The organism is Pseudoalteromonas rubra (genome assembly GCF_000967655.1).
GTDB classification, from domain to species: Bacteria; Pseudomonadota; Gammaproteobacteria; order Enterobacterales; family Alteromonadaceae; genus Pseudoalteromonas; species Pseudoalteromonas rubra_A.
Genome location: NZ_JXYA01000026.1, coordinates 57,672 through 115,342, shown reverse-complemented (window position 1 = coordinate 115,342; position 57,671 = coordinate 57,672). Strand labels below are relative to the sequence as shown.

At 47.0% G+C, this 57,671-nt stretch carries 48 protein-coding genes and 1 pseudogene (2 of these 49 cut by a window edge); 33 read left to right on the top strand and 16 right to left on the bottom strand.

Annotated elements, in window-relative coordinates:
• Positions 1-125: the 3' end of a long-chain-fatty-acid--CoA ligase FadD gene (gene fadD, locus TW77_RS12025; RefSeq protein WP_046005222.1), read on the top strand. It extends 1,525 nt beyond the left edge of the window; only the last 125 of its 1,650 coding nucleotides appear in the window; its start codon lies off the left edge, out of view; it ends in the stop codon at positions 123-125.
• Between the two features lie 40 nt (positions 126-165).
• Entirely contained in the window at positions 166-1,299 is a 1,134-nt protein-coding gene (rnd, locus tag TW77_RS12020; RefSeq protein ID WP_046005221.1) for a ribonuclease D, read from the top strand.
• Positions 1,300-1,346: 47 nt separating this feature from the next.
• Here the strand turns inward: rnd and minE are convergent, their stop codons facing one another.
• The 3 genes from minE to minC are packed head-to-tail and all read right to left on the bottom strand — an operon-like array spanning position 1,347 to position 3,128.
• On the bottom strand, positions 1,347-1,610 hold the full coding sequence (minE, locus tag TW77_RS12015; protein ID WP_010381216.1) for a cell division topological specificity factor MinE: 264 nt from the start codon (positions 1,608-1,610) through the stop codon (positions 1,347-1,349).
• Between the two features lies 1 nt (position 1,611).
• Positions 1,612-2,421, bottom strand: coding sequence for a septum site-determining protein MinD (gene minD / locus TW77_RS12010; protein ID WP_046005220.1), 810 nt, complete (start codon positions 2,419-2,421; stop codon positions 1,612-1,614).
• Between the two features lie 5 nt (positions 2,422-2,426).
• On the bottom strand, positions 2,427-3,128 hold the full coding sequence (gene minC / locus TW77_RS12005) for a septum site-determining protein MinC (protein WP_046005219.1): 702 nt from the start codon (positions 3,126-3,128) through the stop codon (positions 2,427-2,429).
• Between the two features lie 143 nt (positions 3,129-3,271).
• Here minC and TW77_RS12000 point away from each other — a divergent pair, with 143 nt between their 5' ends.
• Together TW77_RS12000 and TW77_RS11995 are read left to right on the top strand one after the other, a co-directional pair.
• A complete protein-coding gene (locus TW77_RS12000; protein WP_046005218.1) occupies positions 3,272-3,553 on the top strand; it encodes a YcgL domain-containing protein in 282 nt (93 codons plus the stop codon).
• A complete protein-coding gene (locus TW77_RS11995; RefSeq protein WP_046005217.1) occupies positions 3,546-4,565 on the top strand; it encodes a lytic murein transglycosylase in 1,020 nt (339 codons plus the stop codon). The genes TW77_RS12000 and TW77_RS11995 overlap by 8 nt, the downstream gene beginning before the upstream one ends.
• A gap of 76 nt (positions 4,566-4,641) precedes the next feature.
• On the opposite strand, the gene TW77_RS11990 is transcribed toward TW77_RS11995, so the two are convergent.
• From TW77_RS11990 to TW77_RS11975, 4 genes are all read right to left on the bottom strand, one after another.
• Positions 4,642-5,640, bottom strand: coding sequence for a cytochrome d ubiquinol oxidase subunit II (locus TW77_RS11990; RefSeq protein WP_046005216.1), 999 nt, complete (start codon positions 5,638-5,640; stop codon positions 4,642-4,644).
• The gene (locus TW77_RS11985) at positions 5,633-6,976 is read right to left on the bottom strand and encodes a cytochrome ubiquinol oxidase subunit I (RefSeq protein ID WP_046005215.1); all 1,344 of its coding nucleotides are present in this window, start codon (positions 6,974-6,976) and stop codon (positions 5,633-5,635) included. The genes TW77_RS11990 and TW77_RS11985 overlap by 8 nt, the downstream gene beginning before the upstream one ends.
• A gap of 122 nt (positions 6,977-7,098) precedes the next feature.
• Positions 7,099-7,644, bottom strand: a complete 546-nt coding sequence (locus TW77_RS11980) for a GbsR/MarR family transcriptional regulator (protein ID WP_046005214.1) — start codon at positions 7,642-7,644, stop codon at positions 7,099-7,101.
• A gap of 147 nt (positions 7,645-7,791) precedes the next feature.
• Entirely contained in the window at positions 7,792-8,394 is a 603-nt protein-coding gene (locus TW77_RS11975) for a carboxymuconolactone decarboxylase family protein (protein ID WP_046005213.1), read from the bottom strand.
• Between the two features lie 80 nt (positions 8,395-8,474).
• Between TW77_RS11975 and TW77_RS11970 the strand changes: the two genes are divergently transcribed.
• Complete coding sequence (locus TW77_RS11970; protein ID WP_046005212.1) at positions 8,475-9,056, top strand: MarR family winged helix-turn-helix transcriptional regulator; 582 nt, start codon at positions 8,475-8,477, stop codon at positions 9,054-9,056.
• 9 nt (positions 9,057-9,065) lie between these two features.
• Here the strand turns inward: TW77_RS11970 and TW77_RS11965 are convergent, their stop codons facing one another.
• A complete protein-coding gene (locus TW77_RS11965; protein ID WP_046005211.1) occupies positions 9,066-9,524 on the bottom strand; it encodes a nuclear transport factor 2 family protein in 459 nt (152 codons plus the stop codon).
• Between the two features lie 92 nt (positions 9,525-9,616).
• A complete protein-coding gene (locus TW77_RS11960; RefSeq protein WP_205623868.1) occupies positions 9,617-9,814 on the bottom strand; it encodes a hypothetical protein in 198 nt (65 codons plus the stop codon).
• A 305-nt stretch (positions 9,815-10,119) separates the two neighbouring features.
• Between TW77_RS11960 and TW77_RS11955 the strand changes: the two genes are divergently transcribed.
• Both TW77_RS11955 and TW77_RS11950 read left to right on the top strand, forming a co-directional pair.
• Complete coding sequence (locus tag TW77_RS11955; protein ID WP_046005210.1) at positions 10,120-11,724, top strand: sensor domain-containing diguanylate cyclase; 1,605 nt, start codon at positions 10,120-10,122, stop codon at positions 11,722-11,724.
• A 272-nt stretch (positions 11,725-11,996) separates the two neighbouring features.
• Complete coding sequence (locus tag TW77_RS11950; protein ID WP_046005209.1) at positions 11,997-14,567, top strand: putative bifunctional diguanylate cyclase/phosphodiesterase; 2,571 nt, start codon at positions 11,997-11,999, stop codon at positions 14,565-14,567.
• A gap of 41 nt (positions 14,568-14,608) precedes the next feature.
• On the opposite strand, the gene hemH is transcribed toward TW77_RS11950, so the two are convergent.
• The gene (hemH, locus tag TW77_RS11945; protein ID WP_046005208.1) at positions 14,609-15,631 is read right to left on the bottom strand and encodes a ferrochelatase; all 1,023 of its coding nucleotides are present in this window, start codon (positions 15,629-15,631) and stop codon (positions 14,609-14,611) included.
• Between the two features lie 219 nt (positions 15,632-15,850).
• Between hemH and TW77_RS26045 the strand changes: the two are divergent.
• Both TW77_RS26045 and TW77_RS11940 read left to right on the top strand, forming a co-directional pair.
• Positions 15,851-16,180 (top strand): annotated as a pseudogene (locus TW77_RS26045) (PAS domain-containing protein); the annotation flags it as partial.
• A complete protein-coding gene (locus tag TW77_RS11940) occupies positions 16,154-17,401 on the top strand; it encodes a methyl-accepting chemotaxis protein (protein WP_428838746.1) in 1,248 nt (415 codons plus the stop codon). The pseudogene TW77_RS26045 and the gene TW77_RS11940, both read left to right, overlap by 27 nt.
• On the opposite strand, the gene TW77_RS11935 is transcribed toward TW77_RS11940, so the two are convergent.
• Complete coding sequence (locus TW77_RS11935; protein WP_046005206.1) at positions 17,398-18,729, bottom strand: HD domain-containing phosphohydrolase; 1,332 nt, start codon at positions 18,727-18,729, stop codon at positions 17,398-17,400. The two genes, TW77_RS11940 and TW77_RS11935, sit on opposite strands and share 4 nt — an antisense overlap.
• Before the next feature lie 112 nt (positions 18,730-18,841).
• On the opposite strand from TW77_RS11935, the gene TW77_RS11930 reads away from it, so the two are divergent.
• The 8 genes from TW77_RS11930 (at position 18,842) to TW77_RS11895 (ending at position 30,664) form a co-directional block, all read left to right on the top strand.
• The gene (locus tag TW77_RS11930; RefSeq protein ID WP_046005205.1) at positions 18,842-19,384 is read left to right on the top strand and encodes a heme NO-binding domain-containing protein; all 543 of its coding nucleotides are present in this window, start codon (positions 18,842-18,844) and stop codon (positions 19,382-19,384) included.
• A 92-nt stretch (positions 19,385-19,476) separates the two neighbouring features.
• On the top strand, positions 19,477-20,445 hold the full coding sequence (locus TW77_RS11925; protein WP_046005204.1) for a sensor histidine kinase: 969 nt from the start codon (positions 19,477-19,479) through the stop codon (positions 20,443-20,445).
• Positions 20,446-20,957: 512 nt separating this feature from the next.
• Positions 20,958-24,083 carry a glycosyl hydrolase family 18 protein gene (locus tag TW77_RS11920; RefSeq protein WP_046005280.1) on the top strand — a complete coding sequence of 1,042 codons (3,126 nt, stop codon included), beginning with the start codon at positions 20,958-20,960 and terminating at the stop codon, positions 24,081-24,083.
• Positions 24,084-24,133: 50 nt separating this feature from the next.
• Positions 24,134-25,570 carry a lytic polysaccharide monooxygenase gene (locus TW77_RS11915; protein WP_046005203.1) on the top strand — a complete coding sequence of 479 codons (1,437 nt, stop codon included), beginning with the start codon at positions 24,134-24,136 and terminating at the stop codon, positions 25,568-25,570.
• A gap of 91 nt (positions 25,571-25,661) precedes the next feature.
• Positions 25,662-28,127 carry a glycosyl hydrolase family 18 protein gene (locus TW77_RS11910; RefSeq protein WP_046005202.1) on the top strand — a complete coding sequence of 822 codons (2,466 nt, stop codon included), beginning with the start codon at positions 25,662-25,664 and terminating at the stop codon, positions 28,125-28,127.
• 144 nt (positions 28,128-28,271) lie between these two features.
• The gene (locus TW77_RS11905; RefSeq protein ID WP_046005201.1) at positions 28,272-29,069 is read left to right on the top strand and encodes a substrate-binding periplasmic protein; all 798 of its coding nucleotides are present in this window, start codon (positions 28,272-28,274) and stop codon (positions 29,067-29,069) included.
• A 3-nt stretch (positions 29,070-29,072) separates the two neighbouring features.
• Entirely contained in the window at positions 29,073-29,495 is a 423-nt protein-coding gene (locus TW77_RS11900; protein ID WP_046005200.1) for a hypothetical protein, read from the top strand.
• A gap of 2 nt (positions 29,496-29,497) precedes the next feature.
• The gene (locus tag TW77_RS11895; RefSeq protein WP_046005199.1) at positions 29,498-30,664 is read left to right on the top strand and encodes an anhydro-N-acetylmuramic acid kinase; all 1,167 of its coding nucleotides are present in this window, start codon (positions 29,498-29,500) and stop codon (positions 30,662-30,664) included.
• On the opposite strand, the gene TW77_RS11890 is transcribed toward TW77_RS11895, so the two are convergent.
• A complete protein-coding gene (locus TW77_RS11890) occupies positions 30,629-31,153 on the bottom strand; it encodes a hypothetical protein (protein ID WP_046005198.1) in 525 nt (174 codons plus the stop codon). The genes TW77_RS11895 and TW77_RS11890 overlap by 36 nt on opposite strands.
• 121 nt (positions 31,154-31,274) lie before the next feature.
• The gene (locus TW77_RS11885; RefSeq protein ID WP_046005197.1) at positions 31,275-32,414 is read right to left on the bottom strand and encodes a Na/Pi symporter; all 1,140 of its coding nucleotides are present in this window, start codon (positions 32,412-32,414) and stop codon (positions 31,275-31,277) included.
• Positions 32,415-32,747: 333 nt separating this feature from the next.
• Here TW77_RS11885 and TW77_RS11880 point away from each other — a divergent pair, with 333 nt between their 5' ends.
• From TW77_RS11880 to TW77_RS11870, 3 genes are all read left to right on the top strand, one after another.
• Positions 32,748-34,712, top strand: coding sequence for a sensor histidine kinase (locus tag TW77_RS11880; RefSeq protein WP_046005196.1), 1,965 nt, complete (start codon positions 32,748-32,750; stop codon positions 34,710-34,712).
• Positions 34,713-34,782: 70 nt separating this feature from the next.
• Complete coding sequence (locus tag TW77_RS11875; RefSeq protein WP_046005195.1) at positions 34,783-36,585, top strand: DUF885 domain-containing protein; 1,803 nt, start codon at positions 34,783-34,785, stop codon at positions 36,583-36,585.
• Positions 36,586-36,670: 85 nt separating this feature from the next.
• On the top strand, positions 36,671-37,177 hold the full coding sequence (locus TW77_RS11870; protein ID WP_082078915.1) for a YcgN family cysteine cluster protein: 507 nt from the start codon (positions 36,671-36,673) through the stop codon (positions 37,175-37,177).
• Positions 37,178-37,194: 17 nt separating this feature from the next.
• Here the strand turns inward: TW77_RS11870 and TW77_RS11865 are convergent, their stop codons facing one another.
• Positions 37,195-38,280 (bottom strand): MBL fold metallo-hydrolase, encoded by a 1,086-nt coding sequence (locus tag TW77_RS11865; RefSeq protein WP_046005193.1) that lies wholly within the window; start codon positions 38,278-38,280, stop codon positions 37,195-37,197.
• 134 nt (positions 38,281-38,414) lie between these two features.
• Between TW77_RS11865 and TW77_RS11860 the strand changes: the two genes are divergently transcribed.
• Positions 38,415-38,681, top strand: a complete 267-nt coding sequence (locus TW77_RS11860) for a hypothetical protein (protein ID WP_046005192.1) — start codon at positions 38,415-38,417, stop codon at positions 38,679-38,681.
• Positions 38,682-38,741: 60 nt separating this feature from the next.
• Here TW77_RS11860 and TW77_RS11855 read toward each other — a convergent pair whose 3' ends face one another.
• Both TW77_RS11855 and TW77_RS11850 read right to left on the bottom strand, forming a co-directional pair.
• Positions 38,742-39,686, bottom strand: a complete 945-nt coding sequence (locus tag TW77_RS11855; protein ID WP_046005191.1) for a carbohydrate kinase family protein — start codon at positions 39,684-39,686, stop codon at positions 38,742-38,744.
• Entirely contained in the window at positions 39,683-40,876 is a 1,194-nt protein-coding gene (locus TW77_RS11850; RefSeq protein WP_046005190.1) for an AGE family epimerase/isomerase, read from the bottom strand. The genes TW77_RS11855 and TW77_RS11850 overlap by 4 nt, the downstream gene beginning before the upstream one ends.
• Positions 40,877-41,046: 170 nt before the next feature.
• Between TW77_RS11850 and TW77_RS11845 the strand changes: the two genes are divergently transcribed.
• The 12 genes from TW77_RS11845 to asd form a co-directional block, all read left to right on the top strand.
• Positions 41,047-42,318, top strand: coding sequence for a sugar MFS transporter (locus TW77_RS11845; RefSeq protein WP_046005189.1), 1,272 nt, complete (start codon positions 41,047-41,049; stop codon positions 42,316-42,318).
• A 187-nt stretch (positions 42,319-42,505) separates the two neighbouring features.
• Entirely contained in the window at positions 42,506-44,857 is a 2,352-nt protein-coding gene (locus TW77_RS11840; RefSeq protein ID WP_046005188.1) for a GH92 family glycosyl hydrolase, read from the top strand.
• A 309-nt stretch (positions 44,858-45,166) separates the two neighbouring features.
• Positions 45,167-47,056 (top strand): methyl-accepting chemotaxis protein, encoded by a 1,890-nt coding sequence (locus TW77_RS11835; RefSeq protein WP_046005187.1) that lies wholly within the window; start codon positions 45,167-45,169, stop codon positions 47,054-47,056.
• Between the two features lie 188 nt (positions 47,057-47,244).
• Positions 47,245-47,997 carry a DUF3450 domain-containing protein gene (locus TW77_RS11830; RefSeq protein ID WP_046005186.1) on the top strand — a complete coding sequence of 251 codons (753 nt, stop codon included), beginning with the start codon at positions 47,245-47,247 and terminating at the stop codon, positions 47,995-47,997.
• A gap of 46 nt (positions 47,998-48,043) precedes the next feature.
• The gene (locus TW77_RS11825; protein WP_428838745.1) at positions 48,044-49,378 is read left to right on the top strand and encodes a MotA/TolQ/ExbB proton channel family protein; all 1,335 of its coding nucleotides are present in this window, start codon (positions 48,044-48,046) and stop codon (positions 49,376-49,378) included.
• Positions 49,379-49,380: 2 nt separating this feature from the next.
• Positions 49,381-49,908, top strand: coding sequence for a MotA/TolQ/ExbB proton channel family protein (locus TW77_RS11820; protein ID WP_010381299.1), 528 nt, complete (start codon positions 49,381-49,383; stop codon positions 49,906-49,908).
• Positions 49,909-49,929: 21 nt separating this feature from the next.
• Positions 49,930-50,340: an ExbD/TolR family protein gene (locus tag TW77_RS11815; RefSeq protein ID WP_010381303.1), complete on the top strand. Its 411-nt coding sequence runs from the start codon at positions 49,930-49,932 to the stop codon at positions 50,338-50,340.
• Positions 50,341-50,349: 9 nt separating this feature from the next.
• The gene (locus TW77_RS11810; RefSeq protein WP_046005184.1) at positions 50,350-50,955 is read left to right on the top strand and encodes an energy transducer TonB; all 606 of its coding nucleotides are present in this window, start codon (positions 50,350-50,352) and stop codon (positions 50,953-50,955) included.
• A gap of 17 nt (positions 50,956-50,972) precedes the next feature.
• The gene (locus TW77_RS11805) at positions 50,973-52,277 is read left to right on the top strand and encodes a tetratricopeptide repeat protein (RefSeq protein ID WP_046005183.1); all 1,305 of its coding nucleotides are present in this window, start codon (positions 50,973-50,975) and stop codon (positions 52,275-52,277) included.
• 174 nt (positions 52,278-52,451) lie between these two features.
• On the top strand, positions 52,452-54,182 hold the full coding sequence (locus tag TW77_RS11800) for a hypothetical protein (RefSeq protein ID WP_046005182.1): 1,731 nt from the start codon (positions 52,452-52,454) through the stop codon (positions 54,180-54,182).
• 90 nt (positions 54,183-54,272) lie between these two features.
• Entirely contained in the window at positions 54,273-56,960 is a 2,688-nt protein-coding gene (locus tag TW77_RS11795) for a TonB-dependent receptor plug domain-containing protein (protein WP_046005181.1), read from the top strand.
• Positions 56,961-57,564: 604 nt separating this feature from the next.
• Positions 57,565-57,671, top strand: the beginning of a protein-coding gene (gene asd, locus TW77_RS11790) for an aspartate-semialdehyde dehydrogenase (RefSeq protein WP_046005180.1). 1,006 nt of this gene lie beyond the right edge of the window; 107 of the gene's 1,113 nt are visible here — the first part of the coding sequence; it begins with the start codon at positions 57,565-57,567; its stop codon lies off the right edge, out of view.

Here is a 57,671-nt window from a genome sequence, read left to right as displayed (position 1 = left end):
AAAAAGATATAATAAAACACTGTCGCGACAAGCTAACCAATTATAAAGTCCCTAAATTGGTCGAATTCAGAGATGAATTACCCAAGACCAATGTTGGCAAAATATTGCGTAGGGCATTAAAGTAAAAAGAAACCGGCGAAAGCCGGTTTTTTATAGGGAGTAAATGTGCAGTATCAATTTATCCAGCAACAAGCAGAGCTCGATGCCTTTATAGCTAACCTGTCAGATAGTCAGGTGTTGGCTATAGACACTGAATTTATGCGCCGCAGAACTTTGTATCCTGAGATTGCCTTAATTCAGGTCTACGATGGCGAGCATCTGGCGTTGATAGACCCGTTAAGTGAGCTAGATTTTTCAGGGTTATGGCATTTACTTCGCGATGAACAGATTGTCAAAGTATTGCATTCGCCCTCTGAAGATATTGAAGTATTTCAAAAGTTTGCGGGTTTTGTGCCGACACCTTTGTTTGACACTCAATTTGCACTGCAGTTGCTCGGAGAGGGTAATTGTGTGGGTTTTGCCAACATGGTTAAGTCGATGCTCGATATTGAGCTCGATAAGAGTATGTCCAGAACGGACTGGCTTAAGCGCCCATTGCAGGCAAGTCAGCTGGAATATGCCGCAGCAGACGTATTTTACCTTCTGCCATGTTATCAGACCATCAGCAAAAAGATTGCCGAAAAAGGGTTATCGCACATAGTGACATTTGAATCGCAGTTGATCGCCCAAAAGCGCGCATTCAGAACGCCGGATCACTACCTCTACCTCGGTATCAAAAATGTCTGGCAGCTAAAGCCGCGTGATCTTGCCGTTTTAAGAACACTGGCCAGTTGGCGACAGAACAAGGCCGAGAAAAAGAATTTGGCCCTCAATTTTGTGCTAAAAGAACATAATATGGTCGAAATAGCTAAGCGCAGACCGGGCTCTCTAAACAGCTTGCGAAATGTGCCGGGTGTTGAGCCAATGGAAGTGAATCGCTCAGGTAAAGAAATTCTTGCCTGTATTGAAGCGGGTAAAGCGGTACCGGAGTCAGAGCTACCTGCGCGCGTGCAACGGCTGATTGATTATCCCGGATACAAAGGGGCCGCGAAAGAAATAAAGCAAGCAATCACAGAAGTGGCCAGGGAACACGATATTCCGGTGGATGTATTTGCTTCGAAAAAGCAGATCAATCAGGTGATTGGCTGGAACTGGAAGCTGGATGAACAACAGAGAAAGACTTTCCTGAAACCTGATCTATTTCAGGGTTGGCGTCACGAGATACTTAAAGACGCGCTGTCGAAGTGGCATATTGCCTAACGCCAAGATGAAAAAGCCGCACAGTGTGCGGCTTTTTTATAGAGACTTTATTTTTGCTCGTCATCCGGGAGCGTCACGTTGAGCTCCAGTACCGCCAAATCATCTTCATTTTGCTCAAACTGCACATTGACTGCGTCAGAGTCTACTTTGACATACTTACGGATCACTTCCAGTATATCCTGCTTTAACTGAGGCAGATAATCGGGGGTGCCACGCTTGGAGCGTTCATGGGCAACGATTATTTGTAGCCGCTCTTTAGCCAGCGATGCGCTGGACTTTTTCTCGGATCGAAAATAATCAAGTAAAGACACATTAACCTCCAAAAATCCGCTTTAGCAGTCCTTTCTTTTCAACATTCAAAAACCTGAAGTCGACGATTTCGCCCAACAAACGATTGATGGCATCGCTGTATGCCTGGCCTGCGTCCGACTCTGTATCCAGGATAACGGGTTGTCCTGAGTTAGATGCATTCAGTACCGCTTTAGACTCAGGGATCACGCCGAGTAAATCGATGGCCAAGATTTCCTGGACATCTTCAACCGATAGCATGTCGCCGCTTTCAACACGCTCCGGGTTATAACGGGTAAGCAAAAGGTGCTCTTTGACTGGCTCCAGGCCATCTTCCGCACGTTTTGACTTACTTTGTAAAATGCCCAAAATGCGATCTGAGTCGCGGACAGAAGACACTTCCGGGTTAGTGGTGACAATCGCTTCGTCAGCGAAATATAGGGCCATCATTGCACCGGCCTCGATCCCCGCAGGTGAATCGCAGATGATGAAATCAAAGTCTTCCGACATGTCTTTCAGCACGCGTTCAACGCCTTCTTTAGTCAGGGCATCTTTGTCGCGAGTTTGTGAAGCCGGTAAAATATAAAGCTTTTCAACACGCTTATCTTTTATCAATGCCTGATTCAGATTGGCTTCGCCATTGATGACGTTGACAAAATCATAGACAACGCGACGTTCGCAGCCCATGATGAGATCTAGGTTACGCAGGCCAATATCAAAGTCGATAATGGCTGTTTTGTATCCTTTAAGTGCCAGACCTGTGCCGATCGCTGCACTTGATGTGGTTTTACCTACACCACCTTTACCTGAAGTTACGACAATAATCTTTGCCATCTGAATTATCCTTTGACCAATGCTGTTAATTCTAATGATTCGTTATTTTGTGAAATCTGGCAGGCTTTGCCCCAGTGTTCTCCCTGTAAAGAGTCACTGATCCAATAACTGCCTCCGACTGAAACCAATTCTGCTTCCAGCTTTTGGCAGTAAATACTTGCCTCGTGATTTCCTTGCGCACCAGCGATAGCACGTCCTCTGAGCGTGCCATAGATGTGAATATTGCCATCGGCAATGACCTCTGCACCATGGCTGACCGCGCCCAGTACAATGAGGTCCCGGTCCTTCGCGTAAATTTGTTGCCCAGAGCGTACTGTGCTGTTGATAACCTGGGCGCCGAGATAGACTTCTTTTTCCACCACTTGCGTGTCAGCACTCTCCTGAGTCACAGGCTTAACGTCTTTAGTATAGTTAAGTACAGAGAGGCCTATTTCTTTTGCCTCAGCATTGTGCTGTTCTGTACCATTACATATACCAACCGGGTTTAAAGCCAGCTCTGTAAGAATGCGTTTTAAATCGCTAAGGACAATACTCTGTTCCTGGACGTCGGCAAGATTGATGACGATAGGTGCCCCTTTAAAAAACTTTGGAGCCTGGGAAATTTTATCACTCAGTTGTTGTTTTACATTGCCAAGGTCGGCATCGAAGAGGTGTAAAACTGAGAGTGTAAACAGGTTTCCCTTCAATTCAAAAGACTGTGTAGACATAAGCGCTCAATACCAGTGCGAACTCTGATTAATATTGTTCTGACCCCGTACTCTGTACGTTTGAGAGTCGCAAAACTTTCCAAATAGTATATAGGTCATGGTATAGTGCTGCTCTCAGATTAGCAAGATTTTATAGGGTTATAATGCTAGCCGCAGTATATAAAAGTAGTAAAAAAGCCGATACCTATCTTTTTATTGAAAAACGAGACGATTTTGGCAAAGTCCCTGACCCTTTAATGGCTACTTTTGGTACGCCAATATTTGTAATCATTGTGGATTTAGCAAAACGCACCAAACTTGGGGTTGCGGATTTAAGTAACGTTAAGCAAAAATTAATCGACGATGGGTTTTATTTGCAGCTGCCGCCTCCACAAGAAAATCTTCTGGACGAATTAAAAAGACAAAACGGAGTAAAAAGTGACTAAAACACTATCCGCATTATTCGTATCTTTATGTCTGGCATCGCAAAGCGTAAAAGCGGATGACCAGGCGCGCTTCGATAGCTACGTTGAAGTGCTAAAAGCTGAAGCTCGCGAAAAAGGCTATGAACAGGCTTTGATTGACCAGGCGTTCAGCACGGTTAAATTTAAAAAGAAAGTGATTAAACAGGATAAGAACCAGCCAGAAATAGTCGAGACGCTGGAAACTTATTTACCTAAACGCGTACCAGACTGGAAAGTTCAGCGAGCAAGAAAGCTCTACAAAGAAAATAAAGTGCTGCTGGATAAGATCAGCCAAGATTTTGGCGTGCAGGGGCGCTTTATTGTTGCCCTATGGGGACTTGAAAGTAGTTTTGGCCGCGTCCAGGGCGGCTACCCTGTGATCAGTTCACTCGTCACTTTGGCGTTTGATGGTCGCCGCGAAGCTTTGTATAAGCGTCAATTATGGGCCGCGTTGGATATTCTCAAAGATGGTCACGTCAATATTGACAACTTCAAGGGGTCGTGGGCCGGCGCCATGGGCCAGTCCCAGTTTATGCCAACGTCATTCAACTCTTATGCCGTTGATTATAATAATGATGGTAAAAAAGACATCTGGACCAGTAAAGAAGATGCACTGGCCTCGATAGCAAACTACCTTAAAAGCGTGGGCTGGAACGATAACCTGACGTGGGGTCGCCAGGTTAAATTACCAGAGGACTTCCCGAGCCAGTATGTGCTCAAACGTGGTTCGAAAAACCACAAACAATGGCTGGAGTTCTGGCGTGATTCTGAGCGCTCACTCGAAGAGTGGCAGAGCCTGGGTGTAAGACGTACAGACGGCACCGACTTACCTAAGGTAAATATTAGTGCTGCTTTAGTTATGCCCGATGATATGAACGGTCGTATGTATCTGGCTTACAACAACTACAAAGCGCTGATGAACTGGAACCGCAGCTACTATTTCGCAACCAGTGTAGGTTATTTATCTGATCGTATTGGCTATCCGAAAATCTAGTCGTTCAGATAAAAGAACAACAATAAAAAAGGCAGCGTGCGAGCTGCCTTTTTGGTTGGGCTAATGCAAGTGAAAATCAGTAATAGCTCAGGTCCTGAGTTTTTCCCCAGAAAACCCGATAAGAAAACAACGTGTAGCCAATGATAGCCGGCACCACCAGCACTACGCCGTAGAGCATAAAGGTGAGGGCAGACGGATCGGCAAGAGCTTCGAATATGGTGAGTGTACCTGGTACAACATATGGGAAGAAGCTGTATACCAGGCCAAAGAAGCACAGTAAAAATATCATCACTGTGATGGCAAAAGGTAACCAGCAACCATGGCTAGGGTTGCGATTGAGTTTTACCAACACTCTGTCTTGTATGACAAAGAGCACCATACAGATTAATGGCAGTGGCAGCAGTAACAGGCTTATCTCGGTACCAAACCAGCGTGTCTGAACGTAAGCATTAATCAGCGGATTAACCACAGAAACTGCCAGTACGCCCAGCAAAGCAATCAGGTTACTCAGTCGACACCAGCGGATAGCAGCGCTTTGTATCTCGCCTTCGCATTTCATGATTAACCAGCCTGCTCCAATTAAGGTGTAAGCCGCAATCACGCCAACACCACTGAGCGTAGCAAACAGGTGACTCGCCAGGCTGTGTTCAAAAGACATCACATACAGGCCCAGCATATACCCCTGCGTAAATGCGGTGATCAGACTGCCCAGCTTGAAACAACGATCCCAGGTTTGCCGGTAACGAGTTTTCGCTTTGGCGCGAAAATCAAAAGCGACCCCTCTTAAAATTAATCCCAGCAGCATAAACGCGATGGGTAAATAGAGCGCTTGCAAGATAATCGAGTGGGCGGAAGGAAACGCGATTAATGCAAGGCCTACAGCCAGCACCAGCCAGGTTTCATTGGCATCCCAGAAAGGACCAATTGACGCTATCATGGTATCCGCTGCGGGTTTATTGTTACCCGGTAACAAAATACCGACCCCCAGGTCATAGCCGTCCAGTACAGCGTAAACGATAATCGCCAGTGCCATCAGCGCACTATAAAGTAATGCAAGATATTCAGCGCTAAACATATTGACCTCCCTGAACTGGTGTTGTCTGGTACTCTTCAACTTGAACGGCATTGCGCGCGGTGTAGAACAGCGTTTTGATGTAAGCTGCCAGCAAAACTGCATATAAAGTCAGGTAACCAATCAAGGTCAGCAAGACGTGTTCACTGGGGACGTTTGTAACCAGCTCCTCAATTTTAACCAGACCACTGACCATAAATGGCTGGCGACCAATTTCAGTGACGTACCAGCCTGCTAGCGTGGCAATCCATCCTGAAAATGTCATGACTACTAAGGCTTTAAGCTGCCAGGTCGGGAGGGTCGAGTGCTTCCATAAGGTATAACGGGTCACTAAGGCGACGAGTATCATTAAAACGCCTATCCCTACCATGATCCGAAAACCAAAAAATACAGGTTTAACCGGCGGGTGTTCCCCTTTAAATTCATTAAGTCCTTTAATTTCGCCTTCAGCCTCGTGTGTCAGGATCAGACTCGCCAGCTTGGGAATGGCGATTTCAAAGTGATTGGTTCTTTGTTGCTCATCCGGTATAGCAAAGAGTAGCAAAGGTGCCCCTTGTTCGGTTTCCCATACCCCTTCCATCGCGGCTACTTTTTGTGGTTGGTGCTCGAAGGTGTTCAGGCCATGCAGGTCGCCGACAAACATCTGCATCGGGGCGAGCAGGGCTGCGACCGTGAGCGATACTTTTAAAGTCAACTTGGGAGCGTGCTTATGATCCTCTTTGAGCAGGCGATACGCGCTAATCCCGGCGACCAGAAAAGACGCGGTGAGTCCGCTTGCCAGCAACATGTGAAAAAAGCGATAACCAAATGATGGATTAAAGATGATCTCAAACCAGTCTTTGGGATAGAACACGCCATCTACCAGGGTGTAGCCAGTCGGGGTTTGCAGCCAGCTGTTCAAAGACAAGATCCAAAAAGCCGACAGGGTGGTGCCTATAGCAACTATGAGTGTTGCAAAGGTATGCAGGCGCGGACTGACACGTTTCATGCCAAATAGCATAATGCCTAAAAAGGTCGCTTCCATAAAAAAGGCGGTTAGCACTTCATAGCCAAGTAAGGGTCCTGCTATATTGCCGACACGCTCCATAAAGCCGGGCCAGTTGGTGCCAAACTGAAAAGACATGGTGATACCGCTGACCACGCCGAGCGCAAAAGTGAGGGCAAATATTTTCACCCAAAACCGGTAGGCCCGCAGCCACACAGCTTCGCCGGTTCGGTCGTAACGGAACTTGAAGAACACCAGAAACCAGGCCAAAGCGATGGTGATGGTAGGAAAAAGAATATGAAAGCTTATATTTGCCGCAAATTGAATACGCGACAACAGTAGGGTATCAAGCATGACGCACCTCGCATATTATATCAGCCTGGTCGAGCCTGAGTCAGGCAAACGGTGACTGATACGACTCAGTGCGCGGGCACGAACCGCGCACAATGAAAAAATCCTTTTCAAAAGCCACTCTTTTAAGATTTTCTGAGTAGCTTGTCCTTCAAATCAATCACCTTGCTGACCGACGAGCCGAGCTTCATCAAGGATTGCAACTGCTCAGGTGTCAGGCGTTGCAGTTCGGCAGACCACTTGGTCACCGTTTCCAGCAAGTCGTGGATAGATTGCATTTGTTCTTGCGCGTATTTTTCTTCTGGTGAATTCGCGCTGTCGAGAATCTGATCGCGCAACAAGGTCAGGGTGGGGTCAATTTCACGTTTACGGCGTTCTTCGAAAACGCGGTTTGCCAGGTCCCAGATACTGCCATTTGGCGAATAGTACTCTTTTCTGTCACCGGGAATATGGTGAACTTTAACCAGTTGCCATGATTGCAGCTCTTTGATCCCCATGCTGACATTACCTCGTGAGATCTTGAGTGCTTCAGCAATCTCATTGGCCGTTAACGGCTTCTCATTGATAACCAGCAGACCAACCATTTGGCCAATGGTGCGATTGAAGCCCCAGCGGCTTCCCATTTCTCCACAATGGAGAACGAAGTTTTCGATTTTAGGTGATAGCTGCATTTTTAAAGTTTCAGTAATTATTGAAACTTTAATATATAGTGCTGATTGATTTGGATCAAGCCAATTGTTCAACTAATTTTCAGGCATAAGAGGTCAAAAATGGGCAGCATAGGTAGGTGCTTGCCCATCGGTTGAAGGATGTTCGGTTTATTTGGCAGGCTGGCTACTATGTTTGCCGGTTTCCCAGCGCTCATTAAGCAATGTTTCACCGGCGTCGATGGCGCCTGGCTCTAATGTTGTTGCCATAGAGTCGTTCCAGCGATTGAGATAGCCAAACAGAGCTATCACACCAAGAATTTCAACGATCTCCCCGTCATCCCAGTGCGCCTGCATGGCGCTTTCAATCGAGGCGTCTACGGCGTTTGGCACGCTGGAGGCGGCCAGCGCAAATTCAAATGCGGCTTTTTCAGCGGCTGTAAATACGTCACTTTCTCTGAACTGCCAGATATTCGCGAGTCTCTCATCACTGCCGCCGTAGCGCTGTGCTGCTAATATGGTATGTGCTTCACAGTAGCGGCACCCTGTGTTTGCACTGGTAATGTAGCCAATCAGTCGCTTTAGTTCTGATGTGACCCGACCATGATTTTCCATCACGGCTTTGTTTAAATTGATAAAGGCGCGGGCAATTGCCGGGCGAATTTGCATGGTGAGTACACTATTTGGACAAAAGCCCAGTGTTTCATTAAAAAACTTCGCAAGTTCTGCGACTTCCTGATCATGTTCTTGTGACAAAGGCTTAACTAAAGGCATACTGGTTCCTGTTGATGTTTTATATGTTGCATATGCAACAACTATATGTGTAGAGGTACAAATTGTCCAGTGACAATGATATGAAAAAAGCCATTGCCAACAGAAAGCGGGCACTGGCAGTAACAAATGAAGGCAAAGACGCGCTCGACCTGATAGAGCACGTACCATTTCAGGTTGCTGTGGTCAGTAACCTGTTATCACTGGACCGGGATCCGGTGATCCGCTCGCTGACAGAGCTAAACACCAGGGAATTACGCGTGTTACTTAACGTCGGATCGTATGGGCCCGTCACGGCTGCCGAAGTGAGTTATCAGTCTCGACTAGACCCCTATTCGGTGACTCGTGCGGTGAATGCGCTGTTAAAGCTGGACCTGGTGCGTGCAACCGAACTGTCTGGCAAAAGTAAGCCTGTTGCTTTGACGCAAGCAGGGGAAAAGGTGTATCGGGAAGTCACGGCGCATATACGTAAACGAGAAGAAAAGTTGACTGCCCACATGTCCGATGACGAAAAGGCGTTATTAAGCGGCTTGCTGATGAAACTGGAATTAACTGCAGAAGAAATACTGGCTAACGAAGTAACTGAAATGGAGGCTAAAGGACTGGTTGTAACACGAGACCATAAAGAAATGCTGCGCTGGCATAAACGCAGCAATCAAAACTAGCGGTTCTAACTATAAGACATCCATGCGGTCAATCAGCACAGTCCTGTTACTGAAGCGACATTGCGTCTCGTCGTAATCGAAGGTATCGAGATAACGGCCGTTGATAATTTTTGTCGTATCAGGCTGCGCCTTGCTCTTAAGTAGCAGAATAAAATGAGATTCTGCTGCAAGAGTTGTGTTTTGGCGGTATTGACGCGTGGAGGTCATCATATGAACCGTTGTGGTATTCTTGCGTGCTTTGTTAAAGCGCGCCACTATCTGCGCTTTACCATCGAGCTCGATGTTCAGTTTATCAACGCTAAAGCGGGCGTTATCCGTGAATAAATCGGCGTATTGCTCAGCGCTTCTGTTGTCGCGTATTTCCGGATAGGCGTAAACGAGAGTCTGGCAAAGTTGTACTGAGTCTGATGGCTGTTGTGAGGCGCAGCCGCCTAGTAGCAAAAGGAGTGGCAGCATTCGACGATACATTTATAAGTTCCTGTTGTAATGGTGTATCCGGATGATTGCACACTCCAATACAGAGGCCAAGTGTTATCCTGGCACCTGTATCGAGTCAGACGTTAATGTTTTTTGTGGGACTGTTTGCTGGCGTTTTTGAATGCTTCTCGCGCTGCAATCATTCGATAGGCCAGTGCGCAAACAATATAAGCCAGCACCAGGGCGCTGCCCATCAACAGGGTGTCTTTATCCTGAACAAACATCCACAACATAGCCAAAATAATACTGGCGAACGTAAAGTGGGTGACGAGTGGGTTCATTCGGGCTTTCTTTTTCATTTCGGTAAAACTAATTTGGTTAAATATCGACCATATTATAAAGTACAGCGCATAAACTTGATAGTAATTTATGTTTTTTATTTTCAGTGCTGGTAAAAAAGGATGGTTTCTGGCGCTGTTTCTCATCCTTTTACTCATCCTCAGTGGTCCCAAGTCAATCATATTACAGCGAATGTGCAGTGTAAGTACTTTAGGCACAGAGAATTTGACCCAGAATAAGTATTCTATCTTGCAATAATTTACAATAAAGCAAGTGGCCATGTTGGTGCTTGTATTGGGAGGGAAGTGTGAAAATCACCCATCGCTGGAAATTGGATCTAAAACAGCTGATATTATTACTGGTAAGTGCCGGGATAGTGTTGTCCGTGTACAGCGCATTGATGGCGAGTTACCGCGTACATGAACGCGCATTTATTAAAGATACACTCGCGTCCAATCAGGCATATGCGCAGAAGCTCGCTGAGGTCACTGAACTGTTTTTGCAATCGTTGAACAGCCAGTTACAGGTGAGCGCCGGTCATATTGCTAATCACTTTGATGACAGCCAGGCCATTGATGCTGAATTGGGACGCTTACTGACACAAACCAATAGCTTTGATTCGCTGGTGGTGATTGATGCGCAGCGTAAGATCATTTCAGCTCAGCCTTCTAATCTTGCGCTGAAAGGCTTGACGCTCGATCCTGCTTTATCTTTGCCGATAGAACTACAGCAGCCCCATATTCTTGACCCCTTTGTCTCGCCCGCGGGCAATCTATTGGTCAGCCCGACTTTCCCGTTGTTTGCCGCTGATGGCACTTATCTCGGCTTTATTGCTGGTGGCATTTACTTGCAGGGTAATACCATTTTAAATCAGCTACTGGGCACTCATCATGCGTCGGATCATTCGTATGTCTATGTGGTAGATAAAAGTAAACGGCTGATATACCACAAAGATAACGCCCGTGTTGGTGAATATATCGGGGATAATGTAGCGATTAACGCGGTGTTAAACGGGCAATCTGGTGCGACAGAAACGCTAAACAGTCAGGGTGAAAACATGTTGGCGGGATATGCCCCGGTAAGCAATACCGGTTGGGGGATTGTCAGCCAACGCGCTTTGACCAGTATCGTTGCTGAGCTCAATCAGACGCATACCAATGTGCTGTATTCTACCTTGCCGTTTGCGCTGGCCATTTTAGCCGCGACGCTGATTGCCGGTTTTGTTATTGCCAGGCCACTTGCGCAACTGGCACAGAGTGTCAGCTCATTGAGTCCGGGTAATTTGCGCTGTATCGATCAAACCCCTGCCTGGTACTTTGAGGCAGAAAATCTGAAGTCTGCCATCCTGAATAGCTCGGAGTTGTTGGGTCAGGAAATCAAAGAGCTGGAGCAGGACAGAAAAATGGATCCCCTTACCAAGCTAAACAACCGCCTGGCAATGCAGCTGTGGCTGGATAACGTCAAAAATATGCACTACCAGTTTTCCGTTCTAGCACTGGATGTCGACCATTTTAAGTCAATCAACGATGAGTTTGGTCATGGGGTGGGCGATGAGGTGCTATGTGCTTTGGCAGGTGTCATGAAAAAAAATGCGCGCAGTCATGATTTTGTATGTCGCAGCGGTGGTGAGGAATTTCTAGTTTTTATGCCCTTTGTTGATGCGAGCCGGGCATTGAGCATCGCGGAGCGCTTGCGTATTGCTATCTCTGAATACCCTATGCCAATACCCAGGCCCGTAACAGTATCAATTGGCATCGCCTGCTGGCCAGTACACAGCAAGAGCATAGCGGAGACGTTGAAGATGGCAGATCAGGCGCTCTATCAGGCAAAAAACAAAGGTCGCAATCAAACTTGCCAGGCTAAGCACAGTGTACATGCCGCTAACAATGATGTTGCTCAGCATGCCGTTTAGTGAAAAATCTGATTAACCATTATTTTGTTTTGTTAAGGAGTATTTGAACCTGATACTGTGTTGTGATATGAATATTATCATATGGCTGTTCAGTACGGTGAGGTATCATCATCTCATCTTACTGAAAGTAGCGCAGGGATTGACGGTGCTCAGAATAAAGTTCGGTTTATTGATCTGTATCGAGAATAAGACTGCTTTTAATTCTATCATTGCAATTTGTTAAAATACCTGTTGATATTGAAAACAATAAAATATAAGAACTTAGCCGAATAATGACTTTTTCATTCAGTACATTTTACAATCTATGTAGTAGTGAGGCGCGCTATGAACTGGCGCTCGATTTGATCTATGAGAAATTCAAACCGGCTCATTGTTTGATTGGTAAATTTATCGATGCGGATACCCGGGTTAAAACGGTCGCCTACTCAGTAGATGGCAAAAGGTCAAATGACATTATCTATGATCTTGAAGGCACCCCTTGTAACGATGCCAAAACCAGCCAGGGTGTATGTTCCATTAGTTGTAACTTGCAGCAGATGTATGCGGAAGATGAGATCCTCAAGATATTCGATATCGACGGGTATCTTGGCGTAACCCTGCGTGCATTGGATCATAAACCAATTGGTATTATGGTCTGCTTGTTTGATGAAAAAGTTGTCGTGAGTGAAGAGGACCGCCACTGGTTCCGCGAACTTAGCTTGCTGGTCGGCGCTGAACTGAACCACAACCTCGAAATGGCGGCACAGCAAATATTGGTCAAGCAGCTTGCAAAAGGTGAGCGGATCGCGAAATTAAGTTCCTGGACTTGGAATATTAGCCGGGACAAACATGTGTTCAGTCACGAAATGCGCCGCCTGTTGCAGCACCGCGAAGAAACACTCACTCTGGATGATTTCACAGATTGTTTAACGGAAGCAGATCAAAAGCGGCTCAGGGTTATTATCCAGAAGCTTCGCACCGGTCACCTCGATTATATCGATGTCAATGTTGCCCATAAAAAACGTACCAACCTGCGTGGTCTCTATCGTATTATCGGCCGGGTTGAACAGTGCGAGGAGCAACGTGATGAGCGCGTTTTCAGTGCCACTGTTCAGGATGTCTCTTATATTTATTCACTGAATAAACAGCTCGAACTAACTAATGTAGTGTTCGAACATGCCACCGAAGCCATTATGATCACCGATGGCGATAATAAAATCATTATGGTCAACAGGGCGTTCGAGCGTTTAACCGGGTATACCGGCCACGAGCTGATGGGGCGCGATCCGTCAGTACTGTCATCAGGGCAACACAGTGGAGACTTTTATCACCAAATGTGGAACAGCCTGATGAGTGCCGGTTGCTGGAAAGGAGAGATATTCAACCGTCGCAAGAACGGGCAAATTTTCCCCGAGGAGTTAACACTCAGCCTGGTGAAAGACGAGCAAGGTGAAATCGTTAACTACGTTGCTATATTCCGTGACATTACTGAATGGAAACGCAATGAAGCGCAGCTCATGTTTTACGCCAATCATGAGCCTCTGACTGCGTTATTAAATCGTCGTTGTTTTATCGACATTGTAGAAGAAAAAATATCCGCCAGCCGCAGTATGCATACGCCGTGTTCTTTGTTGTTTATCGGTCTTGATCACTTTAAAGAGGTCAACGATATTTACGGGCCGGAAATCGGCGACAAAGTACTGGTTTCTGTCGCAAAGAGGCTGCGAAATGGGATCAGAGAAAAAGACACCATCTCCCGTTATGGGGGCGACGAATTTGCCATCCTGCTGGATAACACAGATGTTAAAAGTGCCTTGCAGGTAGCTAAAAAACTCAGTGACAAAATTAAACAGCCCTATGTTTTTAATGACTTAACCGTTGAGCTCAGCGCAAGCACAGGTATCGCGCAGCTTGAGAATAGGGGGCGGATCACGGCCGCTAAGTTTATTCGTAATGCGGCACATGCACTGGAAAGCGCTAAGAAAACCCATCGGGGCCATGTTGCTCTGCACAATGCGGCTATCCAAAATGCTTACCTGAACAAAATTAAGCTCAAGGACAAACTCAAAGCGGCGCTTAAATCTAACCTGTTAACCGTGTACTACCAGCCCATCGTCGACGTACAGCGCAGAAAAATCGTGAAATTTGAGGCGCTTGTCAGGTGGTTTGACGATGAGCAGGGGATGATATCGCCAGGCACCTTTATTCCCATTGCAGAGGAGTTTGGATTGATCCATCTGATAGGCCAATTTGTACTGGAAAAAGCGTGTCAGGATCTTAAAGAGATGCACTTGCACGGGTATGAAGATGTCAGTATTTCAATCAATCGCTCGGTCAATGAATTTAAAACCAGTAACGACCAGTTTAAGCTGGTAACGCAAGCCATCAGCAGCGCAGAGGTACCCTTTGACAAAGTGACACTTGAAGTAACTGAGTCCATGGCAACGAACCGTTATACCTGGGAGTTACTGTCTAAGCTCAGAGAGCAAGGGGTGAAGATAGCACTGGATGATTTCTGTACCGGATACTCGTCACTTAGCCACTTAATTGAAAATCAGGTAGATTATCTGAAAATCGATAAGTCTTTTGTAGACAGCCTGATGGCAGACAAAAATAAAAAAGTGATGATCAACTGTCTGCTTAATTTAGCCGATGAGCTGGGCATTAAAGTGATTGCCGAAGGGGTGGAGTCTCAGAGTCAGCTTGCCATGCTTGAACAGCTTGGGTGTAATCATATACAGGGCTTCTACTACAGCCCGGCCCAACCGCTTTCAGCCAGCTTGAGACTATTGCAGGAGTTTAATTCTGGTCAGGTATTTAACGATGAGCTGATATATATAAGTAAATCTACTCAACAACACTAAATAAAAAGGGGCCACAGAAGTAGGCCCCTTTTTTATTGTACTTATCTCAGATATGGTTTGAGTACGTCAAATAGGGCTTGGAGGTGATCGTCTCTGTCATTCAGAGCCGGAATATAATGGTAAGTTTCACCGCCAGCTTCCATAAAGTAGTCACGATTTTCTTCTTCTAACTCTTCAAGTGTTTCCAGGCAGTCGGCGCTAAATGCCGGGCTGAGGATAGCCACTTCCTTAACGCCCTTCGATGCCAACTCTTTCAGAGTGACGTCGGTGTAAGGCTGAAGCCATTCTTCACGGCCAAAGCGACTTTGGAAAGTCGTCATCACTTTGTCTTTATCTAGCTTGAGCTGCTCGCAGACCAGTCGGGTTGTTTGATGGCAAAAACAATGATACGGATCGCCATTGTCCAGGAATCGTTTAGGTGTGCCGTGGTAAGAAAATAACAGTTTTTCTGGCAGGCCGTGCTTGTCGATGTGTTCCTGTACTGAATTAGCCAGTGCTGTGACATAGCTTGGCTGTTTATGATAGCCATTGATGAAGCTCAGGCTAGGCACCCAGCGCCATGTTTTTAATACATTTGCGATGGCGTCAAATGTTGAGCCTGTGGTTGCGCTGGAATATTGTGGATAAAGCGGGAACACAACGATGTTAGTGATCCCTTTTGCGCGAAGCGCTTCAAGGCCACTTTTGATTGAAGGATTACCATAACGCATTGCCATAACGACTTCGACATTATCGTAGTTTTGTTCTTTCAGTAATGCGCTGAGCTTACTACACTGATCTTGTGTAATTTGCACCAGTGGTGAGCCTTGCTCGGTCCAGATACTGGCGTAGGCCTTTGCAGAGCGACTGGGTCTTACTCTGAGGATGACGCCGTGCAGTATTAACCACCAAAGTGCTCTTGGCAGCTCCACTATGCGAGGATCAGATAAAAACTCTCGCAAATAGTTTCTTAGTGCGGGTGCATTTGGGGCGTCAGGGCTGCCCAGGTTAGTAACCAGAACACCGATTTTTTCATTAAATCTGTTCTCGTGCGGATTATCAGTAATGGCAGAAAGCTTTGGCACTCACGGCTCCTTTGGTGTGTTCTCTTAGCCTCGCTATTTTACATAAAAGGCCAGAGTGAAAAAACGATTTTTGGTTGTACGAGCTTGATGTAGGATAGGATCTCGTTATTTTGTCTTAAAAAATTGGCAAAATATAGATTTGTTGTTGCAAAAACAGCGCATTAGTCGTATTTTCTCGCTCCGCCGAAGCAATTTACAGCACAGAATTCGAGTTTTAAGATGCGATTAAATCACCCCGTCACTAATCAGGAAAAGCGCTTTTCCGCAGACACCCGACTTATTTCAGTGACCGATCTGAAAGGGACCATCCTGGACTGCAATGAACACTTTGTTGAAGTCAGTGGATATGCCAAAGATGAACTGATTGGCCAACCGCACAATCTGGTGCGCCACCCGGATATGCCAGAGGTGGCGTTTAAGACCATGTGGGATCAGTTAAAAGCCGGCAAACCCTGGATGGGCTTGGTGAAAAACCGCTGTAAAAATGGCGACCACTATTGGGTAAATGCTTATGTCACACCGATGACAGAAGGCGGCAAAATCGTGGGCTATGAGTCAGTACGCAGCTGTCCTGACAGAGCAAGTGTTGAGCGCGCAGAAGCGCTGTATAAACGCGTTAAGTCAGGCCAGCGAGACTCAATCAAGTTACCAAAGTTACGCTCAATCTGGCCTTCAGTCGCTGTGCTGAGTGCGATTTTACTTTATGTATCTGTAAGTGAAACACTTGGCTTTGGCTGGTTGATTGCCAACACGCTGGCACTATTTGCCTACAACACCTATCGGGATAATGAGCAGCTGGGACGACTAGATAAAGAGATGTCTCATAGTTTCTGTGATGACATCGCCACGCAGGTATACTCACCCTGGAGTGGCAAGATGGCACAGCTGCATGTCAAACTGCTCAGTGAGCGCTCTCATCTGGATACCATTATCACGCGTATTGAATTTGCAGCTAAAGGGGTGGCGAGCGGTGCGCAAGAGAGTAACGTTAAAAGTATCGAAACCACTCAGTGCCTGACCAAACAGCAACTTGAAACTAAGCTGGTTGCGACAGCGATGAATGAAATGGCAACGACAATCAACGAGGTATCACAAAGTGTGCAGGCCAGTTCAGAAGATGCCAAAGGGGTGTTGGTACTGGCTCAGGAAAGTGCACGTAGCTCAGAAGAAACCCGGGCTTCCATTGAAAGCTTAGGGGCAACCGTGGTTGATATTAAGGATTCTGTGCTGGGCGTTGCAAAACAAACGTCAAAAATTGCGGAAGCCGCGCAGATCATTGAGCAGATAGCAGAGCAAACTAACTTGCTGGCACTCAACGCCGCGATAGAGGCGGCCAGAGCCGGAGAGCAAGGGCGCGGCTTTGCTGTGGTTGCCGACGAGGTGCGCCATCTGGCTCAACGTACGCAGGAGTCAACCAAAGAGATCCATGCGATTATTGATCAGCTAACGCAAAGCTCACAGAATGCCGAATTCATCGCCCAGCGTGGTGAAGATGAATCAAGGCAGGGCATTGAGCAGCTCTCACGATCTTCTACCAAATTAGAGGGCATCTATCAGCTGATTGAAAAAATAAGCGCAAGTAGCATGCAAATTGCCACTGCTGTGGAAGAGCAGGCAGCCGTATCCGAAGACATTAATCAGCAGGTGGTAAGTATTGCAACGCTTGCCAATACTAGCGTCAGCAGCTCTAATGAAATGCATGTTATCAGTGAAGAGCTGACAACGGTTGCCAATGACATGTATGAGCTGGTGGTGAGGTTTAAGCGCTAGGTCTTAATCAGGATCCGAAACGGGGTAGGTTTTTGCGACTCGAGCTGTTGTAGCTTAGCTATGGTTGCTGGTGTGAAAACATGCCCCTTAGGTAACAGCATGATCCCTTTATGACTGTGTATAGCCAGACCTAACTCCATTCCAGGTTCCAGTGCTTGCGCATTAATGATATTCAATGAACCTACCTGCTCAGCGCCCTGAGCGTCGGATTGAACGGCTACCTCCAAAGCAGAGACCACCTTTGGGTGGTAAAAGGAGCCGCTGTACATCTTTATCATCTCAAGCGCGTGTGTCCGCTGCTCACTTTTGGCATCTTTGTTCTTTAACAGGTGCTCTACATAATCCCTGACTGCGGCAAGAATGTGCGCACCGATGGGAATGTCCTTACCTTTTAGGCCTTTGGGTATGCCCTGACCGTTGTATTTCTCAAACTGGTGGTAGATGGCTTCTCCAACGTCACTGAGGTGCTGTGCCGGCATCAGCATGAGTTGCGCAGTGGCAGGATGGGTAAAAAACAACTTACGTTGTTGCGGGCTGAGATTCTCAATGGGTTGATTGTACAAAGCCGGGTCCATGGCAAGCAGGCCAACCTGTGACAGATAACCGGCCATTCGGGTAAGCTGTACGACCCTTTCACTCAAGCCAAGCTCATGGGCAACAGAGCCACATAGCTGTGCTATTTGTTTGGCCATGCCCGCATCTATATAGGGATTTGCGTTAATGAAGTTATATAGTAGCTCAACGGTCGCTCTGTGTTCATCTTGCTCTCGCTTGTTTGCGGTTTCAAGCTGACGCAGTACCGTGCGGATCTGGGTCGTGCGCTTTTCCACCAATTCTTCAAGGTTGCCGTTAAGTATTTTCAGTTGTTCATTTTGTTTACTGATCTCTGCCTGAAGTGCCTGGGTGTATTGCTTGAGACGATATTTTTCTGCTGCATCTTTGATGATGTGGACCAGGGTTTCATTTTGCCAGGGCTTTTGCAAAAAGTTGTGGATCCCGCCTTCATTAATGGCTGCAATTGTAGAGTCCATGTCCGCATAGCCCGATAACAAAACACGTTGCGACTGCGGTGATACTTGTCTCGCTTTGGTCAGGAATTCAACGCCATCCATTTCAGGCATTCTCATATCTGAAATGATCACTTCAAATTCATCATCACTCAGCGCTTTTAAAGCGAGTTCGCCGCATTCAAATACCGCAACCTGCATGCCAGACATGCGTAATGTTCTTTTGAGCACTTTCAAAACGCCAGGCTCATCGTCCAGGCATAATACCCGAATAGGGCCGTTTGGTGGCTGTATGTTAATCGATGTTTGAGTCTGTTCCATCAAAATTCAATGACGTAAAGCAATAGATAATATAAAAATTAGTCTAAACTTGGTTGTATCACAATTGCTGCAGTGCGTTTAGCGCTAAATTACGCAATGTAAGGAGCGACTCATGAAAGGCATAATATTTCGTAGTTTAGAAGAGCTGGTTGTAGAAAATTTGGGAATGGGCGCCTGGAATGCCTTATTGGATGAACATAGCCCCGAGCACCGCAGCTATGTTTCGGCCGTTTCTTACCCGGACGAGGAGCTATTTGCACTGGCAAATGGCGTTGCAACTAAAATGGCTTTGCCGCTGCCCGAAGTACTTGGCGTGTTCGGGCGCTTTTTGTTCGGATCTTTGGCAGCAAAACATCCTACTGTGTTGGCTGAGCTGGATACATTTGAAAAGTTGATTCTGGCGATAGACAGTGTGATCCATGTGGAGGTCGCAAAATTATATGATGAACCGAACCTGCCGCAGATAGATGCCAAAATCGTCAATGACAGCGAGATAGTTGTTGAATATCGCTCCCCCCGCAAGCTCTGCTTCTGCGCGGAAGGACTGATTTATGGTGCTGCGGATCACTACAACAAGCAAATAGAGATTTCACACACCAGTTGTATGCATAATGAGGATGACCACTGCCGTTTTGTTGTGACCATGCTCTCCTGAATCAGTGCTTAGCTTTGGGAGTGGTTTGACAAGAGGTTCAAAGGGTCGGCTTGGCACGCTCAATTAGCCGCGTAATCGTATAGAGGTTTCATATGGCTCAAAACGACAACGAGTATTACAAAGCGTATCAGCGAGAAAAACAAGCCAGGGATGAGCTTGAAACCTTGCTCGAGGATAAAACCCGCTCTTTATACCTTGCTAATCAAGAACTAGAGGCCAATCTGGCGCAGCTCAAGCGTCAGCACGCAGCGATTTTGCAAAGCGAGAAGATGGCAACTTTGGGTGTCATGTCTGCCGGTGTGGCACACGAAATCAATAATCCACTGGCCTACGTTAACAGTAATATCAGTACCCTTGGTCAGGTATCTGAGGGCGTGTCAGATTTAATCAAAGCCAGTCAGCTGTTTACTGATAATGGACTGGACCAGCAAGCATTCAAAGAAACAGTCAAGGCACTTGAGGCAAAATACCAGTTGGGCTTTTTTGCCGAAGATGCACAAGAGCTGATTGAGGATTGTCAGGACGGCTGTCAGCGTATTGCCGTCATTGTGGCAAGCCTGCTCGATTTTGCCCGGCCGAAAAACAATGAATTTGTGATGGCGGATATGACAGAAGCGATTGACAGTGCGCTGGGTCTGCTTGCTAATCAACTTAAACACATTGAACTGGTTGTTGAAAAAGCCGAAATTCCGTTGAGTTTTTGCAATTTGGCAGCGCTAAATCAGGTGATTATTAACCTTCTGATCAATGCCAAATATGCTTGTGAGCAGGCAAAGACAAAGGGTATCTGTCAAACGCCACTGATCAAGCTCTTGCTGCGACACGCCAATAGGCAGCTGCTGATCGAGGTGATTGACAATGGCACAGGCATAGAAGAAAGTCAGATAGAACATGTTTTCGAGCCTTTTTTCACCACTAAGCCTGTCGGTCAGGGCACTGGCATGGGTCTGGCTGTTGCCTATGGGATTGTTTCTGAGCACAAAGGCACGATTAACATCGAGAGCAAGCCTAACCAAGGCACTAAAGTGACCGTTACTCTGCCTGTCTGCACGTCTGATTAAATACCCCCCGACACTTATCCATCTATTTCGCTCCACAGATCCCTTTACTTTGCTGTTGTTTGTAACACTTAACGGTCCAAATGTGCTCCATACCTTACTGTTAACGTTGACGTTAACGTGATGTTTCTGGTCTGACCTGGGTAGTTTTGTATATAACCGTTGGTTATATAGTATTCCCAAAATTAACGGTGGATTTGGAGTCTCATAGATAAATAAAACTTATCCGAATAGATAAGTTTTTCTTTTGTTTGTTTCTGATATGCACTTAACTGGTTGTAATTAATGCAATAGGCCAGGGGATCCAAATTGTAATATATGAATTTAACTCATTCAATGCTTCCAAGAGGGCATTGCGAAAAAGTCCATTCATTTGAATAATTGGTAGTTAAAAAGGATGGGTTTTAGATTTGTTCTGGTTAAAAAGTAGCCGCGCTTACGTTGACGTACTTCAATTCTATGTTAGCTTTACTTTAAAAATGTTAATCACTAAAACGGTAAAGGTTGAAGAAAATATGAAAACGAGAAACAAATTCAAGGTGGCAATGCAGCTCAGTGCAATCGCTATTGCTATAGGAGCAACACAGGCTCAGGCATATGATTGTACCGGACTTAACCCCTGGCAGTCGGGCACCGCGTACACAGCGGGTCAACAGGTAGAGCAGAATAATAATGCTTATGAAGCCAACTGGTGGACTCGCTCTGAACCTGCGGCAAATTCAGGTGACTGGCAGGAGTGGACTTGGTTGGGGCAATGTGACAGCGTTGTCGAAAATAATCCGCCTGTTGCCAGTAACTTACAACCTATCGCGGGCACTGAATTTGTCGTTAATGACAGCGTTGCCATCAGTGTGAAAGCAGTCGATGCCGATGGTTCAGTGAGCAAGGTTGAGTTCTTTGTAGATGGCGCTTTGATTGCCACTGACGTAAGCGGCACCGCGGATATGTTTGACGCCCAATGGAGCGCCAGTGTGGGTACTCATGACATCAGTGCAACGGCATACGATGACAAAGGCGCCGCATCAAACGTGTTGACTAGCCAGATTGTTGTAAAACCAGCAGATACCGGCAATAAAGCGCCTGAAGCGCAGCTTACGGTTAAGAGCCAGCCTGCAGAGCTGGTGGTTGGTTCGCAAGTGGTTTTCGGCCTGTCGGGTAGCGATATGGACGGCCAGGTCACTAAGTTAACGTTTACGGTAGATGGCGTTGAGGTGGTTGCAACCAATGGCAGTGCAACGGACCACACCTGGACGGCGCAGCAGCTCGGACCGGTGACATTTACTTTGACGGTAACCGACGATAAAGGCGCTACGGCAAGTGTTTCTCAAACGCTGACGGTTGTAGAGCAAGGCCAGGGAGGTCGTGATGATTGTAAACCACAAGGGTTATTCCAGACTCCGGGTGTCAATACGCCTTATTGTACTATTTACGATGTAAACGGTCGTGAGAAAATGGGTAACGATCACCCTCGTCGTGTTATCGGTTACTTCACTAGCTGGCGTAACGGCGCAAATGGCCAACCCTCTTACCTTGTGAATGATATTCCATGGGACAAGATCACGCATATCAACTACGCATTTGCCCATGTCGATGCTAACAACAAAGTGTCGATTGGCGATCCGGCTGCTCCCGGTAACCCGGCAACAAATATGGAGTGGCCTGGTGAGGCTGGTGCAGAGATGGACCCGGCATTGCCTTATAAAGGTCATTTCAACCTGCTGAACAAATATAAAAAGCTATACCCGGATGTTAAAACCTTAATTTCAGTGGGCGGCTGGGCAGAAACCGGCGGCTACTTTGGCAGCGATGGCAAACGCGTTAACAGCGGTGGTTTCTATACGATGACAACCAACGCCGACGGTAGTGTCAACCAGGCTGGTATTGACGCGTTTGCAGCAAGTGCCGTGGAGTTCATTCGTACCTATGGCTTTGACGGTGTAGACATCGACTACGAATACCCAACTTCAATGAACGACGCTGGTCACCCGGATGATTTCCCAATTTCTAACGCATTGCGTGCCGGGTTGAATGCGTCTTATCAGGTGTTAATGAAGCGCCTGCGTGAAGAGCTGGATAAGGCCGGTCAGCAGGATGGCAAGCACTACATGCTAACGATTGCTTCGCCTTCGTCAGGTTATCTGCTGCGTGGTATGGAGACCTTCCAGGTTACTAAATATCTGGACTATGTGAACATCATGTCTTACGACTTACACGGTGCATGGAACCAGCATGTTGGTCACAATGCGTCTTTGTTTGATACCGGCGAAGATTCAGAGCTCAAAGCATGGGATGTATACGGCACCGCCGAGTTTGAAGGTATCGGCTACCTGAATACCGACTGGGCCGTGAAGTACTTCCGTGGTGCGCTGTCTGCGGGCCGTATTAACATAGGTATCCCATACTATACGCGCGGCTTTAAAGATGTGCAGGGTGGCACTAACGGCTTGTGGGGTCAGGCAGCCTTCCCAGATCAGGCAAACTGTCCGCCGGGCACAGGTAAAGGTGAAAAGAACAAGTGCGGCAATGGTGCAGTAGGTATCGATAACCTCTGGCACGATAAGAATGACGTTGGGCTGGAAGTACCTGCCGGCTCTAACCCGCTATGGCATGTCAAGAACCTGCAATCTGGTGTATTAGGAAGTTACCTTGCTGACTATGGCCTAAACCCAGTTACAGACCCCGCTGATGCACTCACTGGTACATACACACGTCACTATGACTCTGTCGCAGTTGCGCCTTGGTTATGGAATGCCGAGAAAAAAGTGTTCCTGTCGATTGAAGATGAAGAGTCGATGGGCACTAAGGTTGACTACGTAATTAACAATGGACTGGGCGGGATCATGTTCTGGGAGCTGGCTGGTGACTTTGATTATGATGCAGCGAAGGGCGAGTACTTTATGGGTTCAAGCTTGACTACGCTGGCCTACAACAAGTTCAACCAGTCCGGCGCGCCTTATGATATTCATCCGGGCAACGTGAACTTCCAGGTACCGGCAGAAGCGGTCGATGTCAGCTTTACGGCTAAGGACTTCCCTCTTGGCGATGATAACTATCCGATTGCACCGACATTTGCCTTTACCAATAACTCTGCAATCGATTTGTCAGGTGCGAAGATCACCTTTGATGTGCCAGTTGCTACTTCTGCAATCTTCAAGTCTAACTGGAATGCGCAGGAAAAACTGGGCATGGCGGTTGAAGTGAATGCCTCAAACGCAGCCGGAAACAACATTGGCGGATTCGAAAATGAATTCCACCGCTTCTCTATCACGCTGGTTGACGAGTGGGGCAACATTCCAAAATCGTTCGCGCCGGGTGAAACGGTCAATGCGCAGGTGATGTATTACATGCCTATCACAGGTCCGGTTAACTTCGTGGCTGAGAAAGATGGAAAGCGTTACGCCTTTAAGTTTGAGTACCCGCAACTACCTGATGCAAAACCTGGTGACGGTAACGGCGGACCTATCACAAGCTGTGAAGGGGTGCCTATCTCACAAATCACGGTTTATCCGGAGTTTCCAAAGGGCAGTCATGCAGCTCAGGGCGATTTAATCATCGACGGCAATGGGGTGTACAAAGCGAAGTGGTGGAGCAACAAGCAACCATCGACCAGCTCAGATTATACCAAGGTTTGTAGTTTGTAACCGACCCATTTAATCCAAGGGGGCTTCGGCCCCTATGCTAGAGGCAAACTATGAAAACGTTTAAAACATTGTCACAGCAAACTGCAATCGGTGTTTTGGTGGTATCGGCACTGGGTTACAGCGAGCTGGCTGCCAGTCATGGCTATATGGACTTTCCAATGGCCAGACAGGCAATTTGTGAAGATCAGGGTGGCTACTGGTGGCCAGAAGACGGCTCGAATATTCCTAATGCCGCATGTCGCGCCGCTTATCTTGAGTCCGGGTACGTGCAGTTTATTCAGGAGCATGAATTTGCTGTCAATACGCCCGATTACAATAACCAACAGGCAGTAGAGAAGAATATTCCCGATGGCACCTTATGTGCAGCAGGTTCCTCTGAAAAGCGTGGCATGAACTTACCATCCGCAGACTGGCAAAAGACAGAGGTTCGTCCCAACGCAAACGGTGAGCTGGCAATTCGCTTTCACGCCACAACGCCACATAACCCGAGCTTCTGGAAGTTCTATTTGACCAAGCCCGGCTTTAACCCGGCTAGCGATGTCATGACCTGGGGCAACATAGACTTGATCACCGAAGTGGGTAACGTGGATTTCGTTAAAGACCCGGATGGCAAACGGATTTACGAAATGACCATTCAAATTCCTCAGGGCAGAAGTGGCGACGCCATTTTGTATACTCGCTGGCAGCGTAACGACGTGGTTGGGGAAGGCTTTTACAATTGTAGCGATATCACCATTGTGGGCGATACCCAGCCAAACGACTGGTACGCCGCGGGTTACTTTGTAAGTCGTGGCCAGAATGCCAATGTAGGCGATTTGATCTGGGCAAGGGTATTTGACCAAAACGGTCAGGAAATCGTTAAGCATTCGTTCGCTGTAACGGCAGAAAACCAGGCTAACTGGGCGAGTACACTGGCAGGTCAGCTAAACACAAGCTATGCCAACGATGTCCAGGTGGGTGTCAAACAAGCCAATGGCGATGTGCTTTTTGACGACGCCAATTTACTGAGTAATCAGGTGTTTGTGACGGATGCTGCGTACACCTATAACCTCACAATTGTGCCCAAAGCGCCCAACACACCACCTACGGTACACCAGCCAGAACCTGTGTTGATGGACGAAAACACGCAAGCTCAGGTACATGTGCATGCATTTGATGATGAGCAAACAGAGCTCACTTATAGCTGGGTTGTTCCTGCCGGGCTCTCAATGACAGGCAGTGGCGCCACCATTAGTTTACGAAGCGGCGAAGTCGCAGCGGATACTCAGTATACCGTGTCTGTGACGGTATCTGATGGCGAGCTAGAAACTTCAAGAGACTTTAGTGTAACGGTCAAAGACGTGCCTGTGTCGACCTACCCACAGTGGCAGTCCTCAAATACGTATGTTGGCGGCGACAAAGTGTCTCATGGTGGCAAAAATTATGAAGCTAAGTGGTGGACCCGAGGTGAAGAGCCCGGTAAAGCCCAAGTCTGGAAAGCGCTGTAACCAGATTATAGCTGATAAAGCGTTTTAAGCAGTACCAATAAATCATCCCCCCGGGGTTTGGATATAACATGTAAATAAGGTTGAGAAAGTAATGAAGATTAAACAGATTAGCACGGCGATTGGCTTAGCTCTGATGAGCGGTTCAGTATTAGCGGCTCCATCTACCCCTAGCCTGAGCTGGGAACCACAAGTGTATTCATTTGTTGATGTTGTACTTGATGGCAATGGCTCATACAAAGATCTGGTCACAGCCAAAGAGCAAGTCGACATTCAGATCAAATGGAATGCCTGGAGTGGTACTGGCGGCGACAGCTACAAAGTATATTTCGATAACCAGCTGGTTAATGAGGGTGTACTAGATGTGGGCACCAAAAGTGGCACAATCACTTTCCCATACACTCAGTCTGGTCGCCATACTTTGTATGTTGAGCTTTGCGACAGCACAGGTTGTGCACGAAGTGCCGGTAAGGAGATAGTGATTGCCGACACAGACGGTGGCCATCTTGAGCCGCTGCCTATGGATGTAAATCCGAATAACCGTAACAACGGCACAATACCAGGCAAAGTAACGGGTGCTTACTTTGTTGAGTGGGGGATTTATGGCCGTGACTTCGACGTCACCAACATTCCGGCGCAAAACCTGAGCCACTTGTTATATGGCTTTATTCCAATCTGTGGCGCTAACGAGTCACTTAAAGAAATTGAGAATGGTAGCAGCTGGCGTGCACTGCAAAAAGCGTGTGCCGGTACTGCGGATTATGAAGTGGTGATCCACGACCCCTGGGCAGCTGTTCAAAAAACACTGCCGGGCGTTAACCAGAATGACCCAATTCGTGGTACTTACGCGCAGCTGATGGCACTCAAGCAGCGTTATCCGGACCTTAAGATCTTGCCTTCTGTCGGTGGCTGGACGCTGTCAGATCCGTTCCACGGCTTCACGACCAAAGCAAACCGTGATGTTTTCGTCGCTTCAATGAAGAAATTCCTGAAAACCTGGAAATTCTACGATGGTGTCGACATTGACTGGGAATTCCCGGGCGGTGACGGTCCTAATCCGGATCTGGGCGACCCTGTAAATGATGGTCCGGCTTATATTGCACTAATGGCCGAATTACGTGCCATGTTAGACGAGCTTGAAGCGGAAACCGGCCGTACTTACGAGCTGACGTCTGCAATAGGGTCAGGTTACGACAAGATTGAAGATGTTGATTACCAGGCTGCACAGCAGTACATGGATTATATCTTCGCAATGACCTACGACTTCTACGGTGGCTGGAACAATGTAACGGGTCATCAGACCGGTTTGTATTGTGGCTCACACCTGAGCCAGGATGAATGTAACGGTACAGGTGTTGATGACAACGGCGAGCCACGTAAAGGGCCTGCTTATACAGCACACAACGCGGTTCAACTGTTATTACAGCAAGGCGTTAACTCGAAGAAAATCGTCATGGGTGCCGCTATGTATGGTCGTGGCTGGGAAGGCGTGATGGATCAAAACACTACCATCCCAGGCAACCCGATGACTGCACCTGGCAATGGTAAGTACACAGGCTCAACGTCAGAAGGCGTCTGGGAGCCTGGGATCATGGACTATAAGGCAATCGCTGCCAACCTGGTCGGTCCAAATGGGACAGGTCTCAACGGTTTTGAAGTAGGTTATGACGAACAGGCCGAAGCGGCGTATGTGTGGAACCGCAGCAATGGTAAATTACTAACGTTTGACAGCGCTCGCTCTGTTGAGGCCAAAGGTCGTTACGTCAACTTGTATGACCTGGGCGGCTTGTTTGCCTGGGAAATCGATGCGGATAACGGCGATATTCTCAATGCTATGTATGATGGCCTGACAGGAGGCGTACCTGTGAATAAGCCGCCGGTCGTTTCTGTTGACAGCAATGTCACAGTGCAATCGGGTGGTTCAATCACAGTCACTGCAACGGCTTCAGACCCGGATAACCAGCCGCTGACCTTTGCATGGAGTGCGCCAGCTGCCTTGACGCTCACAAATGCGACTACTGCCGCTGTTGGTGTGGCTGCACCGGTTGTGACTCAAGATACCGAGTATACACTAACTATCGCCGTTTCTGATGGTGAAGCGACCACAACACGCAATGTGACTGTACTGGTAAAAGCGCCTTCTACAGGCAATGACGCGCCAGTCGTAACACCCATTGCAGCACTGTCTCTGGCTGAAAACACCAGTGCGTCGGTACAAGTCAGCGCAACCGACCCCAATGGTGATGCCTTGACTTACACTTGGTCTGCAAGCAACGGTTTGACCGTCAATGGCCAGGGCGCAAGCGCAACAATTACGGCTCCAGAAGTCACTCAGGATACGACCTATCAGGTTACTGTTGCTGTGTCGGATGGTGTTGCTACGACTACAACATCATTTGATGTGACGGTCACAGACGCGGCGGTAGGTGCCGATCCTTGGGTAAGCAACAAAGTCTATGTAGGCGGCGACCGCGTTAGTCATCAGGGCAAGTTGTATGAAGCTAAGTGGTGGACTCGCGGTGAAGAACCTGGCAAAGCTATGGTCTGGAAAGCACTTTAAGTAAAGTTGATATCAGAGGCTGGAGTGTGCGCCTCTGATTGACCAAGGGATTGGCCAACAATAACCAATAAAGGCGCTCAGGCGCCTTTGTTTTCTGTCAGATATCCTTCATAATCTAGCTAATATCAATGATTGCTAGACGCCGTGCATTTAATTTTTCTGTTGTTTTTCCTACCCGTCGCTGCTTTTGCCAATTTACAGTGCGAAACGCGCTACAAGGTTGGTGTTGGTACCAGCTGGCCACCGTATGTGATGTATCGTGATACAGTCCCTTATGGTCTGGATGTCGACATTACCCGCAGAGTATTCGAAAAAGCTCAGCTTTGCATCGACTTTGTGCAGCTGCCGTCATCCGCACGCGGGATCACTGAGCTTTCCAAAGGCTTTATAGATATCTTGCCGTCTGCCAGTTTTAATACGCAAAGAGCCGAAGTCGCGTTTTTTAGTCAGGCGTATCGTCGTGAAAAAATGCGCTTGTTTACCCGTCAAAAAACGCTAAAAGAAGTTAGAAGCCTGACAGAGCTGTTCGCCGCTGAGCACACCTTTGTTGCCAATCCTGGTGCTTACTATGGAAAAGAGCTTGAACAGATCTTGAAGATAGCCTGGTACAAAGAACGCTTGCTGGAGGTGCCCAGCATTAGCCAGCGCATGCAACTGGTGAACAAAAAGCGTGTCGACTTCTTAATAGAAGATGAGTTCTCCGGTTACTACTACATTGAAGAGCTGGGGTTTGAGCAAATGCGGATCCACCCCTATGTCGTCAATGATAACGCCATTCATTTTATGTTAAGCCGCAAAACATTTAATAAACAGCAAATCAATAAGATCAATGCCGCGATTGAAGCACTGCAAAGCGAAATAGCGGACTTGATCGATCAATATGGGATAGATGCAGGGACGCGCGGGCGAAGCGCGAACCTGGAAGCGTTTTACGGAGTGTGAAATATGCACAAAGCAGGCTTGTTAATGTGTATGCTAATGATGGTTTCTGCAACTACAGCGGCGAAAGAACTAAAGCCATACCGTTTTGACACCATGCAAATGAACCTGGATTCTTTGCTGTTTGACCGTCCAGAGCGAATCAAACCCGCTAAAAGTGACTTCAAGGTAACGCGCAGTATCGCCATGTCCAATGACGACGGATACCGGGCTGTGTTGCTCAGCATTGAGAATCTCTCTTCTGGCCGACGTATTCTGGAGCCGGAGCAGTTGATGGTGATTTATGCCGATGGCGCTGCGCAGCAGGTTAGTGCGTTGCCACACAAAGTCGTTCTGGAAGGCTACGAGCAGCGTAACTTTACGCTGGAGCTGGGTGCCAATGATTACCCGGTGATTGCGGTTGTCTCGGCCAATAGTAAAGGATATTAGGGATGGGGTTAAAACAAATCAATCGGCTTCATGCGATTTCGCGCAAGCCTGCAAGAATAATTTTGGGGCTGATGAGTGGTACTTCTTTAGATGGCTTAGATATGGCCTTGTGCGAAGTAAGTGGGTCAGGCGCTGATACACAATGCAAACTGCTCAAGTTTACCACCATTGCGTACGACAACGATTTTAAAGATAAGGTCCGTGAGGTGTTTGCAAAAGACACGGTGAACTTTGAATATTTGACCTTACTCAATCCCTGGATAGGCCACTATCACGGCCAATTAATCAATCAAACCCTGTCGCAGTGGCAAGTCAGACATGAAGACATCGACCTGATAGCCAGTCATGGACAGACTGTATTTCATTGTCCCCATCATCAGCATGCTCATGAAGATTTTGGCAATGGTACCTTACAGCTGGGAGACGGCGATCAGGTTGCCACACAAACACAAATCATCACCGTTTCTGACTTTCGTCAAAAGCATATCGCAAAAGGGGGCGAGGGCGCGCCGCTTGCTCAATACGGAGATTACTTGCTCTATCAAAGCGAGCGGGTAAACCGTGTGTTGCTGAATCTGGGAGGGATTGCGAATTTTACTGTGCTGCCGCGAAACGCCACAGTGGAAGACGTTCAATGTTCAGACATTGGTCCGGGAAATACTCTTATGGATGCTTACTGTCAGCGTTATTTGGGCCAAGCTTATGATGAAGGCGGCAAGCTGGCAAAGCAAGGAAGAGTCTGTAATAGTCTGCTTGAATCGTTAAAGGCCATCCCCTTTTTCCATTTCGATACACCCAAAACCACAGGCCCTGAAGTATTCAGTTTGACTATGCTTGAGCAAAAACAAGCACTTTGCTCTGAGCCATTGTCTCACCAGGATGTGCTGGCGACCCTGAATGAACTAACCGTCTGGTGTGTGTTGGAGCACCTGAGCGCATTGCAGCTCAATGGGCCTACACAACTTATACTCAGCGGCGGTGGCGCCCATAATGCATTGCTGGTCGAGAAGTTTAAATCGCGTTTGCCTGCTTGTTACGAGGTGACTGAGCTGTTGCAGGATGGGGTGTGTGTTGACTCAAAAGAAGCGGCATTATTTGCGGTCCTGGCAAATGAATGCGTAGCTGGAAGTGGGCTATTTTCGTTCGGTAAGATAAGCCTGCCGGGTTGAACCTAGCAGGGCGCTAAATTCATTACGCAGGTATTTTGCCACTGCCTGCAACATCCCGCTTGCCGTCTTTGTATTTTCTGCCACAGTCCACTCATCATCTTTGCGTGGGTGTATATCATGGCCGAGACTGGCCATGTAATCCATACTGTTTTTAACGCGCTGCTTATAACCCAGTAAACTCAATTGCAGGTTGTATGACCCGCTTTTGCCCGAGCCCTTCAGGGCTACCTCTACCTTACCAGTCATGATGTCTTTTTCTTTGAGCTTAAGTATGCCTACAAAGTCGACGTCGCGATTATCCTGGTGATTGGCTGTAATGCGGATCTGGTTTCCTGACACTGCGTCTTGCGGCAGCTGACAAGAGACAATCAGTTGATCTTGTTCTATATAAAACTCCAGCTGATCAAACGGTGAGCCTTGCTCCAGAGAAAACAGCTGTTGTGCCTGGTCCTTGATATCAAAAGTTAAAGACCGTTTACGTGTATTCATGATTTTGCCGAGAAATTAAACTGGGATAATTATGCCGGGGCAATATGTCAAAATTATTAAAAAAGGGCTCCCAAATGAGCCCTTTTTCTGAGTACCTGAAAATATTTTCAGGTCGAACTGTTTATTTGATAGCGAGCATCAGCAAGCCTGGTAGTACAAAGAACGAACCCAGTACATAACCAAATGCCGCAGATTTATTACGTGTACCAATTCGTGCCAGTTTCTCAGCAAGTTGTAGCGGAATTTCACGTAGTAGTGGCAAGCCGTAAATCAGCGCTACTGCGAAGACGTTAAACATAACGTGTACCAGTGCAATCGTCAGGGCAACTTCGGCATTAGGGCCGGTGATAGAGGTTGCTGCCAGTAGTGCTGTGATAGTTGTACCAATGTTCGCACCCAAAGTGAATGGGTAGATTTGACGCGTGTTGAAAACACCGCTACCTGCCAGTGGAATCATCAGGCTGGTGGTGGTAGACGATGACTGAACCATAACAGTTACAACCGCACCTGAGCTGATACCAGCAACCGGGCCACGGCCGATTGCGCTGTGTAGTAATTCTTTTGCACGGCCAACCAGCGCTTTCTTAAGGAGTTTACCAAGGGTAGTTACAGCGAACAGAATCATCGCTATACCGATAACAACCATTGCAACGCCAACCGCTTTACCATCAAGGAAGCTCACCGCGTCTTTGACCAGGCCAACAGCCGGTTTTACCAGAGGTTTAATGAAGTTGTAGCTCTTAAGAGACAGGTCTGCATCACCTACAAACAGGTGTGAAAGCGCGGCAGAGAACTTTTCCAACAGGCCAAACATGATTTCCAGCGGCAGGAAGATAGCAACAGCGAACAGGTTAAAGAAGTCGTGCACTGTAGAGGCAGCAAAAGCACGCTGGAACTCTTCTTTGTCGCGAATATGACCAATCGATACCAGTGTATTGGTGATAGTAGTACCAATATTTGCACCCATGATCATAGGAATTGCGATGCCCAACGGCAGACCACCTGCGACCAGACCTACGATAACTGATGTAACAGTAGAAGAAGATTGAACCAGAGCGGTGGCAAATGCACCCAGCATTAATGCGACGAATGGGTTTGTTGCGAATGCAAAAATTTCTTTAGCGCCTGCGGTGCCACCGGAAGCCAGTTTGAAACCACCACTGACGGTACCTACAGCCACTAATACGAGGTAGACCAGTAATGCAATCGCGGTCCAATTTAAGATCTTTGCAAAAAGAGAGGTTTGATTTTGTTCACTCATGATTTTACTCAGTTATGTCTGGCCAACTTATGTGGCACTTTGATGACGTTTTTATTTCAGGGCGGATTAAAACAAAGTTATGTGACAGAAATATTTCAATGCGACTGTCATTTAACCAGGTACTCGAAATTAACGGGGGCAGTGTGGCATTTCGACCATGAAGAATTTATAGAAGTTTTTTTAAGTTTCTAATAAATAGTGCTATTTTGAATTTCGCAACAGTGTTACATTGATTTACATTACTCAGAAGGCGAAGTGTAATTTCGTCGGGACTCCACATTTCATACACGATTAAGACCTATGATAGTTACAAATGGTTACCGAGTCTTGTTCATGCGCTTTATCTTATTGCTTTTAATGGGGTGTTTTTTGCTCACGGGTCATACCGCTTTGGCAGGCCAGCAGCAAAGGATCCTTTTAGGTGACAGTACTACTGAGCTCACTTTGCGTGATGCCAGCTTCTTCTTTGATTACGATAAACAAATAAAAGAGGCTGACGATGTGCTCAGGTATGCCCAGCAGTTCCGAGCGTTGAGTGAGGTAGAAAAAAGGCCCCAGCATGAACTGTATTCGAAATGGGCCTGGCTGAAGCTGGACAACCGAAGCAAGATTACCGACTGGGTGATGTCGTTCGGTTTTGCCAGATTGCCGAAGCTTGCCGTTTATGTACTTGAGGACGGCAGGTTCAAGCAAATACACACTCAAGATGTACACGCGCGCTTTGAGCAGCGGCCGATCCAGGACCCGCAAATGTATCTGCCCCTCGCTATTAAGCCGGGCCACAGCGAGTACTTGATTGAATTTCAGACCTTTGCCAATGCACCGGCCAACCTGCGCTTACACTCTCATGCCCATTACCTGTCGACGTCGCAATCAAGCATACTGACTAATGCCAGCCTTGCCGGGGTTGTTGCCGCCATTTTACTGATTGTCATAGTAAACCTGGCGTTTAACCGCAACACCACAAATGTATTCTATGCTATGTGGACTTTCCTGTTTTTACTCATCGTCATTGATATGGCCGGGTTTACTTTTCAGTATTTTTGGCCAAACCACGGCTTCTTTAGCGGCCAGTTCTCAATAGCGCTGATGGCCATTGTGCCGATATTTCACCTGTTGTTTGTACGTGGTTTTTTGCAGTTAAAACATTATCACCCGACGCTAAACACTATTTATGTAGCAGCAACCTGGTTGTACATTTTGCTCGTGCCTACCGCACTGTATCTGCAAAGCGTTTATTATAACTTGTTGGCCAGTACCTTCGTTATCCCCTTGTTTGTCTACACCTGCGTATGGAGTTTCAGACAAAAAGGGCCGGGGATGCGTACCTTTACCTACAGCCTGATCAACCACCTGGTGTTTTTGAATCTGTTGACCATAGTCGGAGCCAGTTACGGTAATCTAATCGATTTATTTCAGATCACCTCGTTCATCAAGATTGGCTACCTAATCGAAGTGCTGCTGTTTACTGTGGCACTGGCGCTGCAACATAAATCCTTGCAGGGACAGTTAGTGCGACATCTGGAGCAGCAGGTTAATGCGCTCAATCGCACCGTGGTGAGTGAAAGAGAGGTTGTGAACGAGCAGGTAAACCAGCTTAAGGCAAAAGAAGAGCAGCTGTTCACCGACTTATCTCATGAGTTACGTACACCGCTGACCGTGATGAGGATCCAGGTCGAGTCGTTGCAATACAATATTGTTGAAAACGTCGAAGATTCCTATGCCAAGTTAATGGCGAAAATTGACGAGCTGCATAAGTTTATCGATCAGCTTATGCTGGTTACCACAGACAAAGATGTGGCAAACATTCTGAATAAAGAAGATATAAAAGTTGCGCACTTTATCAACGAAACGTTTCAGAGCTGTATGACCTATGTGGACCCTAAAAAAGCCCGACTTGAGATCATTAACCGGCTAGACCCTCATTTTACTATGCAGTTTGACAGGCGCTCTATTGGTAACGCAATTTTAGAGGTGGTTAAGAATGCCCTAAAATATGGCGGCGACGGGGTCGATATTAAAATGAGTGCGCAGGTCACCGAGCAACATCTGGTACTGCGTATCGAAGATTCAGGCATGCCGCTGTCATACGATGCCCACAGGCAGCTATTTCAGCCATTGTTTCGCGAAGAAGCGTCACGCAGTTCCTTAAGTGGTGGCAAAGGCATGGGTCTGGCCGTATGCAAAAAGATAGTCGAATGTCATGGTGGTAAAATAGAGTCACATAATAGTCTGCTGGGTGGGCTATGCATTGAAATTATTCTGCCAACGTCCGAGGTCGATGTCGCTCTGGCGTAGAAAAGAGTTGTAATCTGTTTGATGTCTGGCAGACTGCGCTGCGATTTAGATAAAGAATAAGGTTACAGACATGATAAGAAAAACCCTGGTAGCGCTTGTCGTTGGTTTGACACTGACAGGATGTGAAGTGACTTCTGTCAATACGCAGCCCCAGCAGCAGAGTGTTGAACGCAAAGATGCCAACGCTCAGATGATGGCACTTGCGCAGTCCTACTTCGATGAGGGCATTACGCTCAGCCCGCTATCTGCAACCTTTTTCGGTATGTCTGAGTACAATGACAAGTTTGAACCGCCGCTTGGGGAAGCCAGTCTTGCGCGGTCTCGCGCCTTTACCGACCGCTATCTGGCGCGCCTCGAAGCGCTCGATAGCAGTAAGCTATCAGGCCAGGCTAAACTGTCTTACGACATTCTCCACTATGAACTGCTGCAAAGCAAAGCGGCAGAGCAGTTTGATGATCAGTTTTTGCCGATTGATCAGATGTACGGCTCACATCATATTTTTGCGTCACTCGGTTCTGGTGAAGGTGCACAGCCGTTTAAAACAGTCGAGGATTACAGCAACTTTCTGAAACGCGCCGACGGCTTTGTGGTCTGGCTGAAATCGGCGCAAACCATGATGACGCAGGGCATAGAGCGTGGTGTGGTGTTACCACGTGCGCTTACCGTTAAGGTCATTCCTCAGTTTAAAACACACGTCGTTGAAAAAGCAGAAGACTCCATATTCTGGGGGCCGATTAATAATCTCCCCGAGACTTTCTCACACGAAGAAAAACGTCAAATTACCCAGTCTTACAAGCATTACATCGAGCGCACTTTGGTTCCGGCATACCGCGACATGGTAGGCTTTTTGGAAACAACCTATCTGCCTGCGTCCAGAGCCTCGGTTGGCTACGGTGCATTGCCTAACGGTGAGGCCTGGTATCAGCATTACATTAAAGAAAACACTACGCTGGACATGAGCGCAACAGAAATTCACCAGCTGGGTCTGAGTGAAGTACAGCGTATTCGCAATGAAATGAGTAATGTTAAGGAGCAAGTCGGCTTTGAAGGCGATCTGCAGGCATTTTTCGATCACTTACGTGACAGCGAAGAGTTTTACTTCGCTTCAGAGGCTGAACTGATCCAGGCCTATGAAGAGGTGAAAAAGAAAATTGATGCGCGAGTGCCTTTGTTGTTTGATATAAAACCCAAGGCGGATTATATCGTAAAACCTGTGGAAGCGTTTCGTGCGGCATCGGCGGCCGGGGCATCCTATGAAAGCCCGGCACCGGATGGTTCTCGCCCCGGTGTTTTCTATATTAATAGTCATAACCTGAAGGCTCAGCCAAAGTTTATCGTAGAGACACTATCAATCCACGAGGCTGCGCCCGGGCACCACTTCCAACTCGCGTTGCAGCAGGAAATTGATGACCTGCCTGATTTTCGTAAGTTTGGCGGCTCGACCGTGTTTGTTGAGGGCTGGGCATTGTATGCAGAAAGTTTGGGTAAAGAGCTGGGTCTGTTCACCGATCCGTATCAATGGTACGGCCGTTTGGCTGATGAGCAGCTCAGAGCAATGAGACTGGTTGTAGATACCGGTTTGCATGCCAAAGGCTGGACGCGTGACCAGGCAATTGCCTTTATGCTGGATAACTCGTCGATGGCCAAGAGCGATGTTGAAGCAGAAGTTGAGCGCTATATCGCGTGGCCGGGCCAGGCGGTATCTTATAAAGTAGGTCAGTTTAAGATCCGTCAGCTGAGGGAGTCTGCCGAACAGAAGCTTGGTGCCAAGTTTGATATTCGCGCATTCCACAATCAGGTACTGATTGACGGTGCTTTGCCAATGCCTGTGTTGCAGGACAAGATAGAGCGCTGGGTCGAATCTCAAAAGTAACCCCCACAGATAACAGGCCAGCTTTGCGCTGGTCTGATTCTTTTAGTACAATCTGCGCCCCTTATCTATGTGGCAGACTGGCGTTATGAGCACAACTCCTTTTTGGATTGAAAAATCACTTGAAGAAATGAACCAACAGGAGTGGGAAGCCATCTGTGACGGCTGTGGCAAATGTTGTCTGCACTCCTTTATAGATTCAGACGAAGATGAGGAAGAACAATTTAGTAGCACCGACGTACTGCGTGAGGGCGAAGAATTGTTGTATACCGACGTGGTGTGCCAATACAGCGATGCAAACACCTGTGCCTGCACCCGATATTCGGAGCGACAAACACTGGTGCCATCGTGCGTCCAGCTCACCAAGGACAACCTCAAAGACATCTTCTTTATGCCGCAATCTTGCAGTTATCGCCGCTTACATGAAGGTCGTGGACTGGCGAGCTGGCACCCGTTACGTCATGAAGGCTCTAAGCAGCCAATGCATGACGCCGGGATCAGTATTCTGGGTAAGGCCATCAGCGAACAGGATGTCGATCTGGAGAATGACTTTGAAGATCACATTGTCACCTGGCCTGAACATGATGTTGATTGATACCAGGCTGTTTATACTCAGAAGGTGACGCTCTCTCCTTCGTTAAGTACGTAAATGGGCCGCTGGGGTGCCAGTGTTTGTTTGACATGAAGCAGCCTAAACAGCGCGGAATGCGACGTTAAATCGCCCATTTTCCAGCTCATATTGCCATATCCCCACGGCACTACTTGCTGACAGTTAAGATCATCGGCCGCCACCAGCATGTCTTCAGGTGTGAGGTGAACATTGCGATACCAGTTGCCATACTCCTCATGGTGATAAGAGGCGATGGGCAGCAGGCAAACGTCAATATCGCCGTACTTCTGTTGTATGTCTTTGAAGTGGGGAGAATAACCCGTATCGCCCGCATAAAATAAGGTCTTGCCCTGGTACTCAAATATCCAGCCACCCCAAAGCGTCGCGTCATTGTCTTCTGTTAGGTAGGGAACAACAATCCGGCTGCTGAAATGATGAGCCGGTACAAAATGAATGTTAAGCTGATCTTGCTGTGCGCTGGCATACCAGGCCATTTCATTGATTTTATAGCCTCCGCTGGCAAAGTAGTCGGCAAACCCCAGCGGCGTATAATAAGTTGGCTCTGTGCCTAAGGTGTCGATATCTGCTTTATTGAAATGGTCGTAGTGTATATGCGAATACACGACCGAGGTTAGCTTGTTGAGCTCCTGATCTGCGGGCCACAGAGGCTCAGTCCGATAAAAACCGCCGGTCCATTTAAAACCCAGGTCAACCGGCCAGTCAAACTGCTGACTCACGGGGTCAACCAGCACTTGCTGTCCGTCAGGCATTGTGAGCAAAAAGCTAGCGTGGCCAAGCCATTTTACGTTAAAACCCAGTGGGCTGTTGATGTCGGGGCGCTCGCCGATGTAACGACATTGCTCCATGTTTTCGCGGCATTCAATGAGCGGGGTAGGCGGATAGCAGTCCTGCTCACACGTGTAAGGGTAGCGCTCTGGCTGTTTATAGAGATTGGCAAAACGGTCTGTGTAGCCCTGCGATGTTTTGTATTTTACCACCGTCTGGTCCGACTGAGTCACTTCAACCTGGTTGGCCGTACAGGCACTCAGGCAAATGAGGAAGGGCAGGGCGAGATAAGGTTTGTGCATAAACGCGTCTTTTTTTATTCTTTTACTGTGTTAGGCTTAGCTTAGCATAAGTGATTAGCACAAAATCAAATAGTTAGATGTAAGCAGGTGTTACTACAATACTAATTTGGTTGTTTAGTTGATGAGAGTACAAGATGAGCAGAGTTTCTCCAGAAACCTGGTATGCCTTAGGGTTTTTCTTTTTGCTGATCCTGGGCCCCTTTACAATAGGGTGGGGTATAATGAAGGCTTACCGCTGTTATTTTCCTAAAACGCCACCGACGGAGGTTGAAAGCTCAGTGTCTGTGGTGTCGCAGCTCAGTGCGCAGCGAGATGGTTTTTTTAAACTCTATCTGCTCGGCCTGGTGATTTGTTCGCCCGGATTTTATTACATTTACACTGAATATTTGGCGCATATTTAAATTCTCCTTACAAGTGGGCTTGCTGAAAAGGCGCATCCATGCACCCGCTCTCACAGCCTGTTAAGCAATGTCCTTGTAACTTGGCAAGGAATCAAACGCGCCATAGCGTGTTACGGCAAAAGCGCCGCAGCGACTGGCGTATTCTATGGCACGATATACGCTGTCCCGATCGGCCAATATGGTGTAGATAGGCAAGTCCGAACGGATAAAGGTTGCCAGTAACCCACCAACAAACGCATCTCCCGCAGCGGTTGTATCTACCGCGGTTACATCGGGTACTTGCACCTCGCCCTGATAAGTCTGCCCATAAAAGCGAACAGCTTGTTTACCATCGGTGATGATCAGCAGTTTTACATTGGCTGCCATGATGGCGTCGAGGGTATGCGACTGAGGCTGACCTGGATGACTTTGTTCATTCAAAAATACCAGCTCCTCGTGTGACAGCTTAACAATGTCTGAGAGCGAAATGACATGCCAAATGCGTTTTGAGCAGTGTGTCATGGATGTCCAGAGGTTTTCTCTCAGGTTCATATCAAAGCTGGTATTCATACCCTGAGCCCGTGCCTGAGTTAAAGCATGGACAGTTGTTTTATAGATGTTGGTTTCGGTCAGGCTATTACTGCACACATGTATCAATGAATGCGTATCGAACATGCTGGGATCAAAGTCGTCAGAGCGAAATAGCAAATCAGCCGCGGGGGGACGATAAAAACTAAAACTTCGTTCGCCGTTTGAATCCAACGAAACGAACGCCAGCGCCGTTTTGGCTTTATCTGTCGAGTTTACGTAATCACAATTAACCCCATGTGATTGCAATTCTTGTTTTATAAAGTGGCCGAACATGTCATCGCCGACCATGCCGCAAAAACTCGCTGCAACCCCCTGACGGGCGGCGGCAACGGCAACATTGGCCGGTGCGCCACCTGCGTATTTAGTAAAAGATTCAGGCGTTTTTCCGTCTGACAGGAAATCTATCAGGGCTTCACCAAAACAAACCAGGCTCATAATGCCTCCTGTGCTAGTTGCTGGGCTCTAAGTACTTCGTAGCAGGCGCCCATTGTATGATAATCGGTTTTCCCGGCAGGGCTTTTTTCGTTGCTGTATGCCTGGTTTCGTTTATCTAAAATGCGGTACCAGGCACCATGTTCATGATCTATCATATGATCCCAGCAGTACTGCCATATTTTGTCATACCACTGCCAGTAGCGGTTTTCACCGGTTGTGAGTGCCAGCAGCGCCGCAGCGGCAAAACTCTCTGCCTGAACCCAGAAGTATTTGTCTGAGTCGCAAATGCTGTTATCCGGCGCAAAGCCATAGCATATTCCGCCATGTTCCTCATCCCAGGCAGTTTCAAGCGCCGTATCAAACAGGTAACGGGCGCGTTCGATCATCCAGTTTTGTGGTTTGTGCCGATACAGGATCAGCAACAGCTTACTCCACTCAGTTTGATGGCCTGGTTGAAAACCCCACGGGCGAAACAGGTGTTTGGGGTTATCCAGGTTATAGTGCCAGTCAATCTGCCAGTTATCGCTGTAGTGCTCCCAGACAAGGCCGTTGGCTAATTCAGCCTGTTGTACCGTCATGGTAAAGGCAAGCGCATGTGCGCGTTGAAGGAATTTATTATCCTGCGTGGCTTCAAAACACATGAGCAATGCTTCGCACATATGCATATTGGCGTTTTGCCCCCGGTAAGGATCAGCGACACTAAAATCACCATTGTACTCGTCCAGATATAGCTGATAGTCACTTTGGTAGTATTTGTCTTCCAGTAAGCGCCATACCGACTCTATGGTCTCAGCCGCTGAATCAACACCGGCCTTAAGCGCAACCGCGTTGGCCAGTAAGACGAATGCAAGGCCGTAACAGTGGTTGGTACTGTCTTCAACCTGACTTTTACTGATAACCCACGCGTAGCCACCATTGGGTTGCTTGTGTGTTTGCTCTAGAAAGTCCAGGCCATGATGAACCAGTTCGAGGTTTTCAGGCTTACGGGTTTGCAAATAAGCCATCGCATAATTGAACACAAACCGGGTACTTGATACCAGATGACGATCATCTTGATTGTAAACCGTGCCGTCATCCAAAAAATAGTGGAAAAACCCGCCATCAGGGTCGACACATCGGGGATGGTAAAAGCCCATGGTGTGGTTGATATGTTTAAGTAAGAAGTCATCGTTTCTGAAGTTTATAGACATAACCTATCCAGTGTGTCGTCATTTAGCCTGAGCATATCTACCCGGCAATACCTGCATTTAATCTTACTCTAGCATCATCAAAAATAAATTGGAACGGTCCAATAAAACATTTGTGATTTTTCTGTAACAGTGTGTAGAATCACTGAATCCTTTAACACGGAGTAATCCAAGTGAGCGAAATTAACACTAACCAAAGTTATGTAGCCAGTGGAGATGCAAAAAACAACAACTATTTGTTGCCACTGACCGCCATGACCACCCTGTTTTTTTTATGGGGCTTTATTACTGTACTGAACGATGTACTGATCCCGCGCCTGAAAGCGGTGTTTGACCTCAGTTATACCGAAGCTATGCTGATCCAGTTTTGTTTTTTCAGCGCCTATTTTATCGTTTCTTTACCTGCCGGCGCGTTCCTCAAACGCTTTGGTTACAAAAACGGTGTTCTGACCGGCCTGGTTGTGGCAGCTGGCGGATGTATGCTGTTTTATCCGGCGGTGGTTGTCCATGAGTACTGGATATTCCTGAGCGCGCTGTTTGTACTGGCTTCAGGTATTACGGTCCTACAAGTATCTGCAAACCCCTATGTTGCTGCACTGGGTCCAGAGAAAACCGCCTCAAGTCGACTGAATCTGGCGCAGGCGCTTAACTCATTGGGAACAACCGTAGGTCCTGCGGTGGGTGGTATGTTGCTGTTTGGTGCCGGTGCCGGTATGGCAACTGACGCAACAGCAGACTCCGTTAAAGTCCCTTACCTGATACTTGCCGGTGCCTTGCTGCTGATTGCAGCGGTATTTGCGTTTTTAAAGCTGCCGACCATCGAAGCGCATACAGAAGAAGGGGATTGTAAAGCCCGAGGTCACAAGCTGACCGAAGCTCCGCATCTGGTGATGGGTGTTGCGGCTATCTTTTGTTATGTAGGCGCAGAAGTTGCGATTGGCAGCTTCCTGGTTAACTATTTCGCCGAGCCGTCAATTGCCGGAATGGAAGAGCATACCGCAGCCAAATACATTTCATACTACTGGGGGGGGGCTATGGTAGGTCGGTTTATTGGCTCTGCGGCACTACAAAAGATTGCCCCGTCAAAGGCACTGATGTTCAATGCCATTGCCATTATTGCACTGTTGCTTCTGACGATGTCGACAGATGGCAAGCTGGCCATGTTTGCAGTACTCGCTGTGGGCCTGTTTAATTCAATCATGTTCCCGACCATTTTCTCAATCGCCATTGAAGGACTGGGCTCCTTAACCAGTAAAGGGTCTGGCTGGTTATGTCTGGCAATTGTCGGTGGTGCACTGGTACCGCTGGCACAGGGTCTGGTTGCAGACAGTGCGGGGATCCAGATTAGCTTTATTGTCCCTATGGTCTGTTATGTTTTTATCGCCTGGTATGGACTGAATGTGGTGTCTCTGTACAAGCAGTGGCAGCAAAAAGTCGATAGCTAAACGCGCTTTTATCAAGCCGGCCTCAGCGCCGGCTTTTTTATGTCCGGTTAACCCCATTAACCTTGCTCCTTTGTATCTCGCTAACTATTTCTTATCCTGTTGCTATTGAATACGTATTCATTTGCGGTGTACTATAGAATTGATTGGAACGGTCCAAATGATAACAATAGGTATAGAGGAGAGGTGCATGTATCGCATCATATCGGTAGCAACCCTGGCTACTATGATATCAGTCTCGTCGCTGGGGGAGGCTAACGCGTCAAACACTCAGTGGGTAGACCCATTTATAGGCACTGGCGGTGATGGCCACACCTTCCCGGGGGCTGTGGTGCCCTTTGGTATGGTTCAGTTGAGCCCGGATACCGATAACCCCATGCGCGGTGTATCACCACAACCAGAGATCTATAAGCGCTGTGCAGGCTATCATTATGACGATACCACCATAGTCGGTTTTTCTCATACACACTTTTCCGGCACCGGACACTCTGACCTTGGCGATCTACTGATCATGCCCATCAGCGGGAAAGTTAAAACCAATCCGGGCACGGCAAAAGATCCCGACTCTGGCTATCGTTCGCGATTTTCGCACGATCAGGAATGGGCCGAAGCTGGCTACTATGGAGTAGAGCTACAAGACTACAATATTAAGGCCGAGCTCACAGCCAGTGCGCGTGTAGGCATGCATCAGTATACATTTAAAAATGGTGGCGAAGGTCATGTGCTGTTTGACCTGACCAGCGCGATTTACAACTTTGAAAACAAAGTCATCTGGAGTGATATTCGCAAGATAAACGACACTACGCTGCTTGCATACCGGGCAACTAATGGTTGGGCGCGTAATCGTCAAATGTACTTTGCCATTGAATTTTCCCAGCCAATCGACAGTTACCGTTTTATCAACGAAGATAATATGCGTTATCGTTGCATGGGCTGTCTGGGTAAAGAAAAACACTCAACCATAGAAAACAAAGCCGTAAAAATGAGTGCAGGTAAGGCGATTAAGTTTGTTGCCAGTTTTGACAATGTTGAAAACAAGCCTCTCCAAGTTAAGGTTGCCTTGTCTGCCGTTAGCCGCAGTAACGCACTGGAAAACCTGCACGCGGAAATACCACACTGGGACTTTAATAAAGTACGCAAAGCGGCAAACTCCCAGTGGGCATCCTACTTGGACAAAGTAGATGTTGAAGGGACTCGCTCCGAAAAGCGTCAGTTTTACACCGCGCTGTATCATGCCTTGCAGGCGCCCAGTTTATATCAGGACGTGAATGGACAATATCGTGGTGTTGATGGTGAAATTCACGATGGTAAAGGCTTTGAGCATTATACCCTGTACTCGCTTTGGGACACTTATCGCGCGCTGCACCCGTTACTGACCTATATCGATCCCGACAGAGTCTCGGGCATGATCCAGTCCATGTTGGTGCATTATCAGCAAAGCTACGAAAAGATGTTACCCATCTGGTCATTCCATGCGCACGAGACCTGGACCATGATAGGCTATCACGCCGTTTCTGTGATAGCGGATGCCTACCTCAAAGGGATCCGAGATTACGACCTTGACCTGGCTGTAGAAGCCATCATTAATACGGCCAATAACCCAGTGTACGATGCGATCCCTGAATATAAGCAGTTTGGCTATGTGCCAATGGATGTGTTACCAGAGTCTGTGTCTATCACGCTTGAATATGCCTATGATGATTTTGCCATTGCCAGAATGTTTGAGGCGATGGGTAAAAGTGAACTGGCAAAACAATATTATGCCCGCGCAATGAGTTATAAGAATGTCTTTGATCCGCAAAGTGGTTTTATGCGCGGTCGTGACAGCCAGGGACGCTGGGATCCTGACTTTAATCCGTTTAAGGCCAAATACATGGGGCCTTTCACCGAAGGCAATGCCATGCAATACAGCTTTTATGTCCCGCAAGATGTTGCCGGCCTCATTACCTTAATGGGCGGAGACGAGGCATTCACTCAGCGCCTCGATGATTTGTTTGATACGCCTTTGTCCCATGACATGATCAAAGAGCATGAAGACATCGCCGGTTTGATAGGTAACTATGCCCATGGTAATGAACCCAGTCACCATATTGCGTATTTGTATAACTACGCCGGTAAACCGTGGAAAACCCAGCAACGTATTCGCCAGATTATGGATACCTTAAGCTCGGATAAACCCGACGGCCTGGCAGGTAATGATGACGTAGGGCAAATGTCTGCCTGGTATATCTTCTCTGCGATGGGTTTTTATCCGGTAGCCCCTGGAGATCTGGCATATGCCATTGGCGCGCCACAAACGCCCAAGGTTACGTTGAAACTGGCTAATGGTAAGCAGTTTACAACCACTGCGGTTGGTTTGAGCGATGCAAACAAATATATCCAGTCGGTTACTTTGAATGGCAAGGTCCTTGAGCGCAGTTATCTGACTCATGACGACATTATGTCGGGCGGGGAGCTAAGGTATGTGATGGGCGATAAACCAAATAAGAATTGGGGTAAAGCCTTTAAAGCAAGGCCTCCGGCGTTATCCAAGTATCAGTAGCAAGACCCGATTACACTTTCATCAAACAAACAGGCAGGCTGTATTGTCCTTTAGTATCGGTCAATGTTCTTAGACTGGGGTCGATACAGCTTGCGGTGATCATTGTGTGTTAATCAAAGGTGGGAACAATCCCGCCTTTTTTCATTTTTAGCGTTGACACTTGTCCAATAACTATTCAGTTAAAAAATAAATCGTGAAAACAAGTGTATAATTGGCTTAAGACCGCAAAAGTTTCGCCGATAAGGTAAGACAAACTCGTTAAGATTTGGTAAAACAAATTTGTATTAGCAGAATTAAGACAGGATCCCCATGTTTAGTGCGCTCAAATTTACAACTAAAATAACACTGGCCGCTTCATTGGTGCTGGTGATCGTGCTTTCCCTCTTTACCGTGAATAACTTTATTCTGATGCGCTCGCAAACTCAGGCTCAGCTGACCCTGGTATTGCAGGAAATCTCTGAGTCGGTGTCGCAGAATATAGCTAACTGGCTGAACGACAGGCTGGATATTGTCAGCTCCGTCGCCAGCGGCCATCGTAAGAGCGATGCCACGGCGGATATTCTACGTCGAGTACAAACGGCTCATGAGGCCGGGCATTTTAAGAATACCTTTATTGGCACGCCCGACGGCCAGTTTGTTCTGAACGATACCAGCGTGGTATTGCCCAGCGATTTTGATGCCACCCAGAGACCTTGGTATAAACTTGCTGAGCGAAAACGCGATACTGCGTTTACCACCCCCTACATTGATGTTACCAGTAACGAACTGACCATCACCGCCGTAGTCCCTATCATGATGAACGGTCGTTTCTCTGGCGTTGCCGGTGGTGACATAGACATGGCGACCATTACAGATATAGTCAACGAAATTGATTTTCTGGGTTACGGTTATGGCTTTTTACTCGATGCAGAGGGCCGCATCCTGAGCCACCCAAATACCGGGCTCAACGACAAACCTATGTCAGACTTGTTTGGCAATAAACTGCCGCTGTCCGAGTCATTCGCAGACTTGACTATAGACGGTAAAGAAAAACTGGTGTCTTTTGTCAAAATGCGCGGTATTAAAAATGTCGACTGGTACTTGGGCGTAGTGATCGACAAAGAGATAGCCTACAGCTCAGTGGCTTCTTTCCGTAATATGGCTCTGATCTACATGCTGGTGGGCGTTGTGGTAATTGTAGTGATGTTACAGCTGCTACTGAAATACCTAATGCGGCCAATGGTTCATTTGAACGAGGCAATTAAAGACATAGCCCAGGGTGAAGGCGATTTAACCCGCAGACTGGAGGTTGAAAACAACGATGAGTTTGGTGAGCTGTCTAATTACTTCAACCTGTTTGTAGACAAAATTCACGAGAGTATTTCTAAGGTCAAGGAAACCACGCTGGCGCTGGAGCAGGTTATGGCCGGGCTGCAATCGCAAACCCAGGGTGCCCTGGACATTTATACCGAACAAACCAAACGTACCGACAGTGTCGCAACCGCCATTAACGAACTGTCCTCCAGCGCGGTTGAGATTTCAAATAATGCCAAGCACGCCTCTGAATTAGCGACGGAGGCAAACAGCTTATCCAGCCAGGGCCAGGTTGCACTGAATGCCAATATCGAAGAAATAGGCTCTTTAAGTGCTAAGATGCAGAAGGCCCAGTCGACAATCGATGGTCTGGATAAACTGACCTCAAGTATCGGCCAGGTGCTTGAAGTGATAAAAGGGGTCAGTGAGCAGACCAATCTGCTGGCGCTCAACGCGGCAATAGAAGCGGCGCGCGCCGGTGAGGCCGGACGTGGGTTCGCCGTGGTGGCCGATGAGGTGAGACAGCTTGCCCAACGTACACAGGAATCGACCCAGGAAATAGAAAACACCATTGGTGAATTGCAACAGGGATCTGCATCGGCCGTCGCGGTAATGAAGTCGAGCATCGACGATTCAAGTAACAGCGCGCAGCAGGCACAATCTGCTGGAACTAAGATGCAGGAAGTGACACATGCAATCGACTCTATCGACGGTGTAAACCATGCCGTGGCCAGTGCAACGCAGGAACAAAATGCGGTGATCCAGTCGCTCGACAGCGACATTCACGGGATCAGTGATTTGTGTGTCGAGGGCAGTGACAGCCTGACCAAAACTCTGGAAGAATGCCAGACACTAAAATTGCAATTTGATGAACTTGAACATATGCTCGCCAAGTTCAAGGTCTAACCCTTTCTAAGGCTGCGTTCATGTAGCCTTTTTTATTTATTGCACAAGACTAAATAAACTCCCTTCATGAATCATATATGACAGCTGTAACCTAAATGTATTTTTAGCGCAACATGGATGTCATTTAGGCACATTAGACTGCACGCAATTCCAATATAGCAACAAGCAAATATTAAAAGGTGTATGCGATGAAGTGCGTTAACCACTTGCTATTAGCAGGTATGGTCGCAGTAGCGGCTAATGCTCAGGCAAACGATCTGGATAAGGTCATTGATTCAAGTTCGGCGATTAACCAGTCCGCTTTGCAATCTCAAAGCAAAATCAACTCAATTGCAGACGATATGCAGTCACGTCTGCAAAAGTTCAGAACCCTGAATAAAGAAATCGATGGCCTGGTTGTTTACAACAGCCAGCTGGATAAGCAGATCAAGAATCAATTAGAAGAAATGGCTGCTATCAATGCATCGATGGATCAGGTATCGGTTATCGAGCGTCAAATTACGCCGCTGATGATGCGCATGATCACCGGTCTTGAGCAATTCGTTGCCCTGGATGTGCCATTTCTTAAAAATGAACGCGCCGACCGTATCGCAAAGCTACAGGCCATGATGGACCGCGCTGATGTCTCTTCCAGTGAAAAATTCCGCCGCGTTTTAGAAGCGTATCAGGTAGAGGTTGAATACGGTCGCACTATCGAAGCTTACTCAACATTGCTTAGTGTTGATGGTCAGGAGCGCGAAGTCGATATGCTACGCATCGGACGTCTTGAACTACTTTACGTAACCAAAGATGGCAGTAAAGCGGGTAGCTGGAACAAAGAAAGCAAGTCTTTCACTGCACTGCCAGACACCAACATCAGTCAAATCAACAAGGGTATCCGTATTGCCCGTAAGCAACTTGCCCCGGATATGTTAACTCTGCCAATTCAGGCTGCAGAATAAGAGGTATACAATGAACTTTTTTAAATCTTTCAGCCTAAAAACAGTTATGGCAGCGACACTGGCACTGTCGAGCTCAGCATTTGCAGCCGAGCAAGCGATGGACCTGGATACCCTGTTAAAACAACTTGAGCAAGGCCAAACAGCCCAGAACGCGCAAAACGCACAACGCGAAGCGCAGTTTAAGGCACAACAGAGCGAACAGGTTCGCATGCTGCGCGAACTGACTGCAAACCGTGACGGAGAGCTTAACCGCTCAGAGCGTCTTGAAACACAGTTTGAAGAAAATGAAATTAAACTTGGTAACCTGAGCGATACGCTGTCTAAGCGCATGGGTTCACTCAAAGAGTTGTTTGGTGTTCTGCAACAGGTTGCGGGAGACTCAAGCAACAAATTCCGCACGTCTGTGGTCTCTGCCGAAATTCCAAACCGCAGCGCGTTTATGGATGATATGGCACAGCGCATGGGCTCAAGCACTAAGCTTGCGTCAATCGAAGACATTGAAAAAGTCTGGGTTGAGTTACAACGTGAAATGACCGAGCAAGGTAAAGTCTCTCGCTATACTTCAGATGTAATTGTTGCCGGTGGTGCGAAAGAGCAAAAAGAAGTTTTGCGTGTTGGTGCGTTTAACCTGATTGCTGATGGTAAATACCTGTCTTACAACCCGGAAACTAACACATTGTCTGAGTTGACACGTCAGCCTACTGCACGCTTCACACAAAGTGCTGCTGACCTTCAGTCTGCACAATCAGGTATTGTCGACTTTGCACTTGACCCAACGGGCGGCTCAATTTTGGGTCTGCTGGTTCAGGCACCAAACACCAAAGAGCAGGTTGAGCAGGGTGGTGCGGTAGGTTATGTCATCCTGGGCGTTGGTTTGCTTGCACTGTTAATTGCCATCGAGCGCTTTATCTCTCTGATGATTATGGGTGCCAAAATCAACCGTCAGCTAAAAGACTCTGTTGCACGTGAAGACAACCCGCTGGGTCGTGTGATGAAAGTTAAAGAGCAATACCCGGATGTGGCATATGACACACTTGAGCTTAAGTTAAGTGAAGCAATCCTGCGTGAGATGCCGAAAATTACCCGTAACCTGACTCTGATTAAGATTATTTCAGTAGTTGCCCCGCTGCTTGGTCTACTGGGTACGGTAACCGGTATGATAAATACCTTCCAGGCTATTACTCTGTTTGGTACAGGTGACCCGAAACTCATGGCAGGTGGTATCTCTACCGCACTTGTTACAACAGTGCTGGGTCTGGTGGTTGCTATCCCAACCGTGTTCCTATACACCCTGCTTAATACACGCTCTCGTAACTTACTGCTTATCCTGCAAGAGCAAAGTGCCGGCATCATCGCTGAACGCAGCGAGAAAGGAGCGTAATTGTGGTTCTTTTAGTAGATGCAATTAATGCGCTACGTGAGTTCCTAGATACAGGTGGCCAGGTTCTCCTGGTCATCGGACTGGTCACATTTCTGATGTGGTTGTTGATCCTCGAGCGCTTTATGTTTGTGTTCGGCAAGTTCAGAACGTATCGCAAAGATCTGCTGAACAGCTGGAGCAGCCGAGAGGAAAGAAACAGCTGGAATGCAGAGCAGATCCGCCAGGCCATGATCTCACGAGCCGGTATTCAGCTTAACAGTAACTTACCTTATATCAATGTCATGGTTGCACTGTGTCCTTTACTGGGTCTGCTCGGTACAGTGACCGGCATGATTGAAGTATTTAATGTCATGGCAATCACAGGTTCCGGAAGTGCCCGTTCGATGGCAGCCGGTGTATCCAAGGCAACCATTCCTACCATGGCTGGTATGGTTGGCGCGCTGTCCGGGGTGTTTGCCTCGACCTTTTTGCAACGCAAAGCAAAGCGCGAAGTAGAACTGCTGGAAGACAAGCTGTTGCTTGACCACTAGAAAAGAATTTGAGGAAACAAAATGAGAGCTCCACTAGCAAAGGTTTTTCAGGAAGAAGAAGCCGAAGAAATTAACATGACGCCCATGCTGGACGTTGTATTTATCATGCTTATCTTCTTTATCGTCACTGCGTCTTTCGTCAAAGAAGCGGGCATTGATGTCAACCGCCCGGAAGCGGCGACAGCCGTGAAAAAGCAGCGTGCCAATATCCTGGTTGCCATTTCAGACAAAGGTGAAATCTGGATCAACAAACGCCAGGTTGATATCCGCGCGGTACAAGCCAACATCGAGCGCCTGAAAGCGGAAAATCCGCAGGGCAGCGTGGTTATTCAGGCAGATAAAAAAGCAACCACAGATACCCTAATCAAGGTAATGGATGCATCGCGTGCAGCAGGCGCGTTTGATGTCTCGATTGCAGCACAGGAATCATAGGATTAGAAAATGCGTTACTTACTAGCACTCGTTATTGCAGGTATTGTGACTTTTTTCTTGTTTCTCGGTATGCAAGCACTGATCACAGGCGGCGAAGGCAAAATGGAAGAGCCCGTTAAAGGCAATGTCCTTGACTTTGTTCGCCTGAAAAAAGAAGAAACAGTTCAGAAAAAAGAACGCAAGCCACAAAAACCACCAACGCCAAAAGAGCCGCCTCCACCTATGGATGCGCCTCAGATGCAAAGTAATAACCTTGATGCAGCAGGCGCTGATTTTAACTTTAGCGCAGACGTTGCAGCCGATGTAGACCTTGCCGGTGGACTGGCACTCGAATCCAGTGATGGTGAATATCTACCAATCGTTAAGGTTGCGCCAGTCTATCCCAGACGTGCGCTGTCACGCGGTATCGAAGGATACGTGATCGTTGAGTTTATCGTGACCAAGCAAGGCACGGTAAGAGATCCGGTTGTCGTCAAAGCTGAGCCGGAGAATATTTTTGAGCGTGCGGCAATGGATGCGGCTTTGAAATTTAAGTACAAGCCTCGTGTTGTGAACGGTGAAGCGGTAGAAGTAGCCGGTGTTCAGAACAAGATCTCATTCCAGATCAATGGCTAACAGACAAAGGTGCGATTATGAAAGTATTTAAAAAAGTCTTGTTGGCAAGTGCACTTGGTTGCGCCGGCTTGGTAGCGCCAAGTATGGTCTCGGTGTTACCGGGTGTTGACCTTGCGGTTGCACATGCAGAAACCAAAACAAAACGTGTACCGGCACTGCGCGAAAAAGTATACAGCCAGCTGGCACGTGCACAAAAGCTGGCCGATGATGGCGACGTCAAAGGTGGTCTGGAAGTGCTGGACTCCATTAAAGAGCGTTCCGGTAGCATGAACTCTTACGAAATTGCCATGATGCATAATTTTTATGGGTTTATCTATTACAACGAAAATCAGCTTGATAAAGCTATTGCGTCATTTGAACAAGTGGTTGCTGAAGAAGCGATCCCTGAGTCACTGAGATTATCCACGACCTTTAGTCTGGCGCAATTGGCCATGGCCAATGGTGATTATAAGGCCACGGTTGATTATCTCGACAGATGGAAAAAGATTAATACTCAGCCAATTAAAAGTAATTATTATGTATTAAAAGCGCAGGCTTTATATCAGGATAAAAACTATCAATCGGCTGTGGAAAATATCAACATAGCGATTTCATTAACAGAAAGTGAAGGTAATGTTCCCAAGGAGAACTGGCTGGTTCTACAAAGGGCATTATACTACTCAATGAATCAGCCTAAAAAGGTTGCTGACGTACTGGAAAAAATGGTCAAGCTATTTGATAAGCCAGAATACTGGGTTCAATTGGCGGGTATGTTTGGTGAGCTGGGCGAAGAGAAAAAACAATTAGCCTTGCTCGAAACAGCCAAACAGCGCGGCTTTATTAAAAAGCGCAGTGACGTCATCCAGCTGGCTCAGGTTTATCTGTTTAATGGTTTACCGTATAAGGCGGCGGTGGCTCTGGATGAAGGCATCAAAAGTGGGGTTGTCGAAGGCAATGCTAAAAATTACGCCTTTATCGCCGAGGCCTATGTTCAGTCTAAGGATGAAGATAAGTCCATATCCTACTTTGTAAAAGCAGACAAAGAAGTAGCGCATGGAACCTATCTGCAACGTATTGCTGAGGTCTACATTAATCTGGAAAAGTTTGATGAAGCTGCTGACGCTGCGCGCGCGGCCCTGGATAAAGGGGAGCTGACTTTCGAGTCAAACGCCTATGTGGCATTAGGTATGGCACAATACAATCTGCAAAACTTCGACGCGTCAATACTTGCGTTTGAACAGGCAGAAAAGCACAAAAAATCAGCTAATCTCGCTAAGCAATGGATTAAATACGTTAAACGCGAAAAAATTCACGCCGAAACGTTAAAGCAAGCTTTGTTATGATTTTATAATCGCAACACCAAAGCCGCCTTCGGGCGGTTTTTTTATGCCTATCTTAAAATAAAAAAATTCCCTGAATTTGATACTTTCATTTTTCTGAAAATAAACAGACACACAAATGAAATATAGGCTTTATATTATAACGCCAGCTCATTTAAATACACAACGGAGAATAAAATGAAACTTACTGGGTTATTCAGAGTAAGCCTTGTTACATCTGCACTTGTACTAGCTGGTTGTGGTGGTGACATCGAAGTAACACCTACAGTTAATGATACAAGCGTTACTGATTCAAATAATACAACAACTCATAATAATACAAACACAGGCAGCGATAATTCCGGTGGCGATAACAACGACGGTGGTACAGATGGTGGTGACAAAGATTCTGGTACTACTAACCCGTGTGTAAGCCGTACTGTTGCAGGTCAAGAAGTTCAGGGTGACTACCGTAACTCTAAACACTGTTACTACGATTCTTCATTCGCAAGTAAAGCACTAGAAATCAAAGAAAACATTACTTTCGATGCTTTGCCAAATGGCGGCGCACATGTATTCGCTGGCGCGCTATTGATTGGTGAAAACTGTGATACTACTACAGGTTGTACAGTGCCAGAGACTGGTCCTACTCTAACGGTAAAACCTGGTACAACCATGGCGTTTGCTTCAGGTGAAGCGATTATTCGCATCGCTCGCAGCGCTAAAATCATGGCCGAGGGTACTGCTGAGGCACCAATTACGTTTACATCAGCAAACGACATTGAAGAATTTGATATCACTGGTTTCGGCCCGCAGTTTGCGGACTGGGGCGGTATCATGATCAACGGTAAAGGTCTGACTAACCAGTGTAAGAACGAAGAGCGCGCAGCTGGTCTGTGTAACGCTAAAACTGAAGGTGTCACTAGTCACTTCGGTGGTAACGATAACGCAGACAGCAGCGGTAACATTAAGTACGCTAAAATTTTCTACGCAGGATCGGGTCCTCGTGAAGGCGGTGTAGGTGATGACCTTAACTCTCTGACATTGAATGGTGTTGGTTCAGGTTCTAGCTTCGAATTCCTTCATATTCACCAAGGCTTTGACGATGGTATTGAGTTCTTTGGTGGTGCAGCGAACTTGAAGAACATTGTTGTTACAGATACCCAGGATGACTCTATCGATATCGATGCAGGCTGGCAGGGTAAAGCTCAGTTCATTTACATCAAGCACGGTACTATTAAAACGAAGAAAGACGTTAACTACACCGGCGAAGATGAGAATAAACAAAAGGTTGTTAAAACTATCGAAGCTGGTACTGAAGGCTTCATGGGTAACAACGGTTTTGAAACTGACGGCGAGAAGAACCAGGGAGAAGAGTACAACGACGTAACACCTTCTAACCCAACTATCGCAAACGTTACTGTTGTGACTACTGATGGTAAATCAATCCGTGATAACGACCCTTCACAAGCAGCAACATTTGACGATGCAATTCGTGGTCAGTATTACAACACTTTGTTTGTTAAAGAAGAAAATGCAACAAATGCAACAGCTTGTCTTCACTTTAAAGACAGCGACGCAGCGCAAAATGCAGCTAATAATGTATTAAACTTCCACAGTTCAGTATTGGCTTGTGTAACTAACTTCACTGAAGGAAGTAAAGACCTTCCTGGTGAAACGCACACCGCTTGGTGGGATAACGACGCCGCCAGCATCATTCTTGACAAAAAAGGTGATGTACTAGCAGCTGATGGCTTCTCTACAAACAAAGACTCTGTGGATATCACTCTTGAAGCAAATGACCTGAAATCTCTAAATGACGATTTCTTCGAAGAAGTTGACTATGTAGGCGCAGTTTCAAGCGCAGATACGTCAAGCGCTTGGTACAAGTGGGTTAAAGAAGCTCTTGAACTAGCTGACAAAGATTAATCTCTAAGATTACTTTGTTTTTAACTCAATAAGTATTTCGAACTAGGCGCATTGATTGCGCCTTTTTTACGAGTTTTATCAGGATTGCAAATGAATACGCAGATAAAATTAAGAAAAGTAGCTTTGGCAGTAGGTGCTTCTTTGTCCGTCGGTATGACTGCGCCTGTATTTGCTGAAGAAGCGCAGGAAATTGAAGAAGTTGTTGCAGTCGGCTCACGTCTACAAGGTAGTGCTGCGGCTGTTATTGAAGAGCGTAAAAATCAGGCATTTGTTGCAGACATACTGGGCGCCGAGCAATTGTCACGCACTGGTGATAGCGATGTAGCATCTGCTCTACGCCGTGTAACTGGCCTAACACTTGTCGATGGTAAGTTCATTTATGTACGTGGTCTCGGTGAGCGTTACTCAAGTGCTCGATTAAACGGTGCAGCGGTACCTAGCCCAGATCTGACCCGCAACGTAATTCCCCTGGACATATTCCCGTCTAGCATCATAGAGAGCCTGGCTGTTCAAAAAGCATATTCTCCTTCTATGCCTGCTGCTTTTGGTGGTGGTAACATCGACATTCGGACTAAGTCGGTACCGAGTGAATTTGTAGCAAATATTGAAGTCGGTGTTGGTCAGAACCTCAATTCGCAAGATGGTTATACCTATAACCGTAACGAAAAAGGGATCCCTGTTGCAGTTCAAACTGCCGTAGTACGTTATCGTGGTGATCTGTCTTTGCGCGGTATAGTAGAAAGAGAAGGGTTTGAAAACACTGAGACTCAAAGTGCTGCTGATCAAGCTTTAGTCAGCAACAAGTCTCTGGTGCGTGAGCTGCCCCGGGATATTCGGGTACAAGAAGAGTCTTTGGATCCGAACTACGACATAAAGGCCAGCATTGGTGACAGCTTTGACGAAAACTGGCTGGGCGGTACTATCGGTGTGCTTGCGGCTGTGTCTTATGACAATGACTGGAAATATTCAGAGCGCATGAGCGCGGTATTGGATCAGTCATTTGATGAAAGCTGTACGACGAAATTAGAGACAGAAGAAGACGCGGTTAACTCTTGTTACGTTACGGTGAAAGACTCTAAAGTAACAACTCAGACTGAGAAAATGAGTGGCGTGTTTAACCTTGGATATAAGTACGAGCAACACAACGTATCCTATTCTAAGATATATCTTGAAGACACCGAAGACGAGTCGGAGCTGTCTATCTCTCAAAGCCCCAATGGTAGTACTGTTAGAACGATAGCAGCAACAGGGCAGGCATATCGTAATTACGACTTCAACTACGAAGAGCGCGTTCTGGACATCGACCAGGCTGTTGGTCAACATACATTCATGGATTACATGGGGATCGGTGTTGACTGGCAGTACACAGAGTCAAAAGCGGAAACTAAAATCCCAACCAATATCGATTATGATTTCATCGACAATTATGGTGATGATGGCGCTTATGTAGATTCTATCGTAACGGGTGATGATAACCGTATCCTCTACTCGTACACAGAAATGGAAGACAATGTAAAGTCGTACAGCGGTAACCTTACATTGCCACTATATCTGGAAAACTTAGAGCTGACCTTTAAAGCTGGTTATGACTTCGTTGACAGGGCGCGTGTTTATTCAACATCAAGTTTTGCGATACACAACGAGACAAATATCTCTATCCCGGTTAACACGGGTTCAGAGGGCATCAATGACATTACAGCCTATTTGAACGATGACTTTGTCTCTAGTAATGATTTCTTGTTGGCCTTCAATGAACCAACCGCGCCCAGTGCAGACGATTATATTGCGGCCCAGAAAATTGATTCAGGCTACTTTGAATTCGATGCGATTTTTGATAACACATGGCGTCTAAGCGGTGGTATCCGATACGAAGATTTTAAACAGGTTTCTATAGGTACATCGAGCCTTATTTTTGACCGCATTACCCATAGTACAATCTACTCAGAAGAACGGATTTTAGCGGGAACAGTTAATGAAGATGACTTCTATAACGCGCTTTCCATGACTTATCTGGGCGGAGAAAAGTACCAAATCAGGTTTGGTTACGGTGAAACAGTCGTTCGCCCTGACTTACGTGAGTTGGTACCTGTTTCGTACTTTGATCCATTGACAGACATTCGCACATTCGGTGTTGCAGGCCTTAAGAGCAGCGAGCTGCAAAACTATGATGCGCGCTTCGAATACTACATGGATAACGGTGATAACTTCTCGGTAGGTGCATTCTTTAAAGATATTACGGCACCGATAGAGACTGTGTTGCAAGTAGGTGATGAGGACTACACTGCTACCTTCGTTAACGGTGAAACCGGTGAGGTATATGGTGTCGAAGCCGAATGGCTATATGACCTGTCTGGTGTAGTGAGTGGTTTCTTTACTTCTGGTAATGTTACCTTCAGTGATTCAGAAGTGGAAATTGACCCTGCTAAGTCTGGTAACTTAACAAACCCAACCAAGCGTATGACGGGCCATTCTAAGTATGTTGTGAATTTGCAGTTGAACTATGACTCAGCAGATGGTCAACACAGTAGCTCGCTTGTTTACAATGTGTTCGGCGAACGGATCCTGGCTTCAGGGATCGGTGGCCGCGAGGATGCGTTTGAGCAGCCGTTCCACTCTTTGGACCTGGTTTACACTTGGTATCCTGACTTTAACTCGCAAGTTAAGTTCAAGGTACAGAACTTATTGGATGAAGAACAAGAAGTCACTCAGTCTGACTATATTGTTCGCCAAAAAGAAGTCGGCACTAGTGTGAGCCTGAGCTACAAATACGAGTTCTAAGTAATCTAACCCAGTTTCAAAGCCGCCTGGTAAGCATGGGCGGCTTTTTTGTTTTTTTATTCCTTTGAATAGCCGCAGATGCAAGGACATTCTTGTATAAAATTCAATTTAATCATTTCTTGAACTACTATATTGAGTAGTAAAAGTCAGAAATCTTGCTTAATGTGACTTAATGGCCGGTTTTATTGTTATGGGTCAAAATCTCAGCCTAAACTTGATGGTAAAACGTTAAACTTATGTGACAGTGAGCAAGTAGCAAAACTGGGAAAATATTTTCTTACTTTTCAGATTGTTGTAATCAAAACTTCTTGAACACTCGTTAAAATTAAGTCATACTTTGTTCTCACATACTAATTCAGAATTTTGGCCATTAGAATGAGTTTCTGGTCGCCAACAACCTAGTTCTAAACTGCTGCTTTACGCGGCAGTATGGGACACAACCTTTACATGTTGTATCCAAACCCCGCTTTCGCGGGGTTTTTTATCATAAATGTTCAATTTTGACGCTAAAAGTATAGTTTCTTCAGATAATGTTTGCTATTTTTAGACGTCTAGACATACCTCTCACGCAAAATACTCAATGAATCACAAAAAAGGTAATACCATGAAAAAAGTAGGACTAATTGGTTGGCGTGGAATGGTCGGCTCTGTATTGATGCAACGCATGCATGAAGAAAATGACTTTTCTGACATTGAACCTTATTTCTTCAC

Excerpts from the sequence above, each read along its gene's own strand:
- TW77_RS11900 (WP_046005200.1), top strand. The coding sequence starts at position 29,073 with ATGCACAAAGCAGGCTTGTTAATGTGTATGCTAATGATGGTTTCTGCA.
- TW77_RS11865 (WP_046005193.1), bottom strand. The coding sequence starts at position 38,280 with ATGCACAAACCTTATCTCGCCCTGCCCTTCCTCATTTGCCTGAGTGCC.
- TW77_RS11910 (WP_046005202.1), top strand. The coding sequence starts at position 25,662 with ATGAAGATTAAACAGATTAGCACGGCGATTGGCTTAGCTCTGATGAGC.
- TW77_RS11925 (WP_046005204.1), top strand. The coding sequence starts at position 19,477 with ATGGCTCAAAACGACAACGAGTATTACAAAGCGTATCAGCGAGAAAAA.
- TW77_RS11840 (WP_046005188.1), top strand. The coding sequence starts at position 42,506 with ATGTATCGCATCATATCGGTAGCAACCCTGGCTACTATGATATCAGTC.
- TW77_RS11895 (WP_046005199.1), top strand. The coding sequence starts at position 29,498 with ATGGGGTTAAAACAAATCAATCGGCTTCATGCGATTTCGCGCAAGCCT.
- TW77_RS11915 (WP_046005203.1), top strand. The coding sequence starts at position 24,134 with ATGAAAACGTTTAAAACATTGTCACAGCAAACTGCAATCGGTGTTTTG.
- TW77_RS11835 (WP_046005187.1), top strand. The coding sequence starts at position 45,167 with ATGTTTAGTGCGCTCAAATTTACAACTAAAATAACACTGGCCGCTTCA.
- TW77_RS11950 (WP_046005209.1), top strand. The coding sequence starts at position 11,997 with ATGACTTTTTCATTCAGTACATTTTACAATCTATGTAGTAGTGAGGCG.
- TW77_RS11875 (WP_046005195.1), top strand. The coding sequence starts at position 34,783 with ATGATAAGAAAAACCCTGGTAGCGCTTGTCGTTGGTTTGACACTGACA.
- minD (WP_046005220.1), bottom strand. The coding sequence starts at position 2,421 with ATGGCAAAGATTATTGTCGTAACTTCAGGTAAAGGTGGTGTAGGTAAA.
- TW77_RS11880 (WP_046005196.1), top strand. The coding sequence starts at position 32,748 with ATGCGCTTTATCTTATTGCTTTTAATGGGGTGTTTTTTGCTCACGGGT.
- TW77_RS11890 (WP_046005198.1), bottom strand. The coding sequence starts at position 31,153 with ATGAATACACGTAAACGGTCTTTAACTTTTGATATCAAGGACCAGGCA.
- TW77_RS11850 (WP_046005190.1), bottom strand. The coding sequence starts at position 40,876 with ATGTCTATAAACTTCAGAAACGATGACTTCTTACTTAAACATATCAAC.
- TW77_RS11920 (WP_046005280.1), top strand. The coding sequence starts at position 20,958 with ATGAAAACGAGAAACAAATTCAAGGTGGCAATGCAGCTCAGTGCAATC.
- TW77_RS11885 (WP_046005197.1), bottom strand. The coding sequence starts at position 32,414 with ATGAGTGAACAAAATCAAACCTCTCTTTTTGCAAAGATCTTAAATTGG.
- TW77_RS11830 (WP_046005186.1), top strand. The coding sequence starts at position 47,245 with ATGAAGTGCGTTAACCACTTGCTATTAGCAGGTATGGTCGCAGTAGCG.
- TW77_RS11805 (WP_046005183.1), top strand. The coding sequence starts at position 50,973 with ATGAAAGTATTTAAAAAAGTCTTGTTGGCAAGTGCACTTGGTTGCGCC.
- TW77_RS11870 (WP_082078915.1), top strand. The coding sequence starts at position 36,671 with ATGAGCACAACTCCTTTTTGGATTGAAAAATCACTTGAAGAAATGAAC.
- TW77_RS11825 (WP_428838745.1), top strand. The coding sequence starts at position 48,044 with ATGGCAGCGACACTGGCACTGTCGAGCTCAGCATTTGCAGCCGAGCAA.
- TW77_RS11935 (WP_046005206.1), bottom strand. The coding sequence starts at position 18,729 with ATGGAACAGACTCAAACATCGATTAACATACAGCCACCAAACGGCCCT.
- TW77_RS11960 (WP_205623868.1), bottom strand. The coding sequence starts at position 9,814 with ATGAACCCACTCGTCACCCACTTTACGTTCGCCAGTATTATTTTGGCT.
- minC (WP_046005219.1), bottom strand. The coding sequence starts at position 3,128 with ATGTCTACACAGTCTTTTGAATTGAAGGGAAACCTGTTTACACTCTCA.
- TW77_RS11855 (WP_046005191.1), bottom strand. The coding sequence starts at position 39,686 with ATGAGCCTGGTTTGTTTTGGTGAAGCCCTGATAGATTTCCTGTCAGAC.
- TW77_RS11810 (WP_046005184.1), top strand. The coding sequence starts at position 50,350 with ATGCGTTACTTACTAGCACTCGTTATTGCAGGTATTGTGACTTTTTTC.
- TW77_RS11800 (WP_046005182.1), top strand. The coding sequence starts at position 52,452 with ATGAAACTTACTGGGTTATTCAGAGTAAGCCTTGTTACATCTGCACTT.
- TW77_RS11985 (WP_046005215.1), bottom strand. The coding sequence starts at position 6,976 with ATGCTTGATACCCTACTGTTGTCGCGTATTCAATTTGCGGCAAATATA.
- TW77_RS11990 (WP_046005216.1), bottom strand. The coding sequence starts at position 5,640 with ATGTTTAGCGCTGAATATCTTGCATTACTTTATAGTGCGCTGATGGCA.
- TW77_RS11860 (WP_046005192.1), top strand. The coding sequence starts at position 38,415 with ATGAGCAGAGTTTCTCCAGAAACCTGGTATGCCTTAGGGTTTTTCTTT.
- TW77_RS11940 (WP_428838746.1), top strand. The coding sequence starts at position 16,154 with ATGACAGAAGGCGGCAAAATCGTGGGCTATGAGTCAGTACGCAGCTGT.
- TW77_RS11815 (WP_010381303.1), top strand. The coding sequence starts at position 49,930 with ATGAGAGCTCCACTAGCAAAGGTTTTTCAGGAAGAAGAAGCCGAAGAA.
- TW77_RS11965 (WP_046005211.1), bottom strand. The coding sequence starts at position 9,524 with ATGTATCGTCGAATGCTGCCACTCCTTTTGCTACTAGGCGGCTGCGCC.
- TW77_RS11930 (WP_046005205.1), top strand. The coding sequence starts at position 18,842 with ATGAAAGGCATAATATTTCGTAGTTTAGAAGAGCTGGTTGTAGAAAAT.
- TW77_RS11795 (WP_046005181.1), top strand. The coding sequence starts at position 54,273 with ATGAATACGCAGATAAAATTAAGAAAAGTAGCTTTGGCAGTAGGTGCT.
- TW77_RS11970 (WP_046005212.1), top strand. The coding sequence starts at position 8,475 with ATGAAAAAAGCCATTGCCAACAGAAAGCGGGCACTGGCAGTAACAAAT.
- TW77_RS11975 (WP_046005213.1), bottom strand. The coding sequence starts at position 8,394 with ATGCCTTTAGTTAAGCCTTTGTCACAAGAACATGATCAGGAAGTCGCA.
- TW77_RS11980 (WP_046005214.1), bottom strand. The coding sequence starts at position 7,644 with ATGCAGCTATCACCTAAAATCGAAAACTTCGTTCTCCATTGTGGAGAA.
- TW77_RS12000 (WP_046005218.1), top strand. The coding sequence starts at position 3,272 with ATGCTAGCCGCAGTATATAAAAGTAGTAAAAAAGCCGATACCTATCTT.